General features: G+C 62.8%; 51 protein-coding genes and 1 pseudogene (2 of these 52 running past the window's edge). 51 read left to right on the top strand and 1 reads right to left on the bottom strand.

Annotation, left to right across the window (positions count from 1 at the left end):
- The 9 genes from HQN78_RS13055 to HQN78_RS13015 form a co-directional block, all read left to right on the top strand.
- Positions 1-79, top strand: the end of a protein-coding gene (locus HQN78_RS13055) for a type II secretion system protein (protein WP_235084219.1). The gene continues 380 nt to the left of window position 1, outside the view; only the last 79 of its 459 coding nucleotides appear in the window; its start codon lies beyond the left edge, outside the window; the stop codon is at positions 77-79.
- Between the two features lie 260 nt (positions 80-339).
- Positions 340-1,029 carry a response regulator transcription factor gene (locus HQN78_RS13050; RefSeq protein ID WP_199225803.1) on the top strand — a complete coding sequence of 230 codons (690 nt, stop codon included), beginning with the start codon at positions 340-342 and terminating at the stop codon, positions 1,027-1,029.
- A gap of 177 nt (positions 1,030-1,206) precedes the next feature.
- Complete coding sequence (locus tag HQN78_RS13045) at positions 1,207-1,755, top strand: CHASE2 domain-containing protein (protein ID WP_235084218.1); 549 nt, start codon at positions 1,207-1,209, stop codon at positions 1,753-1,755.
- Complete coding sequence (locus HQN78_RS13040; protein WP_235084217.1) at positions 1,749-3,470, top strand: HAMP domain-containing sensor histidine kinase; 1,722 nt, start codon at positions 1,749-1,751, stop codon at positions 3,468-3,470. The genes HQN78_RS13045 and HQN78_RS13040 overlap by 7 nt, the downstream gene beginning before the upstream one ends.
- 137 nt (positions 3,471-3,607) lie before the next feature.
- Positions 3,608-5,074 carry a lytic polysaccharide monooxygenase gene (locus HQN78_RS13035; RefSeq protein ID WP_235084216.1) on the top strand — a complete coding sequence of 489 codons (1,467 nt, stop codon included), beginning with the start codon at positions 3,608-3,610 and terminating at the stop codon, positions 5,072-5,074.
- Between the two features lie 263 nt (positions 5,075-5,337).
- The gene (locus HQN78_RS13030; RefSeq protein ID WP_235084215.1) at positions 5,338-6,774 is read left to right on the top strand and encodes a lytic polysaccharide monooxygenase; all 1,437 of its coding nucleotides are present in this window, start codon (positions 5,338-5,340) and stop codon (positions 6,772-6,774) included.
- Positions 6,775-7,161: 387 nt separating this feature from the next.
- Positions 7,162-16,560, top strand: a complete 9,399-nt coding sequence (locus HQN78_RS13025) for a hypothetical protein (RefSeq protein ID WP_235084214.1) — start codon at positions 7,162-7,164, stop codon at positions 16,558-16,560.
- Entirely contained in the window at positions 16,545-21,536 is a 4,992-nt protein-coding gene (locus HQN78_RS13020; RefSeq protein WP_235084213.1) for a LysM peptidoglycan-binding domain-containing protein, read from the top strand. Before HQN78_RS13025 ends, HQN78_RS13020 begins: the two co-directional genes overlap by 16 nt.
- Before the next feature lie 15 nt (positions 21,537-21,551).
- Positions 21,552-21,878, top strand: a complete 327-nt coding sequence (locus HQN78_RS13015; RefSeq protein ID WP_235084212.1) for a hypothetical protein — start codon at positions 21,552-21,554, stop codon at positions 21,876-21,878.
- A gap of 347 nt (positions 21,879-22,225) precedes the next feature.
- Here the strand turns inward: HQN78_RS13015 and HQN78_RS13010 are convergent, their stop codons facing one another.
- On the bottom strand, positions 22,226-22,555 hold the full coding sequence (locus tag HQN78_RS13010) for a hypothetical protein (protein ID WP_235084211.1): 330 nt from the start codon (positions 22,553-22,555) through the stop codon (positions 22,226-22,228).
- 1,184 nt (positions 22,556-23,739) lie between these two features.
- Here HQN78_RS13010 and fliQ point away from each other — a divergent pair.
- From fliQ to glyS, 42 genes and pseudogenes are all read left to right on the top strand, one after another.
- Entirely contained in the window at positions 23,740-24,006 is a 267-nt protein-coding gene (gene fliQ, locus HQN78_RS13005; protein WP_107731646.1) for a flagellar biosynthesis protein FliQ, read from the top strand.
- The gene (locus tag HQN78_RS13000; protein ID WP_235084210.1) at positions 23,940-24,782 is read left to right on the top strand and encodes a flagellar biosynthetic protein FliR; all 843 of its coding nucleotides are present in this window, start codon (positions 23,940-23,942) and stop codon (positions 24,780-24,782) included. The genes fliQ and HQN78_RS13000 overlap by 67 nt, the downstream gene beginning before the upstream one ends.
- Positions 24,783-25,843, top strand: a pseudogene (locus tag HQN78_RS12995) (flagellar biosynthesis protein FlhB).
- A gap of 37 nt (positions 25,844-25,880) precedes the next feature.
- Entirely contained in the window at positions 25,881-27,932 is a 2,052-nt protein-coding gene (flhA, locus tag HQN78_RS12985; protein ID WP_235084207.1) for a flagellar biosynthesis protein FlhA, read from the top strand.
- Positions 27,933-27,944: 12 nt separating this feature from the next.
- Positions 27,945-28,316, top strand: a complete 372-nt coding sequence (locus HQN78_RS12980; protein WP_235084206.1) for a flagellar hook-basal body complex protein — start codon at positions 27,945-27,947, stop codon at positions 28,314-28,316.
- Entirely contained in the window at positions 28,309-28,623 is a 315-nt protein-coding gene (locus tag HQN78_RS12975) for a flagellar basal body rod C-terminal domain-containing protein (RefSeq protein ID WP_235084205.1), read from the top strand. Before HQN78_RS12980 ends, HQN78_RS12975 begins: the two co-directional genes overlap by 8 nt.
- A gap of 15 nt (positions 28,624-28,638) precedes the next feature.
- Positions 28,639-29,418, top strand: coding sequence for a flagellar basal-body rod protein FlgG (gene flgG, locus HQN78_RS12970; protein WP_166451307.1), 780 nt, complete (start codon positions 28,639-28,641; stop codon positions 29,416-29,418).
- Positions 29,418-30,341 (top strand): flagellar basal body P-ring formation chaperone FlgA, encoded by a 924-nt coding sequence (gene flgA / locus HQN78_RS12965; RefSeq protein WP_235084204.1) that lies wholly within the window; start codon positions 29,418-29,420, stop codon positions 30,339-30,341. Before flgG ends, flgA begins: the two co-directional genes overlap by 1 nt.
- Before the next feature lie 30 nt (positions 30,342-30,371).
- Positions 30,372-31,496, top strand: coding sequence for a flagellar basal body P-ring protein FlgI (locus HQN78_RS12960; protein ID WP_235084203.1), 1,125 nt, complete (start codon positions 30,372-30,374; stop codon positions 31,494-31,496).
- A 133-nt stretch (positions 31,497-31,629) separates the two neighbouring features.
- On the top strand, positions 31,630-31,851 hold the full coding sequence (locus HQN78_RS12955) for a hypothetical protein (RefSeq protein ID WP_235084202.1): 222 nt from the start codon (positions 31,630-31,632) through the stop codon (positions 31,849-31,851).
- On the top strand, positions 31,852-32,295 hold the full coding sequence (locus tag HQN78_RS12950; protein ID WP_166451303.1) for a flagellar basal body rod protein FlgC: 444 nt from the start codon (positions 31,852-31,854) through the stop codon (positions 32,293-32,295). It begins immediately after the preceding gene.
- Complete coding sequence (locus HQN78_RS12945; RefSeq protein WP_235084201.1) at positions 32,292-32,570, top strand: flagellar hook-basal body complex protein FliE; 279 nt, start codon at positions 32,292-32,294, stop codon at positions 32,568-32,570. Before HQN78_RS12950 ends, HQN78_RS12945 begins: the two co-directional genes overlap by 4 nt.
- A gap of 180 nt (positions 32,571-32,750) precedes the next feature.
- Positions 32,751-34,133, top strand: coding sequence for a flagellar basal-body MS-ring/collar protein FliF (gene fliF, locus HQN78_RS12940; protein ID WP_235084200.1), 1,383 nt, complete (start codon positions 32,751-32,753; stop codon positions 34,131-34,133).
- Positions 34,133-34,672 carry a hypothetical protein gene (locus HQN78_RS12935; RefSeq protein WP_166451300.1) on the top strand — a complete coding sequence of 180 codons (540 nt, stop codon included), beginning with the start codon at positions 34,133-34,135 and terminating at the stop codon, positions 34,670-34,672. Before fliF ends, HQN78_RS12935 begins: the two co-directional genes overlap by 1 nt.
- On the top strand, positions 34,665-35,348 hold the full coding sequence (locus tag HQN78_RS12930; RefSeq protein ID WP_235084199.1) for a FliH/SctL family protein: 684 nt from the start codon (positions 34,665-34,667) through the stop codon (positions 35,346-35,348). The genes HQN78_RS12935 and HQN78_RS12930 overlap by 8 nt, the downstream gene beginning before the upstream one ends.
- Complete coding sequence (locus tag HQN78_RS12925; protein WP_235084198.1) at positions 35,345-36,667, top strand: FliI/YscN family ATPase; 1,323 nt, start codon at positions 35,345-35,347, stop codon at positions 36,665-36,667. Before HQN78_RS12930 ends, HQN78_RS12925 begins: the two co-directional genes overlap by 4 nt.
- Positions 36,668-37,105 carry a hypothetical protein gene (locus HQN78_RS12920; protein WP_235084197.1) on the top strand — a complete coding sequence of 146 codons (438 nt, stop codon included), beginning with the start codon at positions 36,668-36,670 and terminating at the stop codon, positions 37,103-37,105. It abuts the gene before it with no gap.
- A complete protein-coding gene (locus tag HQN78_RS12915; protein ID WP_235084196.1) occupies positions 37,102-37,779 on the top strand; it encodes a hypothetical protein in 678 nt (225 codons plus the stop codon). Before HQN78_RS12920 ends, HQN78_RS12915 begins: the two co-directional genes overlap by 4 nt.
- A 2-nt stretch (positions 37,780-37,781) precedes the next feature.
- Entirely contained in the window at positions 37,782-38,198 is a 417-nt protein-coding gene (locus HQN78_RS12910) for a flagellar hook assembly protein FlgD (protein WP_166451295.1), read from the top strand.
- On the top strand, positions 38,195-39,739 hold the full coding sequence (locus HQN78_RS12905; RefSeq protein WP_235084195.1) for a flagellar hook protein FlgE: 1,545 nt from the start codon (positions 38,195-38,197) through the stop codon (positions 39,737-39,739). Before HQN78_RS12910 ends, HQN78_RS12905 begins: the two co-directional genes overlap by 4 nt.
- On the top strand, positions 39,681-40,169 hold the full coding sequence (locus tag HQN78_RS12900) for a FliM/FliN family flagellar motor C-terminal domain-containing protein (RefSeq protein ID WP_235084194.1): 489 nt from the start codon (positions 39,681-39,683) through the stop codon (positions 40,167-40,169). The genes HQN78_RS12905 and HQN78_RS12900 overlap by 59 nt, the downstream gene beginning before the upstream one ends.
- Before the next feature lie 109 nt (positions 40,170-40,278).
- Positions 40,279-40,482 (top strand): FliM/FliN family flagellar motor switch protein, encoded by a 204-nt coding sequence (locus HQN78_RS12895; RefSeq protein WP_235084193.1) that lies wholly within the window; start codon positions 40,279-40,281, stop codon positions 40,480-40,482.
- Positions 40,483-40,487: 5 nt separating this feature from the next.
- Positions 40,488-40,901 (top strand): flagellar biosynthetic protein FliO, encoded by a 414-nt coding sequence (locus HQN78_RS12890; protein ID WP_235084192.1) that lies wholly within the window; start codon positions 40,488-40,490, stop codon positions 40,899-40,901.
- Between the two features lie 5 nt (positions 40,902-40,906).
- Positions 40,907-41,620 carry a flagellar type III secretion system pore protein FliP gene (gene fliP, locus HQN78_RS12885; protein ID WP_235084191.1) on the top strand — a complete coding sequence of 238 codons (714 nt, stop codon included), beginning with the start codon at positions 40,907-40,909 and terminating at the stop codon, positions 41,618-41,620.
- Between the two features lie 6 nt (positions 41,621-41,626).
- On the top strand, positions 41,627-41,815 hold the full coding sequence (locus HQN78_RS12880) for a hypothetical protein (protein ID WP_235084190.1): 189 nt from the start codon (positions 41,627-41,629) through the stop codon (positions 41,813-41,815).
- Positions 41,812-42,342, top strand: a complete 531-nt coding sequence (locus HQN78_RS12875) for a sigma-70 family RNA polymerase sigma factor (protein WP_235089802.1) — start codon at positions 41,812-41,814, stop codon at positions 42,340-42,342. Before HQN78_RS12880 ends, HQN78_RS12875 begins: the two co-directional genes overlap by 4 nt.
- A gap of 256 nt (positions 42,343-42,598) precedes the next feature.
- The gene (locus HQN78_RS12870; protein ID WP_235084189.1) at positions 42,599-42,853 is read left to right on the top strand and encodes a flagellar basal body L-ring protein FlgH; all 255 of its coding nucleotides are present in this window, start codon (positions 42,599-42,601) and stop codon (positions 42,851-42,853) included.
- On the top strand, positions 42,838-43,179 hold the full coding sequence (locus tag HQN78_RS12865) for a flagellar basal body L-ring protein FlgH (RefSeq protein ID WP_235084188.1): 342 nt from the start codon (positions 42,838-42,840) through the stop codon (positions 43,177-43,179). Before HQN78_RS12870 ends, HQN78_RS12865 begins: the two co-directional genes overlap by 16 nt.
- A gap of 28 nt (positions 43,180-43,207) precedes the next feature.
- Positions 43,208-43,801, top strand: a complete 594-nt coding sequence (locus tag HQN78_RS12860) for a tetratricopeptide repeat protein (protein ID WP_235084187.1) — start codon at positions 43,208-43,210, stop codon at positions 43,799-43,801.
- Between the two features lie 27 nt (positions 43,802-43,828).
- Positions 43,829-44,206, top strand: a complete 378-nt coding sequence (locus tag HQN78_RS12855; RefSeq protein ID WP_166451287.1) for a hypothetical protein — start codon at positions 43,829-43,831, stop codon at positions 44,204-44,206.
- Positions 44,203-45,345, top strand: coding sequence for a lipopolysaccharide assembly protein LapB (locus HQN78_RS12850; RefSeq protein ID WP_235084186.1), 1,143 nt, complete (start codon positions 44,203-44,205; stop codon positions 45,343-45,345). The genes HQN78_RS12855 and HQN78_RS12850 overlap by 4 nt, the downstream gene beginning before the upstream one ends.
- 726 nt (positions 45,346-46,071) lie before the next feature.
- Positions 46,072-46,593 (top strand): fimbrial protein, encoded by a 522-nt coding sequence (locus tag HQN78_RS12845; protein WP_235084185.1) that lies wholly within the window; start codon positions 46,072-46,074, stop codon positions 46,591-46,593.
- Complete coding sequence (locus tag HQN78_RS12840; RefSeq protein WP_235084184.1) at positions 46,574-47,368, top strand: molecular chaperone; 795 nt, start codon at positions 46,574-46,576, stop codon at positions 47,366-47,368. Before HQN78_RS12845 ends, HQN78_RS12840 begins: the two co-directional genes overlap by 20 nt.
- Before the next feature lie 10 nt (positions 47,369-47,378).
- Positions 47,379-49,955, top strand: a complete 2,577-nt coding sequence (locus tag HQN78_RS12835) for a fimbria/pilus outer membrane usher protein (protein WP_235084183.1) — start codon at positions 47,379-47,381, stop codon at positions 49,953-49,955.
- Between the two features lie 8 nt (positions 49,956-49,963).
- Positions 49,964-51,379, top strand: coding sequence for a fimbrial protein (locus tag HQN78_RS12830; RefSeq protein ID WP_235084182.1), 1,416 nt, complete (start codon positions 49,964-49,966; stop codon positions 51,377-51,379).
- Positions 51,369-52,136, top strand: a complete 768-nt coding sequence (locus HQN78_RS12825) for a molecular chaperone (RefSeq protein ID WP_235084181.1) — start codon at positions 51,369-51,371, stop codon at positions 52,134-52,136. Before HQN78_RS12830 ends, HQN78_RS12825 begins: the two co-directional genes overlap by 11 nt.
- A gap of 112 nt (positions 52,137-52,248) precedes the next feature.
- Entirely contained in the window at positions 52,249-52,851 is a 603-nt protein-coding gene (locus tag HQN78_RS12820; protein WP_107798297.1) for an HD family hydrolase, read from the top strand.
- A 111-nt stretch (positions 52,852-52,962) separates the two neighbouring features.
- Positions 52,963-54,297, top strand: a complete 1,335-nt coding sequence (gene hemG, locus HQN78_RS12815) for a protoporphyrinogen oxidase (protein WP_304502816.1) — start codon at positions 52,963-52,965, stop codon at positions 54,295-54,297.
- Between the two features lie 37 nt (positions 54,298-54,334).
- A complete protein-coding gene (locus HQN78_RS12810; protein WP_235084180.1) occupies positions 54,335-55,069 on the top strand; it encodes an ABC transporter substrate-binding protein in 735 nt (244 codons plus the stop codon).
- A gap of 137 nt (positions 55,070-55,206) precedes the next feature.
- Complete coding sequence (glyQ, locus tag HQN78_RS12805; RefSeq protein WP_107798300.1) at positions 55,207-56,097, top strand: glycine--tRNA ligase subunit alpha; 891 nt, start codon at positions 55,207-55,209, stop codon at positions 56,095-56,097.
- Between the two features lie 44 nt (positions 56,098-56,141).
- A complete protein-coding gene (locus HQN78_RS12800) occupies positions 56,142-56,567 on the top strand; it encodes a surface-adhesin E family protein (protein ID WP_227107127.1) in 426 nt (141 codons plus the stop codon).
- Positions 56,568-56,581: 14 nt separating this feature from the next.
- A protein-coding gene (gene glyS / locus HQN78_RS12795) for a glycine--tRNA ligase subunit beta (protein WP_235084179.1) crosses the window boundary here: on the top strand, positions 56,582-57,671 show its 5' portion. The gene runs 971 nt beyond the window's last position; the window shows 1,090 of its 2,061 coding nt (coding positions 1-1,090); its start codon is at positions 56,582-56,584; its stop codon lies off the right edge, out of view.

Genomic DNA, 57,671 nt, shown 5'->3' with positions numbered 1-57,671 from the left:
CTTCGCCGCGGAGCTGGGCGATTTCGCAGACAAGGGCAGCTATCGGCAATGGGTGTTCCTGGCGCCGGCCGCGCCGTGAGGCCGGCGGCGGCTGGATTTATTCTAAAGGCATGATTTGCGTCTTGTTTCGGCTCAATGCATCCGGATTAATTTAGGAATTATTGAGAAAGTTAGGAGTACTCCTATAGATTCCCGGACCATGCTTCCGTAAGAATCACCCTCTTTGGCGACCGATGACAGCGGCTTTCCAACGCTTTTGCGCCCGCGGCCGCGCCGCGGCTCCGAAGGCGCGCCGCTTCCGCTCCCGCCGCGAGTCCGTCGCTTTCAACCGAAACGCATATGATGATTGTTGCTATTTTAGAAGACTGTCCGCTCCAAACCGCCAGCGTGGTCAAGCTGCTGGAACAATATGGCCATCAAGCCGTCGCCTGTGCCGACGGCGACCAGTTCGTCGCCCAATTCCGACAGCAGCGCTGCGACGCGATGCTGCTGGATTGGGAGGTGCCGGGCCGAAACGGCGTCGAGGTGCTCAAATGGGCGCGCGCCAAGCTGCCGCCGGCGCTGCCCATCCTGATGGTGACCCAGCGCGACGACGAAGAAGACATCGTATTGGCGTTGGAGCACGGCGCCGACGACTATCTGCAAAAACCGATCCGCGAGCGCGAGCTGCTGGCGCGGCTGAACGCCCAGTTTCGCAAGCAACAGCGGCTGGGCAATCCGGAGGCCTCGTTCGAGGCCGGCGGCTACACCTTCCACCCGGAAGCGCGCAGCGTCAGCTTGCCCGGCGGCAAGGCCGCCACGCTGCCGGCGCGGGAATTCGCGTTGGCCACGCTGCTGTTCCGCAACCTGGGCCGCATCCTGACCAAGGACTTTCTCAGCCAGCGCATCTGGGGCCAGGCGGACCGCAAATACGACGCCAGCCTGGCCACCTATGTCAGCAATCTGCGCTCGGCGCTGGGCTTGCGGCCGCGCAACGGCATGGTGATCTCCACCGTGTACAACTACGGTTACCGGCTGGAGCGGGTCTGAGGACCCGTTTGCAACCCGCTGCGCGTTGACTCTGGCATTGCGCGCCGACGGCCGTCTCCCGAGCCCGCATTTCCCGCATGCGCGCCCAAGGTCTTCGGCCTGTCTCGCCTTGAGCTGCTCCTTGAATGAGGCGCCGGCTTGGCTGGCCGCGTCCTTTTTTCGCGCTTGGGCCGTCTTATGAAATGGCTTTGCCAAGCGTTCCGGCGCGGACACCGGCACGACGCGCGCTTTCTGATCGCCTTCGTCCTGCTGCTGGTGGTGTTCGCCATCCCCAACCAGGACGCCTTGTTCCACTCGCTGGACCGGCTGTACTTCGAACTGCTCTCCGCCTTGCAAACCGAAGACGACGAACACGATGTCGTGCTCGTCAATGTCGACCAGGCCACGGTGCAGGCGCTGGGCCATGAGGAAGTCAACGGCAACGTGCTCTACGCCGTGCTGCTGCAAAGACTGGAGCAGGCCGACAGCGTGGCGCTGAACATGAACCTGCTGTCGCGCCGGGACGAAGGCATGCTGGCGAACGCCATCCGGCGCCACGGCCGCGTGGTGTTGGCCTTGCCGCCCGACGCCCCCGCCGCGCCGGGGCGGGACGGTCCCGAGCCCTCCGCCGTTTACGCCGCCGCGGCTGGGCTGGGGCACCGCGACCTCTTGATAGGGGACCGCAGCGTGGTCACCGGCATCGTCCCTACAAGCAACATGGCCGGAAGCTGGCGCCGCATATGGTGATGGAAGCCATCCGCGTCGCCGGCTATGAACTGCCGCCGCGGGAAAACACCCGCTGTCTGACCGCGTTCTGGCGGCGTTGCGCGCCGCAAGCCGACGGCTGGCTGCTGGTGTTGCCGGCCCACCACCGCATCCAGCAGTATTCGATGCTGGACGTGCTGACCGGCGCGGTGCCGCGGCAGGCGTTTCACAACAAGATCGTCTTTGTCGGCCATCTGGCGCTGGACCCGTTCAAGGGCCTGCGCTCCAACCGTTACCCGCTGGACCGCGAAGGCCATACCCGCAGCCAGATCCTGGCCTTGCAAACCCAGACCCTGATGAACCACGGGCCGGTCACCCTGCTGGCCGCCCCGTACAAGCTGCTGGTCAACTTCGGCCTCATGTTCGGCCTGCTGCTGGTCTGCCTGCTGGCGCCGCCGGCGCGCATGCACGGCCGCGCCTGGCTGTGGCTGGGCGGCTGCTGGCTGACGTCCACCCTCTTGCTGTTGCAAACGCAGATCTGGATTCCGGTCAGCTCGCCGCTGACAGGCGGCTTGCTGATCTACGCCGGCTGCGCCTGGCGCTGGCAGACCAAGACTCATCTCCTGCTGCGGCAGGAAATGGAGGCGATGCGGCAGAGCCTGCGCGAAGCCGGCATGGACCTGCCGCTGCGCGGCCAGGAGCCCGAGTCCGGCGCCGACGAAATCGAACGGCTGATGCGGCAGATGCGCGCCTGGCAAAACTCCTACGTCAGCGTGCTCAATATGCTGCCCTATCCGATCTTCTTCGAGCAGGGCGGCAAAATCATCCTCAGCAACCAGGCGGCGCGCAAGCTGCTGTGCGAGCAAGGCGCGCCGGAGGAGGCCGAAGCCTGGGTGCTGGGCCTGGCCGGGCGGGCGCGAGAAAAAGCGCTTCACAGCGGCAACATCGGCGTGGAGGAAGTGCGCAGCAGCCAGGGCGAACACATGTTGCTGGTCACGCCCTGTCCGGAACTGTGCGACGGCCTGTCCAGCAGTCTGATCAGCCTGGTCGACCTGCAAAGCGTCAAGGCCAGCGTGTCCGGCGACCGGCGCGTGCTGCGGCAGATGGCGCACGATCTGCGCAATCCGCTGACCACCATGCTGGCGATGATAGAACAGCGCGGCGGCGAGACCGGGCCGCGGCAGGACCAATTCTTCAACGATCTGCGCCGGCAAGTGAACTACAGCCTGCGCGTGGCGCAGGACTTCATGCGCCTCTCCCGCGCCGAGCAACTGGACCCGGCCGGCTTTCTGCCGGTGGCCTTGACCGATCTGGCCGAAGACGCGATGGACCAGATCGAGGCCGGCGCCCGCCAAAAGCGCATCGTGCTGCACGGCCCGGAGGCGATGGAAGCGCTGTGGGTGCGCGGCCATTACGACATGCTGCTGCGCGCCGTGGTCAATGTGCTGGATAACGCCGTCAAGTACTCGCCGGCCGGCAGCCACATCGTGCTGCGGCTGGCGCGCTGGGGGGACATGGCCGGCATCAGCGTGGTGGACCAGGGCATAGGCATTCCGGAACACGCCTTGCCACGGCTATTCGAGCCGTTCTATCAGGTGGATGAAGGCCGCCGCGACGGCGCCGGCCTGGGCCTGCCCTTCGTCAAGGCCGTGATGCAGGCCCACGGCGGCCGCGTCGAGGTCAAATCCAGAAGCCGGCTGGGCAGCGAATTTCTGCTGCTGGCGCCGTGGGTGGAGAGCGAGGGAGGAGAGCGCTAGGCGCGGCCGCCGGCTTGAGCTTCTGTTGAGATTGATTGGGGGCCGCACCAGGGTTTGGAACAATGCGGGCAAGCCCTTCCCAGCCGATGGCGGCTGGAGAGGGCTGTCACCCAACCCCTTAAATTAAGGTTTCAACAATGACCGCACCCCGCTCCGCAGGCAAGTTCGCCCTGCCCGCGCTGGCGCTGAGCCAGATCGCCGTCTCCCTGATGCTGCTGGCCCCGGCCGCCGCCTCCGCCCATGGCTCGATGGAAGAGCCGATCAGCCGCATTAAATATTGTCATAGCTCCGATAATCCGGAGAATCCAAAAACCCCGGGATGCCAGGCGGTCAAAGAAATTGGCAAGTCGCAAGCCATCTACGACTGGAACAGCGTGCGCCAGGGCGACGCCAGCAGTAATCACCAGCAAGTGGTGCCTAATGGCCAATTGTGCGCGGGAGGCAATGCCAAAACCTTCGGTGGCCTGGATGCGGCCGTCGACTGGCCGGCCACCACCATCCAACCGGGACCGGACGGCAAATACACGATGACCTATCATCAGACCGCCCAGCACCAGACCGCCTATTTCAAATCCTATATCAGCAATGACTCCTATGATTTCACGCGTCCGCTGCAGTGGAATGACCTGCAACTGATCGGCAATTCCGGCGCGGTGGCGCCCAGCGAAAAGACCAAGCTGGACGTCAAGATTCCGGCCGGCATGCAGGGCAAGCGCGTGATCTACAACGTATGGCAGCGCAGCGACAGCGGCGAGGCCTTCTACAGCTGTTCCGACGTGAACATCGTGGCCAACAGCGCGGACTTCAAACCGCTGGGCGCCTTGGTCTCCAGCCCGTTCGAGGCCAAGCCCGACTCCACCATCTCCCTGCGCGTTTTCGACAAGCTGCGCGGCGGGGATCTTGAAAAGCATTCGATCAAGATCGCCGCCGGTCAAACCGCGGCCAAAGACTGGACCTATGCGCTGGCCACCGCGGTCAACGCCAAATCCAGCGTGGTCAAGGTGGGCCAATTGCAAAACGGCCAAGTGGTGCCGGTCAAGAACGCCACCGGCAACACCGTGTTCGGTCTGGGCAAGGAATACAGCTTTGCCTTGGAACAATCGGATGAGGGCGGCAAGCCGCCGGTGGACGAGATCGCGCCGGGCAAGGTCACCGTCAAGGGCCAGAGCAGCGTCAACAGCGGCGATATGGTCAGCCTGTCGGCCCAAGCCGCCGCCGGCACCAACCTGAAATACCGGTGGACGGTGTCGCCCAGCATCGCCGGCCTGACGCTGAACGCCGCCACCCTCAATTTCAAGGCGCCGGAGCCTAAGCAGGACACCAGCTATAACTTCACGGTCAAAGTCAGCAATGCGCTGGGCAGCAAGAACGCCGAGCACAAGCTGGAGGTCAAGGCCAAGGATGAAGGCGGCAAGCCGCCGGTAGCCGGTGCCTGGGACGCGGCCAAGACCTATGCCCAGCCTTGCGCCAAAGTGACATATCAGGGCGAGGAATGGATGAACGGATGGTGGACCCAAGGCGAAAAGCCGGGCACGGGCGGCCAGTGGGGCGTATGGCGTCCGGTAAGCTCGACCGACATGCATGGCCAGTGCAAGGGTAAGTAATGTCCGGATGGCCGCGCGTTTCAGGCTGAGCCCCAGCTGGACGCAGGTTTAAGACCCGGTTTTGGGGTCTGCCCGGCAGGCGTAAGCCTGCCGGGCTTTTGCCGTTTGATGGCCGATATTGATTAAAAATCGCTGAACTTTAGCTTTTATTGAGAATGATTGGGCGGCGGGCAAGGGTTTGGAACAATGCGGGCAAGCCCTTCCTCGGCCGACGGCGGCCAGGGAGGGCGGCAACCCAACCCTTAAGATCAAGGTTTTAGAACATGACCGCACCTCGCACCGCCGGCAAGCTCGTCCTGCCCGTGTTGGCCCTGAGCCAGATCGCCGCCTCCCTGATGGCCGTTGTCCCGTCCACCGCCAGCGCCCATGGCTCCATGGTGAACCCGCCCAGCCGCGAATACGCCTGCGCCACCTTCGATACCCCGTGGGGCAACCCGACTTATGCCAGCTGCGGCAAGATCGCATCGCTGAGCAGCAACTGGATGTCCAATGTGCAGGGCGGCGTGAAAAGCAACCATAAAGAGAAGGTCGAAGACGGCCTGCTGTGCGCCGGCGGCAAGATCGACTGGAAAGAGCTGGATGCGGCCGATTTCAAAGGACGCGTCACCACGGTGACCCCGGACGCCCAAGGCAAGGCCGTGTTCGAATACAAGCAAACCGCAGGCCACATCTCCAGCTACTTCAAGACCTATATCAGCACAGATGACTATAAGCCGGAGCAGGGTTTGCGCTGGAGAGACCTGAAAGAGATTGGCAATAGCGGTCCCCTGCCGCGTCCAGAAAGCGGCAGCATCACCAAGCTGGAGGTGCAGATTCCGGCGGAGCTGACCGGCAAGCGCGTGGTGTACAGCGTTTGGCAGCGTGATCCGAGTGATAACGCCGAAGCCTTCTACGCCTGCTCCGACGTGGACGTGGTGGCCAACAATATCGAATGGAAGGCCAGCGGCGCGCTGGAAGGCGGCCAGGTCAACACCGGCGTCACGCTGACCTTGCGCGTATTCGATAAAGTGCGCAGCGGCGACCTGGAAAAGCACAGCATCGTGGTGCAGGCTGGTCAGGAAAAGCCGGAGCAATGGATGCATGCGTTGGCCACCAAGGTCAATCAAAGCTCCAGCGTGGTCAAGGTGGGCAAGCTGATCGGTTCGGACATCACGCCGCAATTCAGCGCCACCGAAAACCAGGTGTTTGGCCGCAATAAGCAGGTGAGTTTCGCCATCGACCAGAATAACGGAGGCACCAAGCCGCCGCCGGATGAAATCGCGCCGGGGAATGTCACGGTCAGCGGCCCGGCCAGCGTCAACAGCGGCGCCAACGTCAGCTTGTCCGCCGCGGCCGCTTCCGGCACCAATCTGAACTACCTGTGGGAAGTGACGCCCAAGATCGCCGGCCTGGCGCTCAACGCCGCCACGCTCAATTTCAAGGCGCCGGCGCTGGAGCAGGACACTGCCTACAGCTTCAAGGTCAAGGTCAGCAACAGCAAGGGCGAGAAAACCGCAGCGCATGCGCTGACGGTCAAGGCCGACGACAGCGGCCCCACGCCGCCGTTGGAGGGCGATGTCTGGAAAGAAGGCGCAAGCTACAAGGCCGGCCAGGTCGTCGTCTTCGAAGCCAAGCAATACCGCTGCTTGCAGCCGCATACCGCTTGGGAAGGCGCAGGCTGGACGCCGGCTTCGCAGCCCGCACTGTGGGCGCCGCTTTAAACTAAGCGTCTGATCCGGCCGGCGGCCGCGCGCCGCCGGCTGGAAATGACAGCCCCTTGCCTCTTGGAGCAAGGGGCTTTTTTTAACTGTTTATTGAGCAAGGCGGGCGTTCGGCCAAGCGCTACATCAAGCACCTTGTCTGTGGCGTGAGCAAATTGTCGTCGGTCATGCGCAGCTTGGGCATGGCGCCGCAAGGCGCTTGGAGACCGCCGCATGACTATTGGCGGCGGGCTGCGGCTATGGCGGACAGAGAGTTGCCCCAGTCAGTTACGGAAAGTGTGAATTTTACCGCCGTCTTGGCATGAGTTTTTTGCATTTCATCCTAAACTTTTCATCCATTTCCCAGATAAGACTTCTCGAATAATCTGATTTTCGAGAGGTCGCATAATGGTTGCAGTGGTGTCGGGCGTGGGTTTGGGCTTGCAGAACAGTTCGTTGGCGGCCTTGGGCGGGCAGGGTCAGTTGGGCGAGGCCGCCTTCGGCCGCGGCGGCGAACGGGTCTACGTCAACGCCGGCAACGGCAACCTGGTGCTGCAGCGCCGCGACGAATTCCTCGCCGGCAACGGACTGCCGATCCAGCTGGTCCGCACCTACAACAGCCAGGGGCAGGGCGGCGACGCCGGCAACTGGCGCCTGGGCTACAGCCGCCAGCTGTTCGACTTCAGCGGCGCCCCGGGCAGCGCCGGCTCGCAACTGCGCCGTCAGGCCGAGGACGGCAGCGACACCCTGTACCGCTACGACGCGGCGCGCGGCCTCTACCTGGCGCAAGGCGGCGCCGGGGCCGAAGACACCGTGCGCTGGGACGGCCAGGCCTGGATCTGGACCGACGGCGACAGCCAGAGCCAGGAGCGCTACGACAGCGCCGGCCGGCTGCAGCAAGTGCAAAGCCGCGACGGCCAGACCGTCGCGCTGGGCTACGACGGCGCCGGCCGCATCGTCAGCCTGCGCAGCGCCGACGGCGAGACGCTGTTCATCGACTACGACGCCCAGGGCCATCTGAGCCAGCTGCGCAGCGTGTACCGCGACGGCGAGCAGAACAAAACCCTGACCCGCACCCGCTACGGCTACGACGAGCAGAACCGGCTGAGCAGCGTCACCACCGACCTCAGTCCCGACGACAACAGCGTCGCCGACGGCCAGGTCTACACCACCCGCTATGTGTACGACGGCGCCAGCCAGCGGTTGGCCAGTCTGCAGCAGAGCGACGGCAGCCGGCTGGACTTCGCTTATGCGCAGGTGGACGGCGATTACCGCGTGCTCAGCGTCAGCGACGTGCGCGGCGAGCAGACGCTGACCACCACCTTCGACTACGACGCCGCGGGGCAGCGCACCGTGGTCCGCGACGCCGCCGGGCTGCGCACCGAACTGAACTACCGCGACGGCCTGCTGCAACGGGTGGCCGGCGGCGGCGTCGAGCAACGCTTCGACTACGACGGCCACGGCCGAGTCAGCGCGATCACCGACGGCCGCGGCCAAACCGCCCGTTTCGACTACGACGCCGCCGGCAACCGCGTCGGCGTGCGCGACGCGCAGAACCAGCAGACCCGACGCCGTTACAACGCCCAGAACCAGCTGCTGAGCGAAACCGTCGACGGCGCCGGCACCCGGCGCAACGTCTATGACGCCAGCGGCCTGCGGCTGCGCTTCAGCCTCAGCGCCGAAGGCCGGGTGGAAGAGCGCCGCTACGACGCCCAGGGCCGCGAAGTCAGCCGGCTGCTGTACCAGGGCGGCGTGTTCGCCGGCGCTGACGACGCCACCGGCGAAGCCGAACTGCAAGCCTGGGCGGCAAAGCAGGACCTGTCCCGCGTCGAACGCAGCGATACCGGCTACGACCTGCGCGGCCTGGTGGCCAGCACCACCCGCTACGCCACCCTGGACGCCGAGGGCAAGGGCGTGGCCGACGGCCGGCACAGCAGCGTGCGCTACGTCTACGACCCGGCGGGCAATCTGCTGCAGAAGCTGGACGGCGTCAGCGGCGCGGTGCTGGCCGACTACCTCTACGACGGCCTGAACCGCGTGGTGCGCAGCCGGGACGGCGCGGGCGTGGCCACCACCACCGTCTACCAGGACGCGCAGCGGCAGACCCGGGTCAGCCTGAGCAACGGCCTGAGCACGGTGAGCAGCTACGACGCGGCCGGCCAGTTGCTGGCCGTGGTGCAGCAAGACGCCGGCGGCCCGCTGGGCACCGCGCGCAGCGAATACAATGCGCGCCACCAGCCGGTCAGGCTGATCGACGCCAACGGCGCCGCCAGCGTCCTGCTCTACGACGAACGCGGCCGCAAGGTCGGCCAGATCGATCCTGCCGGCGACGTCACCGAATGGCGCTACAACGGCAACGACCAGATCATCGCCAGCCTGCGCTACGCGACCCGGATCGACATCGCCCGGCTGAGCGGCGACCCGGCGGCGCTGTCGCTGGCCGCGCTGCGTCCGGCGGCGAATCCGGCGGAAGACCGCATCGAACGCCGGCTATACGACAGCCTGGGCCGCCTGGTCCAGACCGTGGACGCCGAAGGCGGCGTCGAGCGCCACCAATACGACGCCGCCGGCCGGCTGACCCGCAGCACCCGCTACGCCACGCGGCTGAGCGCCGAACAACTGGCGGCGCTGGCGAGCCAGCCCGGCGAACTGGACCCGTCCGACGCCCAACTGCAGCCGGCGGCCGATCCGGCCGGCGACCGCGTCAGCCGCCGCTACTACGACCGCGACGGCCTGCTGCTGGCCAGCCTGGACGGCGAAGGCTATCTGAGCGAAACCCGCTACGACGGCGCCGGCCGCGCGATCGAAACCGTGCGCTACGCGCAGCGCGCCCGCGCCGGCGACACGCTGGAGGCCCTGCGCCCGGCCAGCGACGGCGCCGACCAACGCACGCGCAGCCTGTACGACGGCGCCGGCCGGCTGGTGGGCCGGATCGACGCCGAAGGCTACCTCGACGAAACCGTTTACGACGCCCAAGGGCGCATTGCGCAAACGATACGCTACGCCACCCGCGTCGGCGGCGGCGACACGCTGGCCGCGCTGCGCCCGGCGGCCGACCGCAACGACCGCCAAGTGCAGCGCCAATACGACGCCGCCGACCGGCTGCTGCGCGAAGAACACCGGCCGAGCGGCCTGATCGTCCGCTACCAGTACGACGCCCAAGGCCAAGTGATCGCCGTCACCCGCCAGGCCGGCGACGACGCGCGCAGCCAGCTCAAGCGCTACGACAGCCAGGGCCGGGTGACGCAAGAACTGGCCGGCGAAGGCGCCCAGGCGCTGGCCGCGCTCGGCGCCGACGCCGGCGCCCCGCAAATCGACGCCGTCTGGGCGCGCTGGGGCACCCGCCACTACTACAACGCCGGCGGCCAACGCACCGCCAGCCTGGGCCCCGACGGCCAGGGCGGCGCCGGCGCGCGCACCCTGTACTACTACGACGCCGCCGGCCGCCTCAGCCACACCCTCAACAGCCTGGGCGAAATCAGCGAAGTGCGCTACAACGCCTTCGGCGACGTCGTCGCCACCCAGCGTTACGCCACTCGGCTTGGCGCCGGCGCGCTGGCCGCGCTGAACGGCGGCAACCAAAGCGGCCTGCCCGGCGGGCTGAGCAGCGAGGCCGACCGCCTCGAAACCAGCCAATACAACCGCCTGGGCCAACGCCTCGCCGCCGGCGACCGGCTGAACACCGAACGCGAACAATGGCGCTACAACGCCTTCGGCGAAGCCGTGGCTTACCGGCAGCGGCTGGACGCCGCGCGCAGCAGCGTGCAGACCAGCGCCTACGACCGGCGCGGCCTGCTGCAAAGCCAGACCCGCGACGCCGAAGGACTGGCGCTGCGGACGGAATCCCAGTACGACGCTTTCGGCCGGCAGACCGAGCGCGTCGACGCCAACGGCCACCGCAGCCGGATCGACTACGACAAACTGGGCCGCCAGATCAGCGTCCAGGACCCGCAAGGCGGCCGTCAAAGCCACGCCTACGACGCCTTCGGCCGGGTGCTGCGCCAGATCGACGCGCTGGGCCGCACCACCACCACCGCCTACGACGAAGCCAGCGGCCGCGTCACCGTCACCCAGGCGGACGGCGTCCAGACCATCACCCAGAAGAACGGCCACGGCGACACCGTGCAACTGATCGACGGGCTGGGTCAGGCGACGACCTACCAATACAACCGCGACGGCCAAGTGCTGAGCACCACCACGCCGGCGGGAACCACCCGTAGCGGCTACGACAGCGCCGGTCATCAGATCGAGAGCGTCGACGCCAACGGCGCCCGCACCGTCTACCAATACGACGCGGCGGGCCGGGTGCTGCAACGCACCGTGGACCCGGACGGCCTGAAACTGAGCAGCCGCACCGAATACGACGCGGAGGGCCGCGTGCTGCGGCAAACCGAGCCCAACGGCCGGGTGACCGAACAGCGCTACGACGCGGCGGGCCGGCTGCACAGCCTGATCGTCGATCCGGACGGGCTCAAGCTGACGACCACCTACGGCTACGACGCCCAGGGACGGCAGATCCGGGTGACGGAAGCGGCGGGGACGGCGCAGGCGAAGACCACCGAATACGAATACGACGGCGCCGGTCGTCGGGTGCGGGAGACGGTGGACCCGGAGGGGCTGAAGCAGAGCACGGTGTACCAATACGACGGCCAGGGCAATGTGGTGTCCAAGACCGACGCGATGGGCAAAACCGCCCACTACATCTACGACGACAATGACCGCTTGCGTTACAGCCTCAATGTGCAAGGTCTGATGACGGAAACGGTATACGACGCGGCGGGGCAGGCGGTGCAAAGCCGACGCTACGCGACACCGGTATCGGTGTATGGCCTGAGCTCCATGCTGACGGCGGCTGAACTGGCGGGGCGGTTGATAACCCATGAGAAAGACCAGAGCACGCGCACGGTGTACGACGCGGCGGGCCGTCCGAGCCTGAGCATCGATGAGGCGGGCTATGTGACCGAGCGGCGTTACGACGCGGCGGGGCGGGTGACGGACACCATACGCTATGCCAAGAGCCTGGCGCAGATGGGGCTGTCGGCGGAACGCCTGCAAGACCGCGCCCAGGCCAACCTGCTGCACAACAGCCTGTTCGAAGCCTCGGCGCCGGGCAAGGTGGCGAACTGGGGCTATGGCGCGTGGAACGCTGACGCCGAAGTGGGCGGCAATCTGAACGCCGACTGGCGGATAGCGGAGGGCCTGGCCGGCGAGAACACCGTCTACTTGCACCAGACCGGTCGCCATCCGCAAGACGCTTACCAGGAACTGGTGCAAAGCGTGCCGGTGCAAGCCGGACGTCGCTACGCCTTCTCGGTGTACACCGGCGCGCATCGGGCGAATACGAGCGTGCACATCGTGTGGTTCAACGCGGCGGGTCAGGCGCTGGGCGCCACATCGGAGCAGACGGGCGCGCATCGCAGCACCCCGGCGGACAACTTGCCGGGCGGTCCGGCGCTGAAGGGTTACAAACGGACGGTGGCGGACGGCGTGGCGCCGGACGGCGCGGTGCGGGGCGTGGCGACGCTGCGCAAGACCAATACCGCGGTGGGCGAGAACGACTCCTGGCTGTTTGCGACGCGGGCGCAGTTTGAAGAACTGGCGCTGGACGCCTCGGGACCCAGCGACTGGAAGCCGGCATTGGTGGCCGATGCGGCCGACCAGCACAGCCGCAGTTTCTACGACGCAGCCGGACGACCCAGCCTCAGCGTCGACGCGCAGGGCTATGTGACCGAGCGCCGCTACGACGCGGCGGGCAATGTCACCGACACCCTACGCTATGCCAAGAACCTGGCGCAGATGGGGCTGTCGGCGGAAAGCCTGCAAGGCCGCGCCCAGGCCAACCTGCTGCGCAACAGCCTGTTCGAAGCCTCGGCGCCGGGCAAGGTGGCGAACTGGGGCTATGGCGCGTGGAACGCTGACGCCGAAGTGGGCGGCAATCTGAACGCCGACTGGCGGATAGCGGAGGGCCTGGCCGGCGAGAACACCGTCTACTTGCACCAGACCGGTCGCCATCCGCAAGACGCTTACCAGGAACTGGTGCAAAGCGTGCCGGTGCAAGCCGGACGTCGCTACGCCTTCTCGGTGTACACCGGCGCGCATCGGGCGAATACGAGCGTGCACATCGTGTGGTTCAACGTGGCGGGTCAGGCGCTGGGCGCCACATCGGAGCAGACGGGCGCGCATCGCAACACCCCGGCGGACAACTTGCCGGGCGGTCCGGCGCTGAAGGGTTACAAGCGGACGGTGGCGGACGGCGTGGCGCCGGACGGCGCGGTGCGAGGCGTGGCGACGCTGCGCAAAACCAATACCGCGGTGGGTGAGAACAACTCCTGGCTGTTTGCGACGCGGGCGCAGTTTGAAGAACTGGCGCTGGACGCCTCGGGGCCCAGCGACTGGAAGCCGGCATTGGTGACCGACGCGGCCGACCAAGTCTCCCACCAAAGCTACGACGCCGCCGGCCGCCTGATCCAGGAAACCCGCGGCGACGGCGGCAAGCTAGCCGCTACCACCCGCTATCAATTGGATGCCAAAGGCAATCGCATTGCCGAAACCGACGCGGGCGGCCACACCACCCGCCGCGACTACGACCTGCTCGGCCGGCTGATCCGCGAAACCGACGCGCTGGGCGGCGTCACCGTCACCGAATACGACGCGGCAGGCAACGCGGTCAAGATCACCGACCCGCGCGGCTATAGCGGCTACAACTATTACGACGCGCTCGGCCGCCAGACCCTGCACATCGATCCCGAAGGCTATGCCACCGCCACCGAGTACGACGCGCTCGGTCAGACCACCCGCATCACCCGCTACGCCCAACGCGTCGACACCGCCGCGCTCAAACCCGGCCTGACGCCGACCCTGATCGTCGATGCCCAGCGCGACGCGGTGACCCGGATCGAACACGATGCGCTGGGACGGCAGACCCGCATCTTCGACGCCGAAGGCGGCGTCGAGCGGATGGCTTATGATGCTTTTAACAACAAGTTGAAATACTTCAACAAACTGGGCGGTACCTATCACTACATCTACGACGCGCAGGGCCGGGTGCTCAAAGAGACCAGCCCGCTGGGCATCGTCAAACGCTTCGAATACGACGGCTTCGGCAACCGCACGCTGCAAGTGGAAGCCGAAGGCAAGCCGGAGCAGCGCACCACCCGCTATCAATACGACGCCAACAACCGGCTGATCCGCCAGACCAGCGACGCGCTGCCGGTCTACACCCTGGACGGCGGTGAAGCCACGGTCAGCCCCAGCCAAAGCTGGCGCTACGACGCCGCCGGCCGTCAGATCGAATTCACCGACGCCAACGGCAAGATCACCCGCAGCCGCTACGACGCGCTGGGGCGCAAGGTGGCGGAGCGCAACGGCGACGGCGTGTTGAGCGAATGGGACTACGACGCGGCGGGCAACGTCCTCGTCCAGCGCGTCTACGCCAGCCCGGTGAGCCTGTCGGCGGACGGCGGCGTGCCGGCGCCGGCGAATGCCGACGTTCGCGAAACCCGCTACGTCTACGACGGTAATAATCGATTGCAGAGGACGGTTGTTCCGCGTCAGACCGTTATTTATGGGGATGTGAAGAAGGATGGAGCGCCGATAGTTAGGGTTCAGGACCTTGTTACTGAACGTCAATATGATGCCAATGGAAATGTAGTGTGTGAGATTGACCCTCGGGGTAATCGGATACTGCGTTGGTATGACCTTACCGGACGCAAGTTGTTGGAGGTGGATGCCGCTGGTTACGCTGTGGCTTGGAACTACAATGCCGCCGGCAAGCCGGTGAGAGAAACGCGCTATGCCACCGCCACGGTGCCGGCTGAGGGTATTACGCTGGATGCAGCGCGTGGTCTGCTCAAACCTGGTGCTCAAGACCGTGTCAGCGAGTTTGATTATGACCGCATGGGCAGGCTGGTGGAAGAACGTCGGCTGAATGTCGATTATTACGAGCAGGCTAGTCTGGATGTTTCTAGTAAGCCCGAAGAAGACGCTATTGCGCAAACCCGTCAGACCGGCACCGTGCGTACCCTGTATCGCTACAACGCTTTAGGGTTGCTGACGCAGAAAACCGATGCCAAGGGTGCTGTCACCGACATCCGCTACGATGCGTTGGGCCGCGAAGTCCATCGCGAGGAAGCAGTATTTATCGATCAGGCTGGGCAGAGCGTAAGGCCGACCACCGATACCAGCTACAACGATTTGAGCCTGACGACCAAGATCGTCAAGGCCGGAGTGGACGGCGTATTCAGCGAAACCCATTACAGCCTGGGCGGCCGGGCAGATTGGGCGCGGGATGCCGAAGGCAATATCACGTTCTACGACTACGATGCGGTGGGCAATGTGACGCGTACCCGCCGTGAGCGCAAGGAGGCGGCGGGAGGGCAGGATGTCACCCTGTATGCCTACAATGCGGCCAAATTGCAAACGGCTAAACAGGATGTCGCGACTGGAGTGTGGCAGGAGGTGAGCTACAACGCTTGGGGGCAAATCACAGGCAAGCGGACCAGTGTTAATCGTCAAGGAGCTTGGCAGGAGTTCAGTGAATATGACACTGCAGGCCGGCTGATTTGTGGCAACGCGGGTGGTGTAACCAAACTATATGGTTACGATGCTAATGGTAATTCTACGCTGACGATTACATCAGGGCGAACTCAAGGTGACGAGTTACGAAATATGACACTGGAGCAGGTGTTGTATAAGTTGTCCCAAGTCAATAGCTCTAATTTCCAAGATGATTTGGATGCATTTCGTTTGTCAGTAAGTGACTATGATGCCCGAAATTTACATGTGACGACACGCCAGCCAAAAATGGTAAATAAGCATCAAGATTCAGTTGTTCAGGTGGAAGCTTGGACAACAGCCGAGCAGCAAACTGGGCGTGGCGATGTGGTAACAACAGACGGAGCGTTTTTTAGGGATAATACTCCTATTGTTAGTCCGATGGGAAAGTCTGATATTGCTATTGTTGGTAATGGTGTAGTTACGAGCCAAATTCTATTTGATGGATTTCAATCTTATTTGTTGGATGACAGGTTTGGGCGGGGTGAGTTTGGTCGTGCATTCAAGGCAGTTGTAACATTCGGTTTTCCTGAGAATGTTTTAATGCTTGGAGATGGGCGGTATAAATTTGATATTGTTTCAATTATTCGCCCTATGCCGAAAGAAAGATTTGTTGAAACTAAGTATGGTTATTCAGGAGGAAGTGTAAGTGTTGATATTAACTTGCCTCTTATTAATTTTGAGCAGCGTAATTATAAATTCGAGATAAACATATATAAGGAGGTGCAAGGGCAGGATGTTTTTTTGGGGAAGGTGGAGAAGTCATTTACTGGAATGGATGTTATTGGTCGTTACCTGCCTGAACCTCTCTCTTTCCCGAAATTGTCCATAAATCGATCTGAGGTTCATTTTAAAAATCAGGTCGGCGTGTCTAAAATTATTCTCCTGACTAGGAATGTATCTTCTGAGTTGGGATGGATTGTGCAGTCGATTCCGATTGTGAAAATTAATGGACATGAACAGTCATCTTGGTTTTCTTTTGATTGGTCAGGAATGAGTAGGGGGAAGTATGAGTTTTGTTATGTGTCGCTAGATGATCAGGGTAAAATATTGAATGCCCGTCAAGGTGAGATGAGTCTTGATGATAAAGGGCCTAGTATTTTGCAAAATAAATTGCCAATGAATAGTGCTTTTATGGCTGCGGGCTCAGGGGCGGGGCAGCTTGGAAGTATGAATGTTATTGGTTTAAGTGAGCGTACAAATCGTACTCTTATTCGTTTTAGAGTGCAGGGAGAAGCATGGGGGGGTGGATAGAGCGCGGAAGTCTATCGAATAATTACTCAGGTGCGTGGTTTCAATTTAATCCTGCGGATTATGGGTTAAAGATAGGTGTAAGTTACGAATATGATTTGGAGTATTTTAATGGTCAGCAATCACTTGGTCGGTTGATCGGTGGTTTTCAGTCGGGTAATCCCAGTTCTGTAACGGCTCCTGTTCGCTGGTATGAGCAGCCACAGATTGTTCATATTAAGAATCAATTGACGGACGCAATGCATGGTAAAGTGCGGTTCCGCCCGTCAGGTAGTCAATTGGATTTTAAAGAAGTTGCTCTTGTTAAAAGTGAAGGGCGAGATTTTAACTGGGATTGCGTGGATATTTCTCGCAGTTTACCATCACCAACACTCTACGATTTTGAATACCAGATATTTGATGCGGCCGGCCGTATGGTTAATCGTGCTCAAGGCTCCATTACTTTGGGTGGTGGAGCAGTGACTCTGGATCGAGGTAGTGTTGTTGGTTTAGCTTTGCCTATGTATGTTTCTTTTTCTCCAGAGGAGACTGCGGCAACCCAAATGGAGTTGCAATACCGAACAAAAGGAGGAGGATCCTGGCAAGAAGTTAAATTAAATAGGCAGAGAAATGGGGGGTTTGCATTAAATGTTGATACTCTACCTATTGGTGATTACGAATATCGTTATCAGTTGAAGGACATCAATGGGATCTATCTACAGGAGAGTGATGGTAGCACCTTGTTAGCCAAGGGGTTTATGCGGCGAGGTGCAAATGGTGAAGATGTTTATACTGGACGTTTGCGGTGGGTATTGCTGGGAGTGACCAATAGTGAGGCCACCATCACGCGCCGCCAAGTCTACAACGCCTTCGGCGAAGTGATTAGCGAAACCGATGGTGCCGGCAATAGCATTCGCACTGAATACAATACGGCCGGCAAGCTGGTCGCCAAGCGCGAAGCTGCGCTCAAGTTGCGCGACGACAACGGCGGTGTGCTGAAGAATATCGACGGCAGCGACAAACTGGGCGACGAAGCTATTACGCGTTACGGCTATGACGCGGTGGGAAATCTGGTGTCCAGCATAGACGCCAATGGGCATGAAAACCGCCAGCGTTGGCTGGCAGGCAGCCAGGAGGGGCAGGGCAAGGTACTGCGTGAACGCCATGCAGATGGCAGCAGCAAGGAAATGGCTTACGACAGCCTGGGCAATCTGCGCATCGTTACAGTCAATGGACAGCGCCAACAAGATTATCAATACGACAAGCTTGGCCGCCTCAAGCGGCTGGACCGCGCTCAGCGGGTGGACGGCAGCCGCGGTTATGACGAGTACGACTATGACGGTGCTGGACAGCGAATTGCCCACCGTACAAGCGACGGCAAGACGGTGTTTGCGGAGGCGACGCGTTACGATAGCTTGGGCCGGGTGTTGGAAACGGTCAGTGCGGCCTCTCGCCATACCACTTACAGCTATGCCTGGGATGCTCAGTTGAAGGGTGCCGGCGGCATTGTGGTGGGCGGTTGGCGAACCACTACCACCAACGCCAACAATATGACCATGCAGGATGCGGTGGATTTGTTCGGCCTCAAGAGCGAACACCGTGATCTGGGCGGCCGGGTGACTCAGTACCAGTACAACAATGCGGGCCAGTTGATTCGCCAACAGAGCGATAAAGGCCAGAATATCCTGTACACCTACTATGGCAATGGCAATCTGCAGGGCATGGAGGATAGGGCTGCTAATCGTTTTACGCTGTATGGCTACGACAACGACGGCCGTAAAAACTATGAGGCTTACGCCAGCGGTCCGGACCGCGACCACCTGACGTTCTACCAACAGTCCGTTATGCGCTACGACGAACGTGGCCGGGTGATCGAAATCAAGGATCCTCGTTTCCTCAGCCGCTATCAGTACGATGCGGTGGGCAACCGTCAGCGCGTCTACAGCGAATATCAGGATGGCAAGGATGGCAGCAAGCAAGTGCAGGACAACTGGTACGCCTATGATGCGATGAACCGTTTCACCGTAACCCAGGGCAGCCGTGACGCCTCCGGCAATATTGTGGCGGGCAGCCGCGGTATCCGGATCGAGTACGATGGCTTCGGGCAACGGGCCAAGGCGAGCAATGGCGGCGATGGCACGGTGGAAACGTACAGTTACACCGCAGACGGTTTTCTGACGGATACCCAGATCAACGGCAAGCTGGCGTATCGGCGCAGCAATGACTTGTTGGGCCGGGTGACCGATGCGGAAAGCTTTAGCTGGGATGGCCAGGCCAAGGCCCGCAAGACGAATACGGACTACGACGCGGACAACAAAATGCTGCGGCAGGTGGTGGACGGTAAAGCGACCAAATACGGCTTGATGGCAGACGGAACCTTGAAATCCACTCAGCAAGAGGACACCACCACAGTCACCACCTATTACGAGTACGAATGGTGGGATGAGGCCAAGCAATCCAAGATTACCGCTCAACCGTACAACAAAGATGCGCCGGATTGGCGGCCTGGGATCTCGCATTTGACCTACGATGTCAACGGTCACCTGAAAGAGGCTATCGACGAACAGGGTCAGCGCAGCCTGCGTTACATCAACGATGCCCAAGGGGTGGTGATTCGACGCGAGGAACTGGATAAGCAAAGCGTTTACAAGCGCCAAGACTATTACTACGTTGACGGCAAGCAAGTGGGCGCGGTGGGCAATGATGGCCCAAGCCGCATGGACTTTGCGCAAGCATTGGCCCAAGGCCAACTGGGCGGCAAGAAAGACCAGTACCGCTTTGGCGTTGCGGTGAGCAGCGCCGACTTTGATCAGAACTACGAACCGATTGCCCCCAATTATCCGGGACAGGCCCCAAGCACGGTAACCGTGCGTGGTGGTGATACGCTGCAGAGTTTGGCTGCAGGGCTGTGGGGCGACAAGTCACTGTGGTATTTGCTGGCCGACGCCAATGGTCTGACCGGCAGTGAGACCTTGGCTGCAGGTCAGGCGCTGCGGGTGCCGAATAAAGTCACCAACCTTCACAACAGCAGCGGCACCTACCGAGTGTATAGCCCGGGTGAGGCGATTGGCGATGTGACCCCGACGCTGCCGGATCCGCCGCCGCCGCCGCAACAGGGTGGAGGCGGTTGTGGCGGGGTTGGGGCCATCTTTGTTGCAGTTGTTGCGGTCGTCGCGGTGGTGATGACGGCTGGCGCGGCAGCTGTGGCGATGGGAATGGTGACTACGGCCACCGGTAGCGCATTGACTTTGGGTGCTGCTAGCCTAGCTCAGATTGCTGCTGCTGGCGCAGCGACCTTAGCCGGTGGTATCGCCGGCGGAGCTGGTCTCGCGGCGGCCGCGATAGGTGGTGCAGTAGGCTCCATCGTTAGCCAGGGTGTGGCGATGGCAATGGGGATGCAGGACCGCTTCTCCTGGGGGCAGGTGGGGCTGTCGGCGTTCTCGGCGGCGGCGACCGCCGGCTTGGCGGGCGCGTCCAACACCTCCTCGTTGTCGGCCTTTGCCGGCAAGGGGCTGGGCGAGACGGTGGCGCGGACGATGGCGGTCAACGCGATGACCCAGGGCGTGGGCATGGCCACCGGGCTGCAAAAGTCCTTCAACTGGACCTCGGTGGCGGCCAGCGGCGCGGCGGCCGGGGCCAGCAGCTGGATGGGCGACAGCCTGGGCTGGAACAGTTCGGATCCGGTGGCCGGCGTAGGTTACGGCACGCTGCGAGGTCTGGTGTCGGGCGGAATCCAATCGCAACTGACCGGCCAGCGTCCGAACTGGAGCGCGATCGCGGCGGAATCGTTTGGCAGCGCGCTAGGAGACCAGGTGGTGAGCGGCATCCAAAATCAGGATAGGGCACGGCAACAGCAGAAGGCGGCGTTTGCCAAACAGGTACGCGACTGGGGCTTTAGCGGCCGGGCGGAAGCCCTGGAGCCAGCTTGGCTCAGCCTGGATTCATTGAGCAACGAGGCTGCTTATGCTGTGGTAGACGACGAGCCGATGGCGCAACGCGCGACAGCGGCCAAGGCCCAAGCGCCAAGCAAGTCGCGACAGAGGCTGCCTGCGGGTAAAGATGAAATGGTGATCTCTATTGTAGGTGGGGGTAATTATCCAGGAGATGCTGAGTATGATCCATCGAGAGTCCAGGCCTCTCGTACTGAATTGCAAGGTATGTTCAATCCGAAAGAATTTAGTTGGAACTATCTATTAGGCCAAATGCATGGCGTGGCGAAATTTGCTTTGAATAGCGTGGATGGTTTGGCTCGGACTACTGCGGACAGCTTGTATCAGCTGGGTGATATCGTTAGCCTTGGTATGGGTCATGATAGCTCAATTGCCCAAGGGGTATGGGCACGGCAGAATGTGCGAGGACAAGCCATCACTTCTTTGTTGAGTGACCCGGTCGCATCAGCGTTGGGGTTCGTCGATTCGTTGAATAATCGTCGTCAGCAGGCTGATGTTTTGGAGAACATGGGGCGGGATTTTGAAGCGGGCTCCATGCGTGCGCAACTGGGGTTGGATGTAGGAACGATGTTTTTCGGGGGTTCGGTTCGGAAGGTATTGGGAGCTGAGGGAAGGGTAGCTGTACGTACGGGCCTATCTTTCGAAACAAAGGTGCTTCAAAAGGGTGAGATGCTCGAAGTTGAGTTGTTGTCACGTCAAAAGTTTGATAGGGCAACAGGGGCTGTAGTTGATAATAGATTTTCACGTAGTAATTTATTGGCTAACTTCCAAGATGGGAATATGCATATAAATTGGTATGAAACTTCTGTGGCAGGGAAAGGGGTTGGAACAGAAATGATCTCCAGAGCTATTGAGCTAGTCGGGCCGGGTCGAGTTTCTTCTGTTTCTGCTGAGCTTGGGTTGACGAATCGAGCAGTATTTGAAAGCTCTTTGAAAGCAGGGGCTTCATCTGCGGCGGTGTGGCAGACCCCGCTAGGTAAATCAATGCATTCGTTGGGGTATGTGAATGTTGAGGTTAATTATCCTTACCAAGTGAAATTTACTAAATAGAGAAGGATATGTCTCGTGTTGAGTGATAAGGCTGAGTTAATTTTGTATCTTGTTCGCCAAGGGAGAGCAGTTGATGTGCTTGCCCTTATGGAGGGGGAGTCACCTTATACATCAGAAGCATCTGAAGGGGCTCCAATGGATAATGCTCTTGGCCAGTTGTGGGTGGGCGCTTTATACCACCTCCGATTTGTTGAAAAATTTGGCGAAACAACTGTTTCTCAAGTTAAAGATGGAAAGGTTGAAAGTTCATTTCCAGATGTTTTTATGCAGTGGCTAGAGGCTGGAGCTCCTGGGGTTGGATTGCTGGACTTGAAAGCTTATCTTGAAGATAACCCTTTGTAGGAAAGTGGCAAGTAGGGTGGGTAAGTCATTTGGTTTGCCCGCCTCATGCGGATAGCCCTCGAAACCTTCATCAAAAGCCGCTTCTTGTAACTGATGTCTCTGGTATTGCATACTCACCAATTAAACAGGGTCTGGACCTACGTCATGGCTCGCTGCCAGTAGCGCGGCCCCTCGGCCGCGCCTCATCCCGCCTTATTTCTTCACGTTGAACGCTTCCAGCAAGTAGCGTGGGCAAGCCAAAAAGCTTGCCCACGCGGCACCTTGGCAACACGACCTTTGACCGCGCCGTAATTTATAAGCCCAAGCCTCCCCAAAGCCCCTCGCGGGGCTTTGGTCGTTTATAAGGCTCAAGCCAGTTCCTGCATCTGCCTCGTAGTCTGTTGCAAACGATGGGCGAAGGGTTCCAGCAGGCAATACACCTGCTCGCATTCCAGCATGTCTAGCTTGGATTGCTCCAGCATTGCCGCCAGCGCCGACAAGGCGGCGCTGACTTGATTGAATTCCAGGCTGAGCAGATGAAGGCTGTGATCGAAGTGTTCGCAGTACTCGTCGAGTTGCCGCAATAGCGGGTCAATCGGGTGGAGCGTGGCATCCTGCTGACGCAAGCTTTTCAGTTGGAAAAGCAAAGTGGAGAGAGAAGGGATGTGGTGGGAATGAGCATGAACGGGGCTAGTCATGATGACTCCTTACTGAGCGTTAAACCTGCCCCCTTAGCTGCCAAGCGTGGAGACAGGCGCGTGGCAGGGTTGGCAGACCGGCAGTAAGGACCCGGCGCGTGCAAGCACGCCCCCACCACGGCCAGTCTTAGCGTAAGACTTACCCTGTGGTGTGCAACGGACGTAAAAATGCCGCGTGCGGCGGCTGTCCGCCTTACTGGTTCGAGCTGCCAAGCCCGGTGCTGAGTCACAGCACGGCCGGATTATCACGTGCTTGCGGCGGGGAGGCAAGCGGCTTGCGTCGTGCCAGGCCCTAGCGCGTGTCCGCGTGGCTTGCGGCGGGGATGGCGTAACGGAGCTGCTCTTTGCGCCTTGCTGTATCCTTCTTTACTTCTGGCGATGGACGACTTTGCTGCCGTATTTCAACCGGACCCGAGTGGCGTTTTGAAGAGCTTGTCGGGGAGCCCCTCGTTTGGCGGCCACAGGGTTTTGTGTCTGTTCCTTGTCTGTTCTTCCCAGTCTGCTGGCTGCTCTCTATTAAGTGGGCGGCCATCGTTTTACTCTTGTTTCCCGCGGTTTCATGCCTGCCGTACTGTCCGGCCACGCTTAGGCGCTGCCGCAGCCGGCATGAGGGCGCGCTTTCTCCTTCTTGCTGCGTTACTACCGGGTTGCGACGTTTCTTCAATACCTGTCAAGGCGCCGGAGATGGTGTGAAGGGGATGCTTTGCTCTCTGCCTTGCCTGGGATTTGTAAGAATCTATTCAAAGTCTGTTGCATTTCGTCAGACATCGCACGGTTAGTACAGCATTCGAAATGCTCATATAGCGCTTGTGCAGTCCGCTGTCTCAGCGGTTTTCTCCTCATCTCACTCTTGTCCGCGAGACTTTGAACAGGTTCTAAGCCGCTGTGCGCTTGAATGGTTGCCGTTATGTTGCGGTTTAATCTTGGCGGCGGCTTTGCATGGCGTGATTTTTACTGCTGATAAAGAGGCGGAGCTCATGGTTGCAGCGGCTGAAAATGGCTGAAATTTTGAATTTGTACTTAAAAATCATGTATTTAAATTGGGTTTTCTGTGTTTGTAAATATTGTCATGGTATGTTGTAAAAAAGTATGAATATCGTTAATATCCGTATCATTTGTGCGGTTTGGTTGTTTTTGCGTTGATTGCGCATCAAAAACCAGGCCGCCGCATGAGGGCGGGTGGAATGACGGGCGATCAATCACTGCAGTTGATGTCGCAAATGATGTGGATGGCCTTGGCCATTGCCGGCCCCGTGCTGTTGTTCAGCCTGGTGGTGGGCATCTTGGTTAGCGTGATCCAGGTAGTGACCCAGATCCAGGATGCCTCTTTGGCTTTCGTGCCCAAGTTGCTGGCGGTATTCGCGGCCCTGCTGTTGTTTGGCCCGTGGATGCTGAAGTCGCTGGTGAACTACGCCGCGGGCGTGATCGGCAGTATCCCGTCCTTGTTCTGAAACGCTTCTCAATGTCTTTTCCCCTGGATTTGGCCTGGCTATACGCCTCTTTTTTGCTGTCGCTGCGTTTGGCGCCAGTCTTGTTGCTAACGCCGGTGATAGGCGCGGCCAATGTGCCCGGGGTGGTGCGCGGCTTGCTGGGTTTGAGCCTGGCGGCGCTGATGACGTACGGCCTGGGGTTGAGGCTGGCTTTGCCCGCCAATGGCTGGGTGCTGGCCGGGCAGGCTTTGACCGAGTTGTTCATCGGCGCCGTGCTTGGTTTTGGCGTGCAGTGCGCGTTTGGCGCGCTGGCGTTTGCGGGACGTTTGTTGGATACCCAGATCGGCTTTGGCTTGTCGGGCGTGATCAATCCGTTGACGAAGCAATCCGGCGCGGCCATGGGCCTGGCGTTCGAGCTGCTGGCGGTGGCGTATGTCTATGCGGTGAACGGGCACCACATGTTGTTGCAGGCGATGGTCTTTTTGTTGGAGGCCCTGCCTGTGGGCGAGCCGGTCAGCCTGCTGCTGGCGGAGCGGGCGCTGGGGCAGTTTGGCGTGCTGTTTGCGTTGGCGCTTTCATTGGCGGCGCCGCTGTTGATCGCCTTGTTCGCGATTGATGTGGGCGTGGCGCTGATTTCCCGCTCCATGCCTCAGTTCAATGCTTTCGTGATGGCCATGCCGGTGAAGGTGGGTGTGGGTCTGGCGGTGCTGGCGGTGATCTTGCCGCGTTTGGGCGGTTTTTTTGAACGCTGGTTTGCCTCGATATTGAATTATCTGGCGAGCTTCCAGGGGAGCTAGGTGGCGGAGCAAGAGCAGGACCGGTCGGAAGAGGCGACGCCGCATAAGCGCGAGGAGGCCCGCAAGAAGGGGTCGGTGGCGCGCAGTCAGGATGTCTTGGGCGTGGTGTCGGCCCTGACCCTGTTGCTGGCGCTGATGGCTTTGGGTCCCGGCATGGCGCGGCATTGTCTTGGCCTGTTCTCTCTGTTGTTGTCGCATGCGGGGGAGTGGTCGTTTGCGCAGCAGGCCTTGTCGGTGTGGATGCGGCAATTGGCGCTGGAGTTGTTTCAGACCCTGCTTCCCTTATGGCTGTTGTTGGCGCTGACGGCGGGCGTGGCCGGAGCCGCTCAGGTGGGGCTGCTGTTCTCCACGGAGCCCTTGAAGCCGGATTGGCAGAAGCTCAATCCGATGGAGGGTCTCAAGCGCTTGTTCACCTTGAGATCCGTGTTTGAGGCGGCGAAGTCCAGCATCAAGTTTCTGGCTTTCTCTCTGGTGCTGTACTGGATCATCCGGGAGATGCTGCCGGACTGGCTGTTGTTGACCGGCGCCGGGCCGGGCCGGGTGGCTGCGGCCACCGGCAACGCTCTGCTGCAAGTGCTGCGCTATATGGCCTTGGTCATGCTGTTGGCGGCGGTGGTGGATTGGCTGTTTGTGAAGCGCACGCTCAGCAAGAAGCTGCGGATGTCCAAGCGCGAGGTGAAGGAAGAGTACAAGCGGCGCGAAGGCGACCCGCGGATCAAGTCCAAGCTGAAGGAAATCCGCCGGCAGTTTTTGCAAAAGACGCGCGCCGCGTCGCGGGTGCCTGAGGCGGATGTGCTGGTGGTGAACCCCGCCATCTGGCGCTGGCGATCCAGTACCAGCGCGGCAAGATGGCGGCGCCGATGCTGCTGGCCAAGGGGGCCGGCGAGATGGCTTTGAAGATGAAAGAGACCGCCAGGCGGCATGGCGTGCCGATTCTGGAGAACCGGCCGTTGGCGCGCGGTTTGTTTCGCGATGTGGATGTGGATGAATGGATTCCCGATGCTTATTTCAGCGATGTGGCCAAGGCGCTGGTTTGGGCGTTTCGGGTCAAGAAGGGCTGAACTGCCGGAGACAGGCGGTGTTGCGATGGCGTTTTAGATGAGTAGCTTGCTCAAGTTGTTCAAAGAAGGGGCGAACGTGTCGATCATCCTGCTGATGGTCGGCATTTTGTTCGTCTTGTTCACTCCGGTTTCGGCCCGAGTGCTGGATGCGCTGTTGCTGGGCAATTTCAGTTTGGCGCTGTTTGTGCTGTTGCTGACCTTCTATGTGCGCAAGCCGGTGGATTTTTCCACCTTCCCGTCGGTGTTGCTGATCGCCACTTTGCTGCGTCTGGCGCTGAACGTGTCCGCCACCCGGCTGATCCTGTCCGACGGCGACGCCGGCCGGGTGATCGGCGCCATTGGTTCCTATGTGGTGGGCGGCAACTATGTGATCGGGGTGATCGTGTTCCTGATCCTGGTGGTGGTGCAGTACGTGGTGGTGACCAGCGGCGCGCAGCGGGTGGCGGAGGTGGCGGCGCGGTTTACGCTGGACAGCATGCCCGGTCAGCAGATGAGCATCGACGCAGATCTGAACATGGGCTTCATCGATCAGACGGAGGCGCAGCGTAGACGCAAGGAGCTGGAGAAAGAGGCGGGCTTCTATGGCGCGATGGACGGCGCCAGCAAGTTCGTCAAGGGCGACGCCATCGCCGGCATCATCATCATGCTGATCAATATCGTGGGTGGTTTCGCGGTGGGCGTGGCCCAGCACGGTATGCCGTGGCAGGAGGCCTTGCAGACTTACACCTTGCTGACCATTGGCGACGGCATCGTGACCCAGGTGCCGGCGCTGGTGATTTCGGTGGGCACGGGCATCATCATCACGCGCTCGGCGTCGGACGACAGGCTGAGCAGCGAGGTGCTGGGCCAGTTCACCGCCTATCCCAATATTTTGCTGATGGTGGCGGGCGCGTTGGGGCTGGCCGCGTTGCTGCCCGGCTTGCCGGCCTTGCCTGCCTTGATGCTGGCCGCTTTGTTCGCCGGCGGCGGCCTGGCGCTGCGCCGTTTGCGGGGCGGCGCCGAAGACGGCGGCCTGGTGGATGAGGCCGCCGCGGAGACGGAGGCGGCCGACGCCTCGCTGTACGACGAACTGAGGGTGGATCTGTTGTCCATCGAGCTGGCGCCGGATCTGATGCCGCTGATGGGGCAGGACGGCAGCCTGCTGTTGGAGCGCATCGCTCTGTTCCGCAAGCAATACATGTTGGATTCCGGTCTGGTGCTGCCCAAGGTGAAGGTGAGGGAAAGCAAGAGCTTGCGCGACGGCGCTTACCAGATCCGTTTGCAGGGCGACAAGGCGGGCGAGGGGCGTTTGGAGCCCGGCGCCTGGTTGGCGATCCATCCCGGCGGCGAGCGCGGCAAGCTGGAAGGCACGCCCACTACCGATCCCGCCTACAACCTGCCCGCCATCTGGATTCAGGACGCGCAGCGGCCGCGCGCGCGCGAGCTGGGCTACACCGTGGTGGACGCCGCCACGGTGTTCATGACGCATTTTTCCGAAATCGTGAAGCGACACTCCGCGGACTTGCTGACCCGAGAGGAAGTGGAGCGCCTGGCGCAGCATTTGCGCCAAACCCAGGCCAGCCTGTTGGACGAGCTGCTGCCCAATGTGATGACGCTCAGCGAAATCCAGAAGGTGCTGCAGGCCTTGTTGCAGGAGAAGGTGTCTATCCGGCGCATGGACACGATTCTGGAGGTGCTGGTGGATGCGGCGCGCGCCAGCAAGGACGTGGACGAATTGACCACGCGCGTGCGTCAGCGTCTGGGCAGCGTGATTTGCGCGCCGCTGCTGGATGGCGACGGCGCTTTGCACGTGATCACCTTGGACGGCGGCATCGAGCAAACCTTGTACGACGGCTTGCGCCGCAGCGAGGGCGGCGCCGCTTCGCTGGCGCTGGACCCGCGGTTTGCCGAGCAACTGCTGAAGAAGATGTTGGCCGAGTCCGAAAGGATGGCCGGTGCCAATCATATGCCGGTGCTGTTGTGCGCGCCGGAGGTGCGCGCCAATTTGCGCAAGCTGACCGCGCGGATGATGCCGCACCTGCATGTGCTGGCCTTGAACGAAGTGCCGCCGGGCGTGGGCTTGAAGGCCTTCGCCGCAGTGACGTTTTGACGGAGGGCTCGGATGAGCGAGTTATTGAACGCGATGGCGGCTTCGATGCAAGCCGATATGAACCGGGTCAATACCGTGGCCCACAACATCGCCAACAGCAATACGACGGGTTACAAGCGCTTGTTCACCCTGGGCGGGGACGTCCAGGCCGGCGCGCTGGCGGATGGGCGGCAAGGCGCGATGAGCCGTACGGGTTCCGATTTGGATCTGGCGATAGAGGGTCCCGGTTATTTCTCCGCGCAGGATAACGGTGGCGCTTACCTCAGCCGCGGCGGCGCGTTGCGGCTGGACAGCCGAGGCAGGCTGGTGCTGGCCCAATCCGGCATGCCGCTGGAGGGGAGCAGGGGAGATCTTTCTGCAGCCGGGCGCTTTTCGCGTGGCTGACGATGGTCAGGTTTTCCAGAAGGAGCTGGCGGTGGCCCGCATCAAGCTGGTTTACCCGGCCAAGGACGCGCGGCTGGAGGCCGCCGGCAACGGCTTGTACCGGGTCAGCGGAGCCATGGTCGATCCCAAGGACTTGGGCGGCCCGGGCCGTTTGCGACAGGGTTTTCTGGAAATGTCCAATGTGAACTCCACGCGGGAAATGGTGGAGTTGATGGAGGCGACCCGCCATTTCGAATCGGTGCAGAAGGCGGTGCAAGGCATGGACGCGGTGTGGGACAAGGCGCTGCGCAGCTTGGGCGAGTTTTAAGACGAGGACGGAATCGTGATTGATGCATTGTATGTGGGCGCCACCGGCATGGCGGCGCAGCAAGGCGGCTTGGAGGCGGTGGCCAATAATCTGGCCAATATGAACACGCCGGCTTACAAGCGTTCGCAAGCGGTGTTCGAGGATCTGGTCTACCGCGAATCCGCGCGGCAGACGCCGGCTCAGGGCGAAACCGCCGGCGCGGCCTATTTGGGCCTGGGCACGCGGCTGAGCGCGGTGGAAAAAGTGTTCAGCCAGGGAGATTTGCGGCCGTCGGAGTCGGAGTTCGACGTTGCGCTCAATGGCGAGGGTTTTGTCGCCGTCGGCAACCCGGACGGCAGCCAGCTGTTCAGCCGCTTGGGTTCGTTGCGGGTGGGCGAGGACGGTTTGTTGCAGCTGCGCAGCGGTCAGCCGCTGGAGCCCGCCATTACGCTGCCGCGAGACGCCCGCGGCCTGCGGGTGGCCGAGGACGGCCGGGTTTCCGCGTTGACCGAGGACGGTAAGACGCTGGACGTCGGCCGGATCGAGCTGGCCATGTTCAATAATCCGGCCGGGCTCAAGCCGGTGGGAGAGGGCCTGTATCAGGCGACCGAGCAGTCCGGCGCCGCGCAGATGGGGCTGGCCGGGGAAGAGGGGCGCGGCAAGTTGGCGCAAAAATACCTGGAAGGCTCCAATGTGAAGATGGCGGACGAACTGGTCAGCATGATGCTGGCCCAGCGCGCGTTTGAAGCCAATTCCCGCATTATCCAGGCCGCGGACGAGATGCAGTCCATCGTCAACAATTTGCGGCGCGGCTGATGAAGCGAGCCGCGCTGCTGGCGGTGTGGGCGGCGTCGATTCCGGCTCAGCCGCTGACGGCGCGGAGCGCGCTTGAAGTGGAGGGCCGCAGTGTCAACCTGGCTCAGGCGTTGGAGGGGGAGGTTCCCGCCGCGTTGCGGCGCGCGCTGGAGGCGCGGCCGCTGGCCACCGGCCTGAAGGCCGGGGAAATCCGGACACTGGGGCGCGCGCAGTTATTGAGCGCGTGGCGGATGACGCTGGGAGTGGAGGCGGAGCGCTGGCCGGTACGGTTGCCCGAGCGGCTGACGGTTACGCGCGCGGGCGGAGAAGCGGCGGCGCCCGCGCTGGCCAAGGAGGCGGAGCAGGCTTTGCGAGTCGGGTTGGCCGGCGAGTGCGAGCGTTTGGAGCTTCAGCCTGAGCGGAACGAGATCAAAGCGCAGCTGCCGGCTCAAGGCGTCCGCCTAGCGGCGCGTTTGCCCGCCGCGCCCGCTCTGGCGAGACGGATGGCGGTGTGGCTGGATGTGTTTGAAGGACCCGAGTTGTACGGCAGTTGGCCGGTTTGGTTTCAGGTGAGTTGTTTGCGGCCGGTGTATCGCGCCAGCCGGGCGGTGGCGAAAGGCGAAGCCTTGTCCGCGGCCAATGCCGAGCAAACGCTGGCGGACTGGACGGAAGCAAGGCCGCTGTCCTCTTTGCAGGGCATGGCCGCCGCCAGGGACCTGGCAGCGGGAACGGTGCTGCGGCTGGCGGACGCCAGGCCGGCGGCGCGGGTGCGCAAGGGAGAGCGGGTGTTGGCTCGTTTGAGCAGCGGGGCGATCCGTTTGGAAGTGGGCGCGGAAGCCTTGGGCGACGGCGCCATCGGGCAGCTGGTTTACGTCAGACGGGAGCGGGATCAATCCGTGTTCAAGGCCATCGTCGTGGCTGACGGCGTGGTGGATGTGTTGTGACAACAGGCGGCCTGGCAGGGTCGAGCGGAAATGAATAAGAGAACATGGTGCTTGCGGGTGTTGCAAGGCGGCGCGTTGCTGGCGCTGACCGTTGCGCTGGCCCAGGCGGGCGAGCGTATCAAGGACTTGGGCCGCTTCAATGGCTGGCGTGACAACCAGTTGATCGGCTATGGCCTGGTGACGGGCCTGGCGGGGAGCGGCGACAGCGCGCGCAGCCAGATGACCCAGCAATCGCTGGCCAACCTGCTCAAGCAGTTCGAGGTCAATTTAGGGCCGGACCAGGTCAATAGCCGCAACGCGGCGGCGGTGATGGTCACCGCCAATATGCCGCCCTTGCTGGAGCCCGGCGCGCGAGTGGACGTCACCGTGACGTCCATCGGCGATGCCCGCAGCTTATTGGGCGGCAGTTTGCTGCAGACGCCGCTGAAGGGCGGCGATGGCCAGGTCTACGTGCTGGCGCAGGGGGCGCTGTCGGTTGGCGGCTACCGTTACGACAGCAATGGCAACCGGGTGCAGAAAAATCATCCCACGGTAGGACAGATTCCCGCCGGCGGCATTGTGGAGCAGGCTGTGGCCACCCGCTTCATCCGCAACGGCATGGCCGAATTTCTGTTGTCCGCGCCGGACTTCACCACGGCCGAGCGCATTGCGCGGGCGATCAATCAGAAGCTGGGCGGCAATCTCGCCAGCCCGCTGGGGGCCGGCAAGGTGGGGATTCGGGTGGACGCGGCCTCGGAGGCGGGCACGACCAGCCTTTTGAGCCGGATCGAAGCGATCGAGGTGACGCCGGATGACCGCGCGCGGGTAGTGGTGAACGAACGCACCGGCACTGTGGTGGCGGGCGGCAATGTGATGCTCTCCGCCGTCACCGTGGTACATGGCGACTTGAAAATATCGGTGGAAACCGATTATCTGGTGTCGCAACCGCCTTCGCTGTTTGGCTCCGCGCGCGATGTGCGGACAACGGTGGTGCCGCAGACCCGCGTCGCGGTCCAGGAAAAGCCCTTGCCGGGGATCAGCCTGAAAGGCAATTCCACCATCGCCGATCTGGTTGCGGCGCTCAATCGCATTCAAGCCAGTCCGCGCGACGTGATCGCGGTATTGCAGGCGGTCAGAACCGCCGGCGCGCTGCGCGCGGAACTGGTCATTCAATAAGGGAGGAAGGGGCAATGCAAATCGCTTCGCTTGGCGAAACCGTCTCGCGCTCACTGGACGGCCTGGTGCTGCGGCAGCAGGTCATCGCGCAGAACATCGCGAATCTCAATACCCCGGTTATACGCCGCTGCGCGTGGACTTCGAATCCGCCTTGCAAGGCGCGGAGGGCGCCGGGCCACGCATTCTGCCGGATCGGCGTCCCGCGATTGCTCCCGGAGCGGCGGGTTCCGCCGCGGAGTTGAGCCACCAGGTGTCGCAGCTGGCGGATACCACGCTGCGTTACCAGACCCTGATCAAGGGCATCAATAAGCAGCTGGCCATCATGCAGTTGGCGATTTCGGACGGGAGGCGCTAAGTGGCCGGGCTTTGGGAGTCGCTGGCGATCAGCCAGAGCGGCATGGACGTGGAGCAGCTGCGGGCGGAAGTGGCCGCGCGCAATATCGCCAACGCCAATGTGGCGGCGGCGCCGGGCGCGCCGCTGGCCAAGCCCTTGCGGGTGATGACCCAGCCGGTGGGCGCGCAGTTTGGCCAGGCGCTGGCGCGGGCGGAGGCCGGCTTGCCTCCGCCTGGGGGCATCCGCGCCGTGGTGGTGGAGTCCGACGCGCCGGCCCGCAAGGTGTTGGAGCCGTCCAGCCCCCTGGCCGACGCGCAAGGCTATGTGCAATACGCCGGCGTGAACACTTTGGAAGAGATGTTTGCGCTGACCATGGCGGTTCGGTCTTATGAAGCGAACGTGACCGCGTTCAACGCGGGGCGCTCGATGATGCAGAAGGCGCTGGAAATTGGAGGCAAACAATGATTGAGGCCATTGCCGGCAGCGCGCTGGCGGATTCTCTGTCCGTCGCGACGGCCAAGCCCTTGGCGCCGACCGGATTTGAAAAAGTGCTGACCCAGCTGGAGAAGTCCGAAAACAGCCTGGGCGGCTTGCTCAACGATGTGGCGACCGGCCAGGCGGGCAGCTTGCACCAGGTGATGTTGCGGATGGAGGAGACCCGCATGCAGTTCGAGCTGTTCATGCAGGCGCGCAACAAGGTGCTGGACGCTTATCAGGAAGTGATGAGGATGCAGGTGTGACGAGCGGTTTAGGACCGATACGATCTGCTGCGCGTCGTCTTAACGTTGCGCGGTGAATACATCTTCGGAGTGTTCATTGATTTGATGGCAACTCCGCTTCCTCTGCTGTTTTCGCCTGGTCTCGCTCAAGTTCGCGAGATCGTAAACAGCGATGTGGATATTTGATTGGATAGGCGAGAGATGGTCGATTTTTTCAAGGCGCTGTGGCAGCGCTCTTCGGGCGCGGGGCGCGCCCTCCTGGTGGCGGGCGCGCTGGCGGCGGTGGCGTTGCCGGCCGGCGCGTTCTGGTGGTCCGGGCGCGTCGATTACCAGGTGTTGTTTGCCGATCTGGACGCGCGCGACGCGGCCAGCGTGGTGGCTGCGCTGGAAAAGCAGAAAACGCCCTATCAGCTGACGGATGAAGGCAAGACCGTCCAGGTGGAAAAGGATTTGTTGTACAAGACCCGGATGAAGCTGCTGGGCGGCGGCCTGGATCTGAAGAGCTCGGTGGGCTTCGAGCTGTTCAACAATGCGGAGTTCGGCGTGACCGAGTTTGCGCAAAAGATCAATTATCTGCGCGCGCTGCAGGGCGAATTGGCGCGCACCATCATGGGCTTCGACGAAGTTCAGAACGCGCGCGTTCACCTGGTGTTGCCGGAGGGCGGAATGTTGCGCAAGCGCGGCGCCAAGGCCAAGTCTTCGGTCTGGGTGACGCTGAAAGGCGGCAAGAGCCTGCAGCAGGAGCAGGTCAGCGGCATCCAGCGGCTGGTCGCGGCTTCGGTGCCGGACCTGGACGCCGCCGCGGTGACGGTGCTGGACCAGCGCGGCGTGGCCTTGTCGGCGCGCGCGCAGGACGAAGAAGGCGTGGCGGGCATAGACGCCGGCTTGCAGTTGAAAAAGGAAACCGAAGCTTATTTGGCCGACAAAGTGAGCCGCATTCTGGATACGGCGCTTGGGCAGAACCAGGCGGCGGTCAGCGTGGATGTGGCCTTGGATCTCTCCTCGCACAAGCTGACGCGCGAGTCGGTGATCGGCGATGGTTCGGACAAGGGCATCCTGGTTCGCCGGAAAGAGCAATGGCAGGATGGCGATGCTTCGCGGCTGGCGCCGTCGTCGGCCGGGGGCAATAAATCCCTGGACGCGGAATACCAGGTTGGCCGCGAGTTGCGGCAGACCAGCAGCGGCGGCGGGGCGGTCAAGCATATCAGCGTCGGCATCGTGACCAATACCAGCTTGTCCGACGCCACGGTGGAGCGGCTGCGCGAAGTGATCTCCATGGCGGTGGGACTGGATAGCGGCCGCGGCGACGGCATCGCTTTTTCCGTGATGGACAATGTGACCCCGGTGGCGGCGACGCAGGCGGCGGAGGCCGTGTCGGCCTCGCCCGCCCGCCAAAAAGAGAAAGGCGTCGGCGAATGGGTCTTGTGGGGCGGCGCGGCCATACTGTTGGCGCTGGGCTTGATCGGCGGCGGTTTGCTGCGACGCAGAACGACTGCGCGCACGCTGACGGAATCCGAGCGCGAACGCTTGCTGCGGCAGGTGCAGCGCTGGCTGGCGGCGGAGCAGGCCGGAGGCGGCAAGTGATGGGGCAGGAGAGTTTGCGGGCCGCCTTGGCGGTGTCCGCGCTGCGGCCCGAAGAGCGGACTTGGCTCGAATCCCGGTTGACGGAGGAGGAGCGCGTTTTGCTCGGCCAGGCGCTGGAGCAATTGGACGATAGGCCGTTGACCGAACAGGCGGATGAACTGGAGCCGCCGGCGTCTTCTGCCGGCGCGGATCTGTTGAACCGCGGCGCGGAGCCCTTGCTGGAGGTTTTGCTGGCCGAGCCGGTGTGGATGCTGGCGGCGCTTGGGCATGCGCTGGGCGCGGAGCAGCGCGGCAAGCTTCTGAACGCGGCTCAGGATGCGGAAGCCTGGCGCGGGCGCATTGACAGCCTGCGCCGTGAGTGGTCCGGCGGAGAGACGCAAGCGGCGCCGGCTTTGCGTGAAGCCATGCGGGAGCGCTTGCAAGCGTTGACGGCGGCGGTGCCGGAGCGGCCTTCGGTGCGTCCGGCCGGCATGGAGCAGGCTCCGACCGGCTTGGGTTTGAGGCTGCGGGCCTGGTTGGGGAGGCTGCGCCATGAGTGAGATCCTCCGTAATCCCGGCATTAGAGAAAGCGCGGATTCGGCCGCCGCCACTGAGCGGCCGCGTGCGGATTCGGCGCCTTCCCAGGCGGCTCGGCAGCCGGCTCTAGAAGAGATCCAGGCCATGCGCGAGCGCGCGACGGCGGAAATCGACGCCGCGCGCGCCAAATGCCAGGCCGAGTGCGAAGAGCTGCGCGCCGCGGCGCGCCAGAAAGGGTATCGAGAGGGCATGGCGCAGGCCGAGGCCGAATCGCTCCGCGTGCGCGAGGCGCTGGGCGCTCAGGGCAAGGCCTTGCTGGCCGCCTTGGGCGGCGTCCGCGAAGCGGTGCACGAGGAGGTGGAGCGCATGCTGTCGCCGCTGCTGCTGGAGGCGCTGGCGCGCATGATAGGCGAGATGCCGCTGTCCGCCGAACTGGCGCGTTCCTGCGTGCGTAGCGCCTTGAGCGAGGCGGCGGGACGCGAACCGGTGCGAGTGCGCCTCCATCCGGCCGATGCGGCCTTGCTTGCGGGCGACGATGCGGCGTTGAGCGAGGCGGGCCGCGAGGTGAGCGTGGTGGCGGACGCCAGTCTGGACGGGGGCGGCTGCATCGTTGAAACCCTGCATGGCGATATCGACGCACGCATGACCACGCAGATGGAGCGTTTGCGCCGGAGTCTGCAAGAGGCCAGAGCGCGATGACGCCCGGACTTGAGCAATTGCGAGCGGCGATCCACGCCTCCGATCTGGTGGAACGCGTGGGCTACGTCAGCCGTAAAGTCGGTCTGTTGGTGGAGTCTTGCGGACCCGCCGGCATTGGCTTGGGCGATCTGTGCCATATCGAGCTGGCCGGCGACAGACCGGCGGTGTTGGCCGAAGTGGCCGGCCTGGATCGGGACCGCTTGCAGTTGCTGCCCTACGGCCCGGTGGACGGCCTGCTGCTGGGCGCTCGAGTGGTGTCCGCCGGACACGCGTTTTCGGTGCCGGTGGGCGATGCGCTGCTGGGGCGGGTGGTGGATGCGTTTTGCCGGCCGCTGGACGGCAAGGGAGAGATCGAGTTTGCCGGGCGAAGGCCGGTGCGCAGCGCGCCGATTCCGGCGTTGGGCCGCAGCCGGATCAACCGGGTGATGGAAACCGGCGTCCGGACGATAGACAGCATGCTGACCATAGGCTACGGGCAGCGGCTTTCCATCATGGCGGGCAGCGGCGTGGGCAAAAGCACGCTGCTGGGTATGCTGGTTCGCAATTGCGCGGCCGACGTGGTGGTGGTGGGCCTGATTGGCGAGCGCGGCCGCGAAGTGCTGGAGTTTATCGAGGAAAGCCTGGGCGAGTCCGGGCTGGCGCGTTCGGTGCTGGTGGTCGCCACCGCCGACGAGCCCGCGCTAGTGCGCGAGGCGGCGGCCTTGAGCGCGGTGACGGTGGCCGAGCATTTTCGCGATCAGGGCCGCTCGGTGTTGTTGATCGTGGATTCGCTGACCCGTTATGCGATGGCCCGCCGGGAAGTGGGCCTGGCCATTGGCGAACCAGCCACCTCGCGCGGTTACACCCCGTCGGTGTTCTCCGAGCTGGCCGGCATGCTGGAGCGCTGCGGCACGCGCAAGGAGGGCGGCTCGATCACCGGCTTGTTCACCGTTCTGGTGGAGGGCGACGATATTCACGATCCGGTGGCCGATAGCGTCCGCGGCATTGTGGACGGCCACATCGTGCTGTCGCGCGAACTGGCCAATGCCGGACATTTTCCTGCGATCGACGTGTTGGGCAGCGTCAGCCGTCTGTCGTCGGCGCTGGCCTCGGAGGACGAGCAAGACGTTATGAAGGCTTGCCGCAAAACGCTGAGCGTGCTGGCGGCGAGCAAGGACTTGCTGGAGTTGGGCGCCTATCGTCCTGGCGGCAATCCGGAGCTGGATCAGGCTTTGGAGCGCAAAAGCGGCTTGGAGGCTTTTTTGCAACAGGATACTCGGCAGCGCGAGGGCAGAGCGGCGGCGCTGACGAGTTTGGCCGCTGTGCTGCAAGGAGGCTAAATGACGGGTTTTCCTTACCGCCTGGAACCCTTGCTGGGCTTTCGCCAGTCATCATTGCAACTGGCGCGTCAGGCCTTGTCGGCGGCCGAGAACCGTCTGGAGGCCGCTCGTCAGATTCTAAGTCGGGCACAGGAGGACATGCGCGTTTGCGAACAGGCCTTGGGCGTGTTGGCGGGCAACCCGCCCCTGTACTTGTCCGCCCTGAATTTCTTGCGGGAGCAGCGGCTGCGCTGCCAAGCGCTGTCGCAGGACGTGAGCGAGGCAGAGCGGGATTGGGCGCAGGCGCGGGCCGTTTTGCAGCATGCGCGCACGGAACTGAGGCAGGTGGAAAAACATAAAGAGCGTCATCGGTTGGCCGCGCGCGAGCGGGAGCAACGCAAAGTGTTCCGCGAGCAGGACGAGGCTTGGCTGCAACGCCGCAGGCAAGGAGGCGCATGAGCGTCATCGTGTTGGATGGAGAGCCGGGCGGCGCGCCGGCGCGTTCGCGGCGCGAGGCGCCGGAGCCGCAGGCGGGCCGGCAATGGCAAAGACAGCTGGAGGCCGAACTGGCCAAGCACAGCGTGTGCAGGGCGATACGGCTGGGCGATGGGATGGACGCGAGCGCCGAATTGGCTGTCGAGGGCCGGCCAGGCTCCTTGCCAAATGAGGCCGAAGCCTTGCCTTGGATGGCCCCGCGCGGCGCCGAACCGGCCCCGAAGGGCCTACGCGCCGTGGACGCGGGAACGCCGGTCGCGATGGAGAGCTTAGGCTTGAAGGCGGTGGCGAAGGCGAGGGCAGAGGGTGGACAGGCGGCGCCGGTAAGGCCGGCGGCGGACGGCGGGGACAGCGCGGAAGCGCCGCTCGCCACGGAGGCGGCCTTGGACGCCGAGACGGCGGCGACGCTGAGAACTTGGTTGAAGCCCTGCAAGATTACGGTCTTCGCCGATCAGGGAGCAGTGCGGGTCTGGGTGAGGGATGCCAGGCTTGACGCCGGAGAGGCCGAGGCTCTGGGGCAACGGCTGGCTCGTCAGCTCCGGGACAAGGGAGGGCGGCTGGCGATGCTGGCCGTCAACGGCGCGGTGGTCTTCCAGGAAAACGCCGCAGGCGGCTTGCCTATTTTGAAACAGGGGTGAACATGGCAACTACAGGTTTGGGCATTTCGAGCGGCGGCAGCGTTGCGCAGACGAGGGGAATCACCCAGCAGGATTTTCTGCGGATTCTCTCCACGCAACTGACTTTCCAGGATCCGCTGAAGCCTATCGACAATCAGCAATTCATGGCGCAGATGGCGCAGTTCTCCTCCTTGGAGCAGACGAGGATGTCCAATGAAAAGCTGGATACCCTGCTGGCGCAGCAAGCGGCCAATCAGTCCTTGGGGCTGATCGGCAAGACGGTGGAGGTGGCGACGGCGAGCGGCAACGTGCCGGGCCAGGTCACCACTATTTCCTTTGCCGGCGGCCAGCCCATGCTGACGGTGAAGTCCGCCAGCGGCGAACTGATGACCGGCGTGTCGCTGACCCAGGTGGCGCTGGTGCGCGGGAGCGCGACATGATCGATACCATGTTCGTCGGCTTGAGCGGGCTGCGCACCTTCCAGAAAGGCTTGTCCAATATCGGCAATAACGTTGCCAATCTGAACACGCCGGGCTTCAAGCGCACTTCGTTGCAATTCACCGACATGATGTACCAGTACGACACCCAGGGCGGCAATGGCGGTCAGCACGGCGTGGGCGTGAAGATAGGTTCCACGGTGACGGATTTCTCCTCCGGTGAGCTGCAAGCGTCGGCCAACCCTTTGGATGTCTCGGTGGACGGCGCCGGTTTCCTGGTTTCCAAGAACGGAAACCAGCTCAATTACAGCCGGGTGGGACAGTTTGAACTGGATCTGGACGGCGTGCTGAGTTCTCGGCAAGACAAATCGCGAATCCAGATGCTGGGGCCCAATAAGGAGTTGCAGGACTTCTCCATCGGCGCCTTGCGCAACCAGGCCGCCAAGCCGACCTCCACCATCAAGTTTGCGGACAACCTGTCCACCGGCGCGACCAACAGCAGCGTCGAAACCACGGTGTTCGACAAGGACGGGGTTGCGCGGCAGTTGAAGATCAGCTTCACCGGCACCGGCACGCCCCGCAATTGGAAGGTGGAGGTTCAGGACAAAGTGGCCTTGAGCACGCTGGGGAGCGGCGAGATTCGTTTTGACCCGGACGGCTCGCCGTCCTTTGGCTACAACCAGGTCTCGGTCCGTTTGAACACGCCCAGCAGCGGAGGCGGCATTCTGAAACTGTTCTTCGGCGAACCGGGCTCCATCTCGGACACCACCAGCCTGTCCGGCGGCACCTCGTCCACCATCCGCGTGGCCAGCCAGGACGGCTATGCGTCGGGCGCGTTGACCAAGCTGAGTTTCGATCAGGACGGCAAGGCGCAGATCAGTTACTCCAATGGGCAAACCGCGGTCGCAGGCAAGCTGGCGCTGGCCTGGTTCGCCCAGCCGGATCAGCAGTTGGAGCGCATTGGTTCCGGCTACTACCGCGCGCGTCCGGGACAGACGGCCGAGTACGGGGCGGCGGGCAGCGGCGTTTTCGGCAAGGTCGCGGCAGGCAAGGTGGAGCTGTCCAATGTGGAGCTGTCCGCCGAATTCAGCGACATGATGATCACGCAGCGCGGCTATCAGGCGGCGTCCCAACTGATTTCCGCCGCCAATGAAATGATGCAGCAGGCTCTGCAGATGAAGGGGGGCGATGAGCGTTGCCCTGCCGTATCGCCTGTACGCCGGCGCGGAGCTGGCGCAAATCGAGTCGCGCTTGCGCGAGCGGTGCTCGCATTGGCTGCGGGATTGGTCAATTGCGGAGGGCGAAGTCGACCTAAGGCTGCGCCCGGTCGCCTTGTCGGATCTGGCCGGCTTGGCGTGGCTGGATGGCGGCGAAGCGCTGCCGGCGATGGCGAACGATGCGGAAGCGGACGGTTTTTTCTCTGCCTTATGCCTTGGCGTGAAAAAAAGCCGCGCTGCGCTGGACGCGTCGAGCCTGGCCGGCCCGGTGCTGGACGCCGCCCGTCTGGCCTTGGGCCGTCAGCTGACCGCAGGAGACGACGCTAGCCTTTACCGGGACAAAGCGGTGAGCGCGGCGGAGTTGTCGCCCCTGTATTCCGTGCTTGGCGCGCTGTGTCTGCAACTGAGCGCGGCGGGCCAGACATTGGCTGTGCTCTTGTCGCCGGAGCAGGCCGCGGGCTTGTTGCCGGCCAGGGCGCAGCCAGCGGCGTTGGAGCCGCTGAAGTTGAGGGATTTGCCGCTGGAACAGCTAGTGGAGCTGGAAGTGCGCGCCGCGCCGGCACGCCTGTCCTTGGCGGACCTGGAGTCCTTGCAAGCAGGGGATGTGCTTCGGCTGGATCAGAAGGCGGATGGATTATTTGAGGTTTGCCTGCCTGACGGCATGGCTTTAGGACGGGCGAAGTACGGTGTGGATCAGGGACGTCTGGCGGTGAAAGTCGTCCGACCGGCGCGGCCCATCAAAAAGAGTGAAACATGAGCAAGGAAGTTGAAATTTTCAATCCAGCCCCTTTGGACGCCAAGGCGGATGCGGCGGCGCAGGGTTTGCTGGGGGCCGTCTTGAATTGCTGAAAGACGTGGAAGTTCGGTTGGATACCCGGATTGGCCGCTGCCAATTGAGCATCGCCGCACTGGACGCGCTGAAGGAGGGCGAGGTGCTGGCCCTGGACAAGACGCCGGGGGACCCGGTGGAGATCCTGCTGGGCGGTCAGGTGGTCGCGCGCGGCGCCCTGGTGGTGGCGGGCGACCATCTTGGCGTCCGCATCGAGCAGGTGGCGCGTTTTTCCGCGTGAACGGCATGATGAAGATGAAATACGCGTTTGCCCTGATAGTGTGCGTCCAAGGCGCGAGCGCGCTTGCCGGTGTGTGCGCAAGCGGGACTTCCGCGCCTGCTTGCGCGGTTTCGGCATCCGAACCGGCGCGGGCTCCGCTGCAGTTTCGTCGTGATCCGCCGGCAAGCAGCGGCGGTCTGCTTGGCCCTTATGAAATATTGGGCGGCTTGGCGCTGATCGGCGCTGCGGCGTGTTGGTGGCGATTGCGTCGTCCGCGCCTTGGCCAAGCTGGGACCGGCGCGGATAGTCTGCGGGTGGTGGACAAATGCCGCTTGTCCGCCAAATCAACGGTGTATGTGGTCCAGCACCGCGACCGTGAAATCATGTTGGCGGAAAGCGAGCATGGCGTCACGGTGCTCAGGGATGAGTCCAGAGCATGAGAAAAATGCAGCAATGGATTTGGGCGCTTTGCTGGCTGCCCCTGGCGGCCAACGCCCAAACGCAAATGGTGGACGTGGCGCTGAACGGCGCAGGCGTCAGTCAGGCGGTCAACATCGTGCTGGCGTTGACCTTGGTGGCCTTGCTGCCGGGCATGATGGTGGCGATGACTTCGTTTACCCGCATCGTGATCGTGCTGTCCATGTTGCGGCACGCGATGGGCATGCAGGAAACCCCGCCCAATGTGGTGTTGATCATGCTGGCCGCGTTCCTGACCTTGCTGTCCATGGGGCCCACCTTCGAGAAGCTGGATCAGCAGGTGGTGACGCCCTTGTACCAGCAACGTTTGCCGGCTTCGTCCGCTCTGCGGCAAGGAGGGGTCATCATGAAGGAATACATGATAGGCCGGACTCGCGAGCAGGATATGAGCTTTGTGCTGAGCAGCGCGGGCAAGGACATGCCCGACAATGCCGAATCCATCAGTCTGGTGCATGTGGTGCCTGCCTTTCTGTTGAGCGAACTTAGGCTGGCCTTCCAAATCGGTTTCGTGATCTTCCTGCCTTTCCTTCTAGTGGACATCATCGTTTCCAGCGTTTTGATGGCGATGGGGATGATGATGGTGCCTCCGGTTTCCATCGCTTTGCCGATCAAGGTGCTGATGTTTGTATTGATCGACGGTTGGACGCTGGTGGCCAGGGCGGTGTTGTCCGGCGGCTCATGATCCGCGATGCCGGCTCTGAATTCGTCCTTGGATGCTGAGGCGCGCGATGTGCTCCAAGCCGCCGCCGCCTCAGCCGAAGCCCGAGCCGCATTGGTGGAGGCTCATCAGCCCTTGGTGCGCATTCTGGCGGCGCGGATTTATGCGCGGCGGGTGGGGGACAGTTACGAGTTTCACGATGTGTTCCATTGGGGGTGATAGGGCTGCTGGAGGCGATTGACCGTTATCGTCCCGAATGCGGCGTGGCGTTCAAGACCTATGCCGAATATCGGATTAGGGGGGCGATCTTGGATCAGCTGGCGCGAACGTCGGAAGTGGCGAGCCAAGCGTCCGCGCGCCGGAAAGCCTTGCAGGAGCGGGTTGAGGCGATGGAGCCGGATGCGGCGGAACCCTTCGATATTTTGCGGGAGCTGTCGGTGGGGCTGGCCATCGGTTTCATGCTGGAGGACAGCGGGATGTATTTGGCCGAGCCGGAACCGGCGTCCGAGGATCTGGCCTACCGTTCGCTGGAGTTGAAGGAAACGAAGCGGGACTTGTTGGCCGGCTTGAGCGGGGTGCCGGACAAAGCGCAAAAAGTGCTGCGACTGCACTATCTGAACGGGGTGCCGTTTTCCGAGATCGCTCAGCTGATAGGGCTGAGCAAGGGGCGGGTTTCGCAGTTGCACAAGGAAGGCTTGGCCGCCTTGCGCGCCAGCCTGTCTTCGGCGAAAGAGAGGGAGGCCTGAAAAGATGCGTGAGGCGCCTAAACTTTTCCGCCGCGGACGAGATAAGACTGTTACAGGCGTGTGCTGTCGAGCGGTAGAGACGAGCCCTTGGTTTCGCTTGCTGCGGATGGACTGCCGTCCAATTGAAAGACCGATTATGTCTTGTTGTGCCAGAATAATGTTGTTGTTTACCGTCTTGTCCGCGCTGGGCGGATGTGTAGCAACGCCCAAGCCATTGGTTTCCGGACCGACCAGCGCGGATCCCGCGCCTGTTCCCATGGCGCAGACCACCCCCGGCAGTCTGTATCAGCCTGGCCGTTATCGTTCCTATTTCCGCGACGATGTGCCGTCCCGCGTTGGCGACAGCCTGACGGTGGTGATTCAGGAGCGCGCCAGTTCCAGCTTGTCCGAAGAGGCCAGAGGCAGCCGGGATACTCGGCTAGGCAACGAGATCGGAGTGGAAATGGACGCTCCCGCAATCAACCGGATGTTTGGCTGGTCCCGGGAAAGAAGTCCTTGTCCGGCGAACTGAGCGCCTCCGGCGGCGAGAAGATGGATGGCCGAGGCAGCCGCAACAACAGCAGCAGTTTTACCAGTTCCATCTCAGTGACCGTGGTGGGGATTCTGGCGAACGGATATTTGCGGGTGAGCGGGGAGAAGCAGGTCCAGATAAACGAGGATAGCGAGCAGATCCGGCTGTCCGGGACAGTCAATCCTCGCGACATCCTGCCTGGCAACCTAGTGTCCTCCACCAAGGTCACGGATGTTCGATTGGAGCAGCAGACCGCCGGTAATCAGAGCTTGTTCGCCAAGCCCGGCTGGCTGACTCGTTTTTTCATGAGCGTGCTGCCGTTCTGATGCGGCGATGTGTTGAAATGGAGTACTAATGGATTACGCGGTATTGGATCAGGAAGAGCTTTTTCAGTTGGCTTTGCAAGCGATGGAAAGCCAGCAACATGCGGAAGCGGTGGCGCTGCTGAAGCAGGGGGTGAGAAACGATGGCGAAGATGCCCGCCTGCGTTACTTGCTGGGAGCGGAGTATGCGCAGATCGGCTTGTTTGACCGCGCTGTGGTCGAAATGGAGCAGGCGGTGGCTTTGCAGCCGGGGCTGGTGATGGCGGTTTTCCAGTTGGGCCTGTTGCATCTGACCCAGGGGCAGCCGGACCGGGCCGAGCAAGCGTGGCAAGGGCTGGGCGAGTTGGCGGAGGATCATCCGCTGCAACTGTTTCGTCAAGGCCTGCTGCATCTGATCCGGGATGAGTTTGCCGATTGCAGGGAGTACTTGACGCGAGGCATCGCGGCCAACCAGGCCGCGCCCATGCTGAACGAGGACATGCGGCGGATTCTGGTGCAGATCGATGCCCAGCAGGGCGCCGGCTCTGAGGCGCCGATGGTGGAGGCCGAGCCGGCCGCGGGCGCCTCGGCAGGCAACTTGCTGCTGCGAGGGTACGCCTCCAGCGGAGACGATAAGCTACATTGATGCAGGTGTTTGGCTGGAATTGAACCGATGGAGCCGATAGACAAAGCCAGTATTTTACAGCGCTTGTTGGCCAGAAACCGATCGGTAGAGGGCCAAAGGCCGGCCGGATCAAAATCCGCGCCGGCGGCCGGCACGGCCAAGGCTGCTGGTAGCGCCGACGTGCGTCGACAGATTGCCAAGCAGTTGCGGGCGATCGATCCAAGCTGGCCCGATGCGGAGTCGCGCGTGCTGGAAGTGCATGTGCGCGCTTTGCTTGCGGAAGAGTTTGGCGCCGGCGCGGCAACGGATCCGGCTTTCGGCGGCTTGGTGGCGGATGTGGCTGCGGCCCTTCGTCAGCACCCCCAATATGAAAAGCTGGCCGCGTACTTGCGGCAGCAATTGCAACAATCCCATAAGCAAGCATGATGACCGAACCCAATCAGCGATTAAGCCAATTACAGGCTTATCTAGCGGCCGATCCGGCCAATCCTCATTTGCTGCTCGAACTGGCCGATCTCCATTTGCAGGCCGGCAGCCTGCATGAGCATGAAGCCGCTCTGCGGCAATTGTTCGCGGCGGTGCCGGGACACTTTGGCGGCCGCTCCTTGCAGGGCGTCGCCTTGATGCGGCAGGGACGTCTTGACGAGGCGGTGGCGGTGTTCCAGGCCTTGCGGGACGAAGCTTGGGAGGAGCCCGCCTTATTCTACAACCTGGCCTACGCGCTGATGTTGCAAGGGCGTTATGAGGAGGCGGAGCCCCAAGCCGCCAGAGCGTCCAAGAGTTTGGCGCTCATGCCTCAAGCCGGCCCCTTGCATGTCCGCGCCTTGCACTTTTTAGGCCGGCTGGAGGATGCGGTTGTAGCGGCGGAAACGGCTTTGCGGCAGTTTCCTGAGCACCTGAGTCTGTATGGTTTGTTGGCGACCTTATATCTGGATCAAGAGAATCTGGCCGCTGCGGAACGCATCGCTCGTCAAGTCTTGGAGCTTTCGCCTTCCGATCCGGATGCGGCGACAGTGTTGGGCATGTTGGCCTTAAGCAAGCAGGACCTGACCGTCGCAAGCCCCTTGTTGCGGCAGGCCTGCGCCAGCAAGCCGAATTCAGGCCGGGCGCAGATGGGGCTGGGTCTGGTTTCCATGCTGGAAGGCAAACTGGATGAGGCGGAGTCCAGCGTGGCTCAAGCGCTGCGTTCGATGCCGGGGCATGTGGGCAGTTGGCATGTGCTGGCCTGGTGTCGAATCTTGAGCAATCGACCTGCGCAGGCCAAGGAGGCTTTGCTGGAAGCCTTGCGGCTGGATCGGAACTTTGCCGATACCCATGGCGGCCTCGCCATCGTCGCGATCATGGAGGGGCATTTGCAAGAAGCCCAGCAGTCCGCCAGACGGGCTTTGGGACTGAACCCCGACAGCTTCCCCGGCCAATATGCGCAGAGCTTGTTATTGCAGTCCGCGGGCCAGGCCGAACAAGCCAGGCTCATTCATGAGCGCTTGTTGAATAGCGCGGTATTGCCTGATGGCACCAAGCTTAGTGAAGCGGTGGCCAGAGCGATGGCCTTGTCGTCGTTTTAAGAGCCTGTCCAAATTTCTCAACCGCAAGGTTTTGTCTCGCTCTTGCGCGTGAGATCGTGAACCGGTTCGACATGTAATGTCAGCTTGCTTGATGGTTGTCTTGCTGTTGTAGACAGCTAGGATTAGCCGTCTGGCATGGCCCCTTGTCCTCTTGGCGGGACAAGGGGTTTTTTGTTTTTATAAACTCTCCTGCCAGGCGTGGCGCTTGACATGATGTTCTCTGAAGTTTTGATAGGTTATTTTTGTGAAATGGATAGGGTGTTAGCTGTTAAGGATAGTATTAAAACATAACACTGTCTGAGATGAATTCATTAGGAGGGGACGCTTGAGGCCTAGGAGATGTCAGATTCAAGCTCGGTTGGAAAACGCTGATGTGGCGCATGATATGGCAATGCTGGCTGAGCGGACGGCGCATATTGCCTGGATGGCACCCATGTAAGCAGGGGACTGAGTTGGTGGTTTTGGTTATCTATAAATAGATCCATTATGTAATTTTTGAGAATATTCTGCTTGTTATGAATATATTAATTTTATCATTATTGTAAATTCGTTTTTGGTAAATGCGTTTGCGTTTTTTTGTGTCGCCATGATTTTTTTAGGAAAAATCCTATTTGTCTGTTTAGGGGGGCTAAGTACAATCGGCCTGTCTTTATTTTGGGCTCGATTAAAAGGGTTTTCGGCGAGTTTGAAATTGAAGATATTTAAATATCAATGGAGAGTCGTTTCATGAAAAAGATCGTCGTTTTGGCCAGTTTATTTCTGCCGACTTTAGCGCTGGCGGGCAACACCATTAACTTCCAGGGCGAAGTGTCTTCGCAAACTTGCAAGGTGGATATCAACGGCAATGACAGCAACCCGGTGGTTCTGTTGCCTACGGTGCCGACGACCAGCCTGAGCGCGCCGGGCGCGGCGGCGGGGCAAACCGATTTCACCATTCGTCTGACCGGTTGTGAAGCGGCGCCCACCGGCGGCACCGAGATCAAGACCGTGTTCGTCGCCAACAGCCTGACTAAGGACGGCAATATCGTTAACACCGGCACCGCCAAGAACGTTGCCCTGCAATTGCTGGACCCGGCTGCTCCGGCTAATCCGTTCGACCTGGCCGGCGGCTACAAGGCGTCGGGCCTGGTATTGGAAGCAGGCAAAACCACGGCTGAGCACAAGTTCGCCGTCCGCTACTACGCCGAAGGCGCCGCCACCGTAGGGTCGGTGCTGGGCAGCGTGCAGTATGCGGTTTCCTACTTGTAAACCTAGCGGCAGTCAGCCGGAGCGCGGCGCGTTTAGCGCCGCCGCGCTCCGGCGCGCGCTGCTGCCGGGACTGATTCTGCTGACGGCGTGGCCGGCGGCCTGGGCCAGCGTGGTGCTGAACAACACCCGCATCGTTTATCCCGGCCAGGCTCGCGAGAGCAGCATCCAACTGAGCAACGAAGACGCCACGCCCAATGTGGTCCAGGTCTGGCTGGATTCCGGCGACGTGGACTCCACGCCGGAGTCCGCTTCGGCGCCGTTCGCCGCCATGCCGTCGGTGTTCCGCATGGAACCCAAGGCGGGTCAGACCGTGCGGCTGGTGTTCGACGGCAGCGAGCTGCCGCAGGACAGGGAGTCGGTCTACTACTTCAACATGCTGCAGATCCCGTCGGTTACCGGCGAGTTCTCGGAGCAAAACCAGATGCTGGTGATGCTGCGCAGCCGGCTCAAGCTGTTTTATCGCCCGGCGGGCATTCAGGGCCGGGTTGAGCAGGCGCCGGAGCAACTGCGTTTCTCCTTGCAGCGTCAGGGCCGCGCATGGCAATTGGTTGCGGACAACCACAGCGGCTACTACCTGACGCTGATGGGCGGCGAGGTGATGAGCGGCGGCAAGGCCCACGCTTTCAAGGCGGACATGCTGGCGCCGTTTTCCCGAGCCAGTTGGCCGGTATCGGGGCTGACGCAGACCAGCGCGCCGCTCTCCGTGCGTTACAAGCATGTCAATGATTACGGCGGCGTGAACGAAGTCGAGTCCGCCGCCGTGGCAGCGGAGTGATTCCCCGGATATGACTTCAACTTCCTATCGCGGCCAGTGGCTTCCTGGTCTTCCCCCCATGCTGGCCGCCGGCGCGGTCTGCCTGTCGCCTGGCTTGGTCTGGGCCGAGCCGGGTACGGCCGAGGCCGCGCCGGCGCTCTTGGCTTACCGTTTCGACAAGCGGCTGCTGCAAGGCAACTCGTTGGCGGACGACATCGAGCGCTTCAACAAGCCCAGCCAGGTAGACCCCGGCGAGTACCTGGTGGATGTTTTCGTCAACAACACGTTTTACTCTCGCCAAACCGTGAGCTTCCGGCGCGAGGAAGACCACCCCACGTCCGCTTGTCTGGATCGGGCTTTCCTGATCAAGGCCGGGGTCTTGCCCGAAAGCTTGCCGCCGGACGAGGAGGACGCGGCGGCGTGCTGGCCGCTGGCGCTGCGCATTCCCGGCGCCGGCAGCGAGTTCGACCTGCCGCGGCTGCGTCTGAATCTGTCGGTGCCGCAGGCGGCGATGAAACGGCTGCCGCGCGGCTACGTGGCGGAAGAGGATCTGGACGTCGGCGCGGCCATCGGCTTCCTCAACTACGACGCCAACAGCTACCGCTCCAGCACCGGCGATATCAGCAACACCTATCACTACGTTTCCGCCGATGCCGGGGTGAACCTGGGGCTGTGGCGTTTGCGCCAGCAATCCAACTACAGCAGCGGCATGGCCGGAGGCGGGCGTTGGAATCATATCCGCAGCTATGTGCAGCGCGCCTTGCCCGCCCTGCAGAGCGAGCTGACGCTAGGAGACAGCTCCACCGGCGGCAGCCTGCTGAGCGGGCTCAGCTATCGCGGCGTGCAGCTACGCAGCGACGACCGGATGCTGCCGGAAGCCGTGCGCGGCTACGCGCCGGTGGTGCGCGGCGTGGCGGACACCAACGCCAGGGTAGTGGTGCGTCAGGGCAAGCAGGAAATTTATCAGACCGTGGTGGCGCCCGGGCCCTTCGTGATCGACGATCTGTTCCCCACCAGCTATCAGGGCGACCTGGAGGTGGAGGTGACGGAGGCGGACGGACAGGTGAAGCGTTTCACCGTGCCGTTTGCCGCGGTGCCGGGATCGATGCGGCCGGGCCAGACGCGTTACAGCCTGACGGTGGGCCAGCTGCGCAATACGCTGGAAGACAAGCCGGTGTTCGCCGATTTCACTTATCAGCGCGGCGTCAGCAACGCCTTGACCGCCAATATGGGCGCGCGGGCGGCGTCCGATTACGCCGCGCTGCTGGGCGGGGCGGTGTGGGGGTCTCGCTACGGCGCCTTGGGCGCGGACGCCACCTTGTCGCGTTCCCGCGACAGCGACGGCAGCCAGATCCACGGCTGGCGCGCGGCGCTGACTTACAGCCACACCATCCAGCCCACCGCCACGTCCATTACTTTGGCGGGCTATCGCTACTCTACTCGCGGCTACCGCGATCTGGTCGACGCGCTGGGCGCGCGCGAGGCCTATAAGCAGGGCCGGACCTGGAACTCCGGCAGCTTCCAGCAGCGCAACCAGTTCACCGTCAGCGTCAACCAGCGGCTGGGCGATTACGGCAGCCTGGGACTGTCCGCCGCGATCAGCGATTACTACAACGGCAAGGAGCGGGACACCCAGCTGCAACTCAGCTATCAGAACCAGTTCCGTTCCATCAGTTACGGGGTATCGGTGGCGCGCCAGCGCATGGGGCAGTCGCAAGACGGCGGCTCCAGATTTCAGCCGCTGGACAGCGGACGGGTGCGCAATACGGTGATGTTCAATCTATCCATGCCCTTGGGGAAGGTCCGGCGCGCGCCGATGTTGGCGGCCTCGACCAGCCGCAGCGACGGTGAAAACAATCTGCAACTGTCCTTGAGCGGCACCGCGGACGAGGCGCAGACGGTCAGCTACGGCGTCAACGTGTCGCAGACCTCGCAAAACAGCGCCACCGCATTGGGCGGCAATGTGCAAAAGCGCTTCCCGCTGATCACCGTGGGCGGCAGTTATTCGCGCGGACGCAATTTCACCCAAACCGGCGCCAGCGCGCGCGGCGCGGTGGCGGTGCACCGCGGCGGCGTGACCTTCGGCCCCTATCTGAGCGAAACCTTCGGCCTGGTGGAAGCGCCGGGCGCCAAAGGCGCGGAAGTGCGCTACGGCATGGGCGCCAAGGTGGACCGCGCCGGTTACGCGCTGATCCCGTCGCTGACCCCTTACCGTTACAACGACGTGTCGCTGGACAGCAAGGGCCTGGCCGATGGCGTGGAGCTGCAAGGCGACCAATTGCGCACCGCGCCTTACGCCGGCGCGGCGGTCAGGCTGAAGTTCGCCACCCGCCGCGGCCAGGCGCTGTTGATCAAGGGGCGGCTGGCAAACGGCCAGGCCCTGCCCATGGGCGCGATGGTGTACGCGGAAGACGGCTCCAATATCGGCATGGTGGGCCAGGGCGGGCAGGCCTATGCGCGGGTGGCCTCCCGCAAAGCGCGCCTGCTGGTGAAGTGGGGCAAAGAGGTGGACAGGCAGTGCGCGCTGCCGTATGAACTGGCCGACGACGCGCCAAGCCGGCCGATTATCCGCCTGGAGGCGGAGTGCGCGCCGCCGCTCAAACAATGAGGACCAAGATGAAATTTCAAACTGACGCCGCGGCGCGGAGGCATGGCGCGGCGGCCTTATTGGCCGTGCTGCTGGGTGGGCTGTGGAGCGCGCAGGCGGAGGCCGCGTGCTATCGCGTGTCGCGCCCCACGCCGTCGACTAATCCCAACGATGTGGATTATGTTGAACCGGGCAAGGGGGTGGTACGGTTGTGGGAGGGCGCGCGAGACGATGCAGGGCAGCAGGCGATGGCGATGACCCTCAATATCAATAACGAGATATTCCAGCCTGACGGCACCTTGTTGGGCAGCAAGGTGTTGAGCATTTACGACTTGGGTTTCGGCAATATCGGCGGCTATACGCCGGAACAAGTGCTATTCCGTTGCACGAAAGAAGAAGAGGGAAAATTGTTTGAATACTACTCGACCAATGGCGACAACGAATGGGCCGGCAGGGATGAGGTGGGCAGCGCCATCGGGCTGGCGGATTCTTACCGTACGATGCAGCGCGGGCTGATTTCGCGAGTGACCAATCTGAATACCGGAGAGCATGCGACGCGGAAGTGGAAACGCCGAGCATTGAAACTGACGGCTGAAGACATCGATTCACAGAAGTGGCTTCTGATCAAGGTCAAGCATTTCAGCAACTACAAGGTGGAGTTTTTCAAATACAGCGAGGCGAAGGGCTATCCGGATATAGTCTGGCAGGATAGCGAGCTTGGCCAGAGCTGGGTAAATAGCCAGCCGATAGCTTACAGCGCGTTTCAAGGCGGCGGCTGGTCGCCAGGTTTGTTTATAGGCGCCGATCACATAAACAATTGGTCCGGTTTCTACAACGCCTGGCCCGGCGCCATCAACCCGTATAACACCGTCAAGATCCGCAGAACCGCCAGCTGTCGGGTGGAAATGGTGACGCCGGTGGTGCTTTTCCCGTCCATCAGCGCGGTTGAGATGGAGAAGGGCGGGCAACGTACGCTGCCGATCGAGATCAACCTGCAATGCCAGACGGGCTCGCCGGCCAATATCGGCCTGTCCGGTTTTCAAAGCGGAACCAGAACGGGACAGACGGCGATGGGGGTGTTGGTGCAAGCCGACAATTACCAAGCGGCCTTGAAAGAAGGCTTGGGCGCCCCCGGCGGTAGTGGGGTCACGCATCTGCTGTCCGACGGTTACGGGGTCAACCCCGCCGTGGCCACCGGCGTGGGCGTGGCCTTGAGCCGGCCGGGCGGCCAGCGCTTGAACCTGTTGAGCAATGAGCTGATCACCGGCGGCGGAGCCCCAGACGGCTGGTATCCGGTGTTGCAGGACGCGGAAGCGACGAGTAACCAGAGCGGTCTGACCCATTACCGTGCCCGGATGAGCGCGACGCTGATCCGCCTGCCGGGCAAGAAGGTCAAGCCGGGTTCCTTGAACGCGACCGCGCAAGTGGTGGTCCGTGTCCAGTAGCGCGTGGGCGCGCTGGAGCGCGGGTGGTCTGTTGTGCCTGTTGTGCGGCAGCAGTTGGGCCGGGCTGATGGCGGAGTCGACACGGGTGGTGTTCGAGGCCGGCGGCGCCGAGCAATCGCTGCAACTGGTCAATCTCAACCCCTATCCGGTGGTGGTGCAGGCCTGGGTCGACGACGGTCATTTGGAGTCCGGCCCGGACGCGGCCGGAGCGGCGGGCGCGGCGGTGATGCCCATTCCGCCTATCTTCCGCTTGAACCCGAAGGGACAGATCAGTCTGCGCCTGCTCGCCACCGGCGTGCCCTTGCCCGTGGATCGCGAATCGTTGTTCTGGTTGAACCTGTACGAAATCCCTCCGGCGAGGACGGATTTGCCGGCGGACGCGCAGACGCTGACCGTCACGCTGCGGACTCAGATGAAGGTGTTGATGCGGCCGGCCAAGCTGCCCGTCTCGGTTGAGGACTTGCCGGAGCAACTGCGTTTCACCCTGGAGCAGCGGACGGACGGTCCGCGTGTGCGCATCGACAACGCCAGCCCTTATTACGCCACCTTCCGCGCGCTGGAACTGGCCTGCGCCGGGGCGCCGGCGCAGCCATTGGCGGCGGAGATGGTGGCGCCCTTAACGGCGGAGACGCTGGCCTTGGATTCGTCCCCGCCCTGCGCCGTCGAGCAGGCGGAAGTCCGTTTTTTGCTGGTGGGCGACGACGGCAACCCGGTGGCGGGCAAGGCGGCCCTGGCTTCGAGCGTCAGCGGTTCCTGATGGATGTTTATGAAAATGAAGTAGAATTGAAATGGTTTTGATCGTTTTGGCATTGTCGGGCCGACCCTGGCGCTGAGCCGGAACGCGAGCCGCCGCATCCACAGGAGCCGTGATGACGAGTAATGCCGCCTTAAGCCAGAGCATCCAGTTTTTCCTTGAGCTGGATAAATTGAAAGAAGTGATCCGCAAAAACTGGATCGCTTCGCAGCAGAGGCGGGAAAACTCCGCCGAGCACAGCTGGCAGGTGGCGATGCTCGCCATGGCCTTGCAGCCGCACGCCAACGAGCCGGTGGCGCTGGACCGAGTGGTCAGGCTCTTGCTGGTCCACGATGTCGGCGAAATCGTCGCCGGCGACGTCAGCGTATTCGACCGAGGAGAAGGCCCTGAGGAGAAAGAGGCCGAACGCGCCGGCGCGGCTCAGGTGTTCAACCTGCTGCCGCAGGCGCAGGCGGAGGAAATGCTGGCCTTGTGGGACGAGTTCGAACAAGGCTTTACCGCGGAGGCGCGTTTCGCCAATGCGATAGACCGGCTGGCGCCGGCCTTGTTGAACCTGCACTCCGACGGCAAGGGCTGGAAGGAGCAGCAGGTGCGCAAGTCCCAGGTGCTGGAGCGCGTGATGCCGGGGGTCAGGCAGGGCTGCCGCGCCGCGGCCGGATGGCTGGAGCAGGCCTTGGAGCAGGCCGAGCAACGCGGAGTGTTCCCGCCGGAGGGCTAGGCCGGCGCGCCGGCTTGCGGCGGATCAATTGGCCGGCCGGCGTCTTGCCGCATACTGTCTTCCATCGAGGGCCGCCGCTGGGCGGCCTTTTGGCTTTGAGGGGGACGGGAAATGATTGCGGTGATCGGCGCGGGAATGTCCGGCCTGGCCTGCGCCTGGCAGTTGCGCCGGCGCGGCGTGGACGCGGTGGTGTACGAGGCGTCCGACCGGGTGGGCGGCAAGGTGCTGAGTCTGGACCTTGCGCCGGGCTTGATGGAGGCGGGGCCCAATACTTTGCTGGCGGACGAGGCCTTGTGGCAATGGCTGCTGGAGCTGGGACTGACGCCCTTGGCGCCGGCGGCGGGGCCGCAGCGGCGCTTCGTGCTGCGGCACGGCCATTACCGCGCCTTGCCCGACGGTCCCGCCTCCCTGTTGGCCGGCGGCTATTTCAGCCCGGGCGCCAAATGGCGGCTGTTGAGCGAGCCTTGGCGCCGTCCCGCCGAGCCGGACGCGTCGGAAACGGTGGCGGCCTTTTTTCGGCGCCGCTTGGGCGAGGAGGTGCTGGCCACCCTGGTGGACCCGTTCATCGGCGGCGTGTTCGCCGGCGATCCGGAAGAATTGCTGATGAGGGAATGCCTGCCCGCATTGGCGGCGGCGGAGCGGGAGGCGGGATCGCTGGCCTTGGGCATGTGGCGGCGCTGGCGGCGCGGCGAGACCCGGCGCAAGCGGATGTGCACGCTGGCGGGCGGGCTGTCCAGCCTGGCGGAGCGGCTGGCGAGAGATCTGGACGTGAGGCTGGGCTGTCCGGCGCTGGCGCTGGAACGCGCGGGCGAGGGCTGGCGTTTGTGGACGCCGCAGGGGCCGCAGCCGGCCAGCGCGGTGGTGCTGGCTTTGCCGGCGCCGCAGGCGGCGCGGCTGCTGGAACCCTGCGAGCCGGAATGGGCGCGGGCCTGCGCGGCGCTGCCCTATGCGCCGCTGACCGTGGTGGCCACCGTGGCGGCGGAGCGGACGCTGCGCCGGCCGCTGGAGGGTTTCGGCGGCTTGCACCCGGCCAGCGAGCAGGCTTTGGCCTTGGGGCATTTGATGTCCAGCCGGATTTATCCGCATACGGCGGCGCCCGGCTCGCGCTTGTTGACCAGCTTCATCGGCGGCCGTCGCCAGGCGGAGTTGGCCGCTTTGCCGGATCAGGCCTTGTTGCGGCGCTTGAACCTGGAGCTGGCGCGGCTGTTCGGTCTGGAGGGCGAACCCTTGAGCCAGCGCATCGTGCGTTGGCCGCAGGCGCTGCCGCAGGGCACGGCGGCGATGGCGGCCTTGCGGCCGCTGGCGGCGGCCGCGAGCGAGCGCGGCCTGCATGTCTGCGCCAACTGGCTGGACGGGGTGTCGCTGCCGGACTGTCTGGCCAAGGGACGGGCGCTGGCAGATCGGCTGGCGGCGCAGGCTTTGCATTGCCGCGGATCCGGCATATAACAAATCGTCGCGGACAGCGGGACGAAAGGAGAGGCCGATGCGGGCGAGTCTAGGGGTGACGGCTGCCGGGGCCTGTCTGCTGGCGGCGGGCGCGGCGGCGCAGGCCCCGATCAAACTGTGCGGGGTGGAGTGGCAGCCGTTCAGCTATGTGAAGAACGGCAAGGTGGATTCCGGCATCAGCCACGACGTGCTGCAAGAGGCCTTCCGCCGGATGAAGGTGCCGGTGACGATGGAGGCCGCGCCTTGGGAGCGTTGCCTGCGCGGGGTCAAGACCGGCGACTACGACGCGGTGATAGACAATGAAGTGGCCGCTCAGACGCCGCGCTTCAAGAACGTCTATTCCAGCTATCCGGTGGCTTTGTGCGTCAAGCGCGGCTCGCCGGTCAAATCCTTCGACTGGAAGCTGGTGCAAGGCCAGGCGGTGGGCATGGTGCGCGGCTATACCTATACACCGAAGATTCTGAACTATCCCAACTGGAAGCTGGAGCCGAGCAACGACGAGGATCAGCTGTACGCGATGCTGACCGGCGGCCATCGTCGGTTCGTCTTGTGCGATGTGTGGGGCGCCTCCCTGCGGCCGAACGTGGAGATCTTGCAGCCGGTGATAGACCGCACCGATCTGTCGCCCAATTTCAGCGCCCGGCAGGCGGCGCTGGCGGCCAGGCTGGACGCGACGATAGGCGATCTGATCCGCGACGGCAGCGTGGAGCGCATCTACGCCAAATACACCCAGCGCAAGTTCCGGGATATGGTGCCGGCGGCGGGCAAATGAGGGCGCCGCAGCGCGAGGCGGGCCGGCGCGAGGGCGTTTCGCCGGCCTTTTTGATTTGCCGCCAACGGCTTGGCTTTGCGCGGGGGGCGCTAGGCGGTAGAATCTGCCTTTGACTTTTCACTTTGCTTGCCACCTCTATGCTTACCTTCCAGGAAATCATCCTCACGCTCCAGCACTATTGGAACCGCCAGGGCTGCGCCTTGCTGCAGCCTTACGACACCGAAGTGGGCGCGGGGACTTCCCACACCGCCACCTTTCTGCGGGCGCTGGGGCCGGAGCCGTGGAACGCGGCCTATGTGCAGCCGTCGCGCCGACCCGCGGACGGTCGTTACGGCGAGAACCCCAACCGCCTGTTCCAGCATCATCAATTCCAGGTGGTGCTGAAGCCGGCTCCGTCCAATATCCAGGAACTGTATCTGGGTTCCTTGAAGGAGCTGGGCCTGGATCCGACGGTGCAGGATATCCGCTTCGTCGAGGACGACTGGGAAAACCCGACCCTGGGCGCCTGGGGCCTGGGCTGGGAAGTGTGGCTGAACGGCATGGAAGTGACCCAGTTCACCTACTTCCAGCAAGTGGGCGGCCTGGACTGCAAGCCGGTGCTGGGCGAGATCACCTACGGTCTGGAGCGTCTGGCCATGTATCTGCAGGGCGTGGAGAACGTCTACGACCTGATCTGGACCCATCTGCCGGACGGCCAGCCGGTCACGTACGGCAATGTGTTCTTCCAGAACGAAGTGGAGCAGTCCAAGTACGCGTTCGAACACAGCAACGTCGAGCTGCTGTTCCGCCAGTTCAACGACTACGAGGCCGAGGCCAAGTCGCTGCTGGAGGCCAGCCTGCCGCTGCCGGCCTACGAGATGATTCTCAAGGCCGGGCACACCTTCAACCTGCTGGACGCGCGCGGCGCGATCTCGGTGACCGAACGCGCCACCTATATCGGCCGCATCCGCACCCTGTCCCGCGGCGTGGCGCAGGCGTATTACGACGCCCGCGAAGCGCTGGGTTTCCCGATGTGCCGGCAGGCCTGAGCTTGGCTTGCCGCCCCGGCCGTTTCTTGACAGAGGGAATGCGCATGAAGGCCTTTTTCGCATGTCTGTGCGCCGCGCTGGCGCTGCCGGCGCAGGCCGAACCCGCCGCCGACTGGGTGGCGTATCAGGACGGCAAGGCGCTGCAATTGGCGATAGACGGCAATTCGCTGTGGCTGGGGCAGGACGGGCTGGTGCACTTCGTCAACCAGGAACGGTTCGACAAGATCCAGTACGAGAAAAGCTACAAGCTGAAATTCAATATCCGCCGCAGCGTAGGCTACGCCGACTGCGGCAAGTACCAGTACGTGTTTGTCAGTTCCGATTATTTCGATCGCAACAACAAGCACCTGTTCTCAACCCTGTTTCCAGTGCCGCGTCACGCCTGGAAATGGCAGCCCGTGTATAACGGATCGGTCGCCGACGCCATGATGAAGGTGATCTGCGAAGCCGCCGGGGCCGCCAAGCGTTAAGTTTTAGAGTGAATATGAACCAGACATTGCTGATTGAGCTGCTCACCGAGGAGCTGCCGCCCAAAGCGTTGGAAAAGCTGGCCGCCAGCTTTGCCCAGACCATAGGCGACGAACTGAAAAAGATGCAGTTCGCGCCGGCCGACGCCGAAGCGACGGTCTACGCCTCGCCGCGCCGCCTGGCGGTGCAGCTGGCCGATGTGGCCGCCTTGCAGCCGGACCAGAAGATTAGCCGCAAGGGCCCGGCTGTGGCCGCCGGCATGAAAGACGGCCAGCCCACGCCGGCGCTGGCCGGTTTCGCCCGCTCCTGCGGCGTGGACGTGTCCGCGCTGTCCACGATGAGCGACGGCAAGCAGGACGTGTACGTCTACGAGAGCGTCAAGCAGGGCCAGCCGCTGGCCGCGGTGCTGGCCGACGTGGTGGCCTTGGCGCTGAAAAAGCTGCCGGCGCCCAAGCTGATGCGCTGGGGCAGTCTGGACGTGCAGTTCGTGCGTCCGGTGCACGGCCTGATCATGCTGCACGGCGACGCGGTGGTGCCGGGCGAGGTGCTGGGCCTGCAAAGCGGCCAGCGCACCCGCGGCCATCGCTTCCTGTCCGAGGGCGAAGTGACCGTGGCCAACGCCGACGCTTACGCCCGCACCCTGCATGAGTCCGGCAAGGTGGTGGCCAGCTTCGACGCGCGCCGCGAACTGATCCGCCACAAGCTGGCCGAGGCCGCCGCCCGCCTGAACGCCACCATCGCCGCGCCGGAGGCCTTGTTCGACGAGGTGACCGGCCTGGTGGAATGGCCGGTGGTGCTGGAAGCCGGCTTCGAGGCCGAATTCCTGCGCGTGCCGCAGGAATGCCTGATCCTGACCATGCAGCAGAACCAGAAATACTTCCCGCTGCTGGACGCGTCCGGCAAGCTGATGAACCGCTTCCTGCTGGTGTCCAACCTGGAAACCGCGGACCCGTCCTTCATCGTCGGCGGCAACGAGCGCGTGCTGCGCGCGCGCCTGTCCGACGCCAAGTTCTTCTTCGAACAGGACCAGAAGGCGCGGCTGGATAGCCGGCTGCCGCGTCTGGCCAATGTGGTCTACCACAATAAGATCGGTTCGCAGCTGGAGC

Origin of the sequence: Chromobacterium sp. Beijing (genome assembly GCF_021496765.1) — a bacterium.
Classification (GTDB): Bacteria; Pseudomonadota; Gammaproteobacteria; order Burkholderiales; family Chromobacteriaceae; genus Chromobacterium.
The sequence above is the reverse complement of the archived record's forward strand: the minus strand, read 5'-3'. Positions and strand labels throughout refer to the sequence as shown.

What these genes read in the sequence shown, in the direction of transcription:
- HQN78_RS13050 (WP_199225803.1), top strand. Translation starts at nt 340, where the DNA reads ATGATGATTGTTGCTATTTTAGAAGACTGTCCGCTCCAAACCGCCAGC.
- HQN78_RS13045 (WP_235084218.1), top strand. Translation starts at nt 1,207, where the DNA reads ATGAAATGGCTTTGCCAAGCGTTCCGGCGCGGACACCGGCACGACGCG.
- HQN78_RS13040 (WP_235084217.1), top strand. Translation starts at nt 1,749, where the DNA reads ATGGTGATGGAAGCCATCCGCGTCGCCGGCTATGAACTGCCGCCGCGG.
- HQN78_RS13035 (WP_235084216.1), top strand. Translation starts at nt 3,608, where the DNA reads ATGACCGCACCCCGCTCCGCAGGCAAGTTCGCCCTGCCCGCGCTGGCG.
- HQN78_RS13030 (WP_235084215.1), top strand. Translation starts at nt 5,338, where the DNA reads ATGACCGCACCTCGCACCGCCGGCAAGCTCGTCCTGCCCGTGTTGGCC.
- HQN78_RS13025 (WP_235084214.1), top strand. Translation starts at nt 7,162, where the DNA reads ATGGTTGCAGTGGTGTCGGGCGTGGGTTTGGGCTTGCAGAACAGTTCG.
- HQN78_RS13020 (WP_235084213.1), top strand. Translation starts at nt 16,545, where the DNA reads ATGGGGGGGTGGATAGAGCGCGGAAGTCTATCGAATAATTACTCAGGT.
- HQN78_RS13010 (WP_235084211.1), bottom strand. Translation starts at nt 22,555, where the DNA reads ATGACTAGCCCCGTTCATGCTCATTCCCACCACATCCCTTCTCTCTCC.
- fliQ (WP_107731646.1), top strand. Translation starts at nt 23,740, where the DNA reads ATGACGGGCGATCAATCACTGCAGTTGATGTCGCAAATGATGTGGATG.
- flhA (WP_235084207.1), top strand. Translation starts at nt 25,881, where the DNA reads ATGAGTAGCTTGCTCAAGTTGTTCAAAGAAGGGGCGAACGTGTCGATC.
- HQN78_RS12980 (WP_235084206.1), top strand. Translation starts at nt 27,945, where the DNA reads ATGAGCGAGTTATTGAACGCGATGGCGGCTTCGATGCAAGCCGATATG.
- flgA (WP_235084204.1), top strand. Translation starts at nt 29,418, where the DNA reads ATGAAGCGAGCCGCGCTGCTGGCGGTGTGGGCGGCGTCGATTCCGGCT.
- HQN78_RS12960 (WP_235084203.1), top strand. Translation starts at nt 30,372, where the DNA reads ATGAATAAGAGAACATGGTGCTTGCGGGTGTTGCAAGGCGGCGCGTTG.
- HQN78_RS12945 (WP_235084201.1), top strand. Translation starts at nt 32,292, where the DNA reads ATGATTGAGGCCATTGCCGGCAGCGCGCTGGCGGATTCTCTGTCCGTC.
- fliF (WP_235084200.1), top strand. Translation starts at nt 32,751, where the DNA reads ATGGTCGATTTTTTCAAGGCGCTGTGGCAGCGCTCTTCGGGCGCGGGG.
- HQN78_RS12935 (WP_166451300.1), top strand. Translation starts at nt 34,133, where the DNA reads ATGGGGCAGGAGAGTTTGCGGGCCGCCTTGGCGGTGTCCGCGCTGCGG.
- HQN78_RS12930 (WP_235084199.1), top strand. Translation starts at nt 34,665, where the DNA reads ATGAGTGAGATCCTCCGTAATCCCGGCATTAGAGAAAGCGCGGATTCG.
- HQN78_RS12925 (WP_235084198.1), top strand. Translation starts at nt 35,345, where the DNA reads ATGACGCCCGGACTTGAGCAATTGCGAGCGGCGATCCACGCCTCCGAT.
- HQN78_RS12920 (WP_235084197.1), top strand. Translation starts at nt 36,668, where the DNA reads ATGACGGGTTTTCCTTACCGCCTGGAACCCTTGCTGGGCTTTCGCCAG.
- HQN78_RS12915 (WP_235084196.1), top strand. Translation starts at nt 37,102, where the DNA reads ATGAGCGTCATCGTGTTGGATGGAGAGCCGGGCGGCGCGCCGGCGCGT.
- HQN78_RS12910 (WP_166451295.1), top strand. Translation starts at nt 37,782, where the DNA reads ATGGCAACTACAGGTTTGGGCATTTCGAGCGGCGGCAGCGTTGCGCAG.
- HQN78_RS12905 (WP_235084195.1), top strand. Translation starts at nt 38,195, where the DNA reads ATGATCGATACCATGTTCGTCGGCTTGAGCGGGCTGCGCACCTTCCAG.
- HQN78_RS12890 (WP_235084192.1), top strand. Translation starts at nt 40,488, where the DNA reads ATGATGAAGATGAAATACGCGTTTGCCCTGATAGTGTGCGTCCAAGGC.
- fliP (WP_235084191.1), top strand. Translation starts at nt 40,907, where the DNA reads ATGCAGCAATGGATTTGGGCGCTTTGCTGGCTGCCCCTGGCGGCCAAC.
- HQN78_RS12880 (WP_235084190.1), top strand. Translation starts at nt 41,627, where the DNA reads ATGCCGGCTCTGAATTCGTCCTTGGATGCTGAGGCGCGCGATGTGCTC.
- HQN78_RS12870 (WP_235084189.1), top strand. Translation starts at nt 42,599, where the DNA reads ATGGCGCAGACCACCCCCGGCAGTCTGTATCAGCCTGGCCGTTATCGT.
- HQN78_RS12860 (WP_235084187.1), top strand. Translation starts at nt 43,208, where the DNA reads ATGGATTACGCGGTATTGGATCAGGAAGAGCTTTTTCAGTTGGCTTTG.
- HQN78_RS12855 (WP_166451287.1), top strand. Translation starts at nt 43,829, where the DNA reads ATGGAGCCGATAGACAAAGCCAGTATTTTACAGCGCTTGTTGGCCAGA.
- HQN78_RS12850 (WP_235084186.1), top strand. Translation starts at nt 44,203, where the DNA reads ATGATGACCGAACCCAATCAGCGATTAAGCCAATTACAGGCTTATCTA.
- HQN78_RS12845 (WP_235084185.1), top strand. Translation starts at nt 46,072, where the DNA reads ATGAAAAAGATCGTCGTTTTGGCCAGTTTATTTCTGCCGACTTTAGCG.
- HQN78_RS12840 (WP_235084184.1), top strand. Translation starts at nt 46,574, where the DNA reads ATGCGGTTTCCTACTTGTAAACCTAGCGGCAGTCAGCCGGAGCGCGGC.
- HQN78_RS12835 (WP_235084183.1), top strand. Translation starts at nt 47,379, where the DNA reads ATGACTTCAACTTCCTATCGCGGCCAGTGGCTTCCTGGTCTTCCCCCC.
- HQN78_RS12830 (WP_235084182.1), top strand. Translation starts at nt 49,964, where the DNA reads ATGAAATTTCAAACTGACGCCGCGGCGCGGAGGCATGGCGCGGCGGCC.
- HQN78_RS12820 (WP_107798297.1), top strand. Translation starts at nt 52,249, where the DNA reads ATGACGAGTAATGCCGCCTTAAGCCAGAGCATCCAGTTTTTCCTTGAG.
- hemG (WP_304502816.1), top strand. Translation starts at nt 52,963, where the DNA reads ATGATTGCGGTGATCGGCGCGGGAATGTCCGGCCTGGCCTGCGCCTGG.
- HQN78_RS12810 (WP_235084180.1), top strand. Translation starts at nt 54,335, where the DNA reads ATGCGGGCGAGTCTAGGGGTGACGGCTGCCGGGGCCTGTCTGCTGGCG.
- glyQ (WP_107798300.1), top strand. Translation starts at nt 55,207, where the DNA reads ATGCTTACCTTCCAGGAAATCATCCTCACGCTCCAGCACTATTGGAAC.
- HQN78_RS12800 (WP_227107127.1), top strand. Translation starts at nt 56,142, where the DNA reads ATGAAGGCCTTTTTCGCATGTCTGTGCGCCGCGCTGGCGCTGCCGGCG.